This is a genomic window from Streptomyces sp. NPDC002467 (genome assembly GCF_042889825.1).
Lineage (GTDB): Bacteria > Actinomycetota > Actinomycetes > Streptomycetales > Streptomycetaceae > Streptomyces.
Window position 1 is genome coordinate 507,399 of sequence record NZ_JBIARJ010000002.1, and the last position, 55,468, is coordinate 562,866.

Consider the following 55,468-nt stretch of genomic DNA (forward strand, 5'->3'; position numbering starts at 1 on the left):
AGAGCAGTCTCGCCGGGCTGTGCCTCGGCGGATCCACGACCACGTCCACGCACCGCCCCTAGCCGCGGCAGAGCCGAGGAGGAGCAGTAACCATGACCCGAGGAGAGAACCCGGTGAGCACCGCGGACGTCCCCGCCCCCGCCCCCGAGACCCCTGCCCCCGAGATCCCCGCCCCCGCGGTGACCCTGCGGGCGCGCTTCGAATCGAAGTTCCCGCGCGGCCTCGTGATCCGGCTGATCGCCTACCTGTTCGTCGGCCACCTCTTCGCCTTCTTCGTCTACCTCCTCTTCGTCCTCGGCGGCCAGAACCAGTAACCCCGCGGAGCGCGTGACCGCATGCCGCACGACTCTGGAAACGTGCAGGTCCCGCGGCTACCCTCCGCGCATGATTCCCACGGTTGTCTGGGGCACCGGCAACGTCGGCCGTTTGGCCATTCGTGCCGTAGAGGCCCATCCCGCGCTGGAACTCACCGCCGTCATCGTCCACGATCCGGCCAAGGTCGGCCGCGACGCGGGCGAACTCGGCGGACTCCACCACCCGTTGGGGGTGGCGGCCACCGACGACATCGAAGCCGTACTGGCCGCCCGCCCGCGGGCCGTGGTGTACGCCGCCTCCGGCGACGTCCGCCCCGACGAGGCGCTCGCCGACATCACCCGGGCCGTCCGGTCCGGGGCCGTCGTCGTCAGCCCCGCCCTCTATCCGCTCTACGACCACCGCAGCGCCCCACCGGAGTTCCGCGATCCGGTGCTCGCGGCCATCGCGGAGGGCGGCGGTTCGCTCTTCGCCTCCGGCGTCGACCCCGGCTGGGGCAACGACGTCCTCCCGCTCCTGATCAGCGGACTCGGCACCACCATCGACGCCATCCGCTGCCAGGAGATATTCGACTACTCGACCTACGACCAGCCGGACTCCGTCCGGTACCTCGTCGGCATGGGCCAGCCCATGGACTTCGAACCGATGATGCTCATGCCCTCCATACCGACCATGGTGTGGGGCGGGCAGATCCGGATGATGGCACGCGCCCTCGGCGTCGAACTCGACGAGATCCGCGAGACGTCGGAGCGCCGCGCGCTCGACACCACCGTGACCACCCGGACCATGGGCGAGTTCGAGGCCGGCACCCAGGGAGCCATCCGCTTCGAGGTGCAGGGCATCGTCGAGGGCGAACCCCGCATCGTCATCGAGCACGTCACCCGCATCCACGCCTCGTGCGCACCGGACTGGCCGACCCCGCCCGACGGCGGCGACGGCGCCCACCGGGTCGTCATCGAAGGCCGCCCCCGCATCGAGGTCACCATCGAGGCCACCGACGAGGGCGACAACCGCTCGGCCGGCGGCAACGCCACCGCCGTGGGCCGTCTCGTGAGTGCCATCGACTGGCTCACCGAGGCGGAACCCGGACTCTACGACGCCCTCGACGTCCCCCTGCGCCCCGCCATCGGCAGACTCGGAAGGAAGCAGTCATGAGGATCGACATCCCCGAAGGCCGGCACCCCATCGAGTACGTCTGGGGCGACATGGTCCCCGGCATCGGCATGGCCGCGGCGAACTTCTCGCTGTCGGTGTACGCCCACACCACCCTGGGCCTGCGGGAGTTCGAGGCGGCCCGGCTGCGCGTCGCGCAGATCAACGGGTGCGTCTTCTGCCTCGACTGGCGCACGGAGCGCGACGGGGAGAAGGTCGAGGAGGAGTTCTCCGAGGCCGTCACCGAGTGGCGCACCACCGGGGCCTTCGACGACCGGACCCGCCTGGCCGCCGAGTACGCCGAGCGGTACGTGCTCGACCACCACGGCCTCGACGACGAGTTCTGGGAGCGGATGACCGCGCACTACAGCCAGTTGGAGATCGTGGAGCTGACCATGAGCATCGGCTCCTGGCTGGCCTTCGGACGGCTGAACCACGTCCTGGGCCTCGACAGCGTGTGCGTCCTGCCCGGCCACTGACACGGGTCGACCGCAGCCGCCGTACGGCGGCTGCGGTGGGGGGTGAAGGCTCGGCTGCCCCTTACGGGCCTGCAGACCTACAGGCCTACGGACCTACGGGCCTACAGGTCGGTGGCGATGATCTTCTCGATGTTGCGTTCGGCGAGCGCCGTGATCGTGACGAACGGGTTCACGCTGGTGTTTCCGGGGATCAGCGCGCCGTCGATCACGTACAGGCCGGTGTAGCCGTGCAGGCGACCGTAGTTGTCGGTGGCCTTGTTCAGTACCGCGCCCCCCAGCGGGTGGTAGGTGAGGGTGTCGTTCCAGATCTTGTAGGCGCCGAACAGGTCCGTCCGGTAGATCGTGCCCTCCTTCGCGTTGATCTTGTCGAAGATGGTCTTGGCCATGTCGATGGAGGGCTGCTTCCACGCGGTCTGCCAGCTGAGGTCGGCCTTGCCGGTGGCGGCGTTCCAGGTGAACTCGGCGCGGTTCGGGTTCTTCGTGATCGACAGGTAGAACGAGGCGTACGTCTCGATCCCGGTCGGCAGCGGCGCCACCTCGGCGAACGCCCCGCCCGCGTCCCAGTTGTCGATCCCGGAACAGGGGATGGTCGACTGGAGCTTGCCCGTCGGGTCCCACATGTGGTTGGCGCGGCCGCACATGACGTTGCCGTTGTCGCCCCAGCCCTTGCCGACCTCGCCGTTGAGGTTCGGCAGCGCGCCCGTGGCCTTCAGCTGGACCAGGAGCTTGCTGGTGCCGACGCTGCCGGCCGCGAAGAACACCCGGTCCGCAGTCACCGTCTTGGTGACCACGGTGTCCCCGGTGGTGTTCAGCTGGTCGATGACGACCGTGTAGCCGCCGCCGGTCGTGGGGGAGACCGAGGTGACCTTGTGCAGGGAGGAGATGGTGACCCGGCCCGTGGCCTTCGCCCGGGCGAGGTAGGTCTGGTTCAGGGACTTCTTGCCGTGGTTGTTGCCGTACAGGATCTCGCCGTCCAGCGCCGACTTGGCGGCGGTGCCCGCCTGCTCCTGCTTCATGTAGTCCCAGTCGTACACGTCGGGCACGAAGGTCCACGCGAAGCCGGAGCGCTGGGCGTGCTTGCGGCCCACCCGGGAGAACTGGTAGCACTCGGCCGTCTCGAACCAGGCCGGGTCCACCATCCCGACGCCGAGGCCCGCGTTGGCCCTCGGGTAGTAGGTGCCGTACATCTCCTCGGCGTCCACCGAAGGCAGGACGGACTGGAAGTTGGCCCGCTTGGGCGTGACGGCCATGCCGCCGTTGACCAGCGAGCCGCCGCCCACGCCGCGGCCCTGGTAGACCGTGATGCCCGCGAAGTCCTCGGCGTCGAGGATGCCCGTGTACTTCGGGACGTCCTTGTCGATCGGGAAGCCGAGGAAGTTGCTCAGCGGGGCCTTCGTCCGGGTGCGCAGCCAGAACGACCGGTAGTCCGGGCTGGTCACCTTGGGGAAGACCTTGCCGTCCGACCCCGGGGTGACCCAGTCCATGCCCATCTCGATCATCTGCACGTCGACGCCCGCCTCCGCGAGCCTCAGCGCGGCGACCGAGCCGCCGTAGCCGGTGCCGATGACCAGGGCCGGTACGTGGGCGCCACTGGCGATGGGGCCGGCCGCCGCGGCGGCCTGATCCTGCGCCTGGGCGGCGGCCGGGGTGATGTGACCCGCGAGGGTCACGGCCCCGAGAATGGAACTCGTTCTAGCGATGAATCCGCGGCGCGAAAATCCATTGGAATCGTTTCCGGGCAGGGCTCTGTCACTCATGTGACGTTCCTCACTCTCGGCGGAATGGGAACGAGTTCTACTGCCGCCATCGTGTGAAGTCACTACATACGTCTAGGTAACTTTCGGTCGATCACGTAACAGTGGGGGCCGGATCCCGGCCCCGGACCCACCCCAGGACCAGCGCGGAGGCGACCGCCGCGAAGGCGCACCACGTGGAGGCGAACTCCAGTCGCCACAGCGCTGAGCAGGCCAATGCCCCGAAGGCCAGGACCCCGCCGAGGATCCGCGGGCGCCGGTCACCGGCGAGCAGCAGGGAGCCCAGAGTGGCGAACAGATAGCCCGCCAGGACCAACGGCATCCACGGAACATTCACGCCGTAGCCGAGGGTGTGACCCCGCACTTCGGCGATCACCGGCTCCGTCGACAGGCGGTACGAGAGCACGCCCGCGACGGCGACACCGACGGCGAGCGGCCCCCACAGCCTGCGGCGGGCCTCCGGGTCGGCCGCGAGGAGCACCCCGAGCGGCACCCACACGGGCAGCAGGGGGGGAGGCGATCACCGCCCAGGCCGTGGCGGCGGGGGAGCGGCCCCCGTCCGACGCCCAGACGGCGGCCTCCAGCAGTTGGTGCACGCCCAACAGCAGCGGCAGGGCGGCGAGCGGCAGATCCCGGACCCGTCGCGCCCGGGCCAGGCACACCACCCCGACGGCGGCGATCACCGTGCCCGCCGCCAGATCGGCCGTGGCGCTCCAGACACGCGATCAGCCCGGACCCGGCCGGAGGCGCGCGGTCAACTCCGCCCACTCCCCTCGTCGGCGTCGCGCGAGGGTTCCAGCGGCGGAGCGGCCACCGCGCAGTACCGGTGGCACTCCGGGTGGCAGGCCCCCGGCGCCGGGGACCGCACGGTCGCCCAGGCCACGACCGCTCCCACCAGGAACGCCCCCGCACACCAGACCATCGCCCGCCCGAACGCCGCGTCGAACTCGACCGGCGAGCGGTAGGACTCCGGCGCCATCCCCGCCAGCAGCGGCAGCGCCGCCACCGCCAGCAGCCCGGCCGCCCGCGCCGCCGCGTTGTTGATGCCGCTGGCCAGGCCCGCCCGCCCCGGGTCCACCGAGGACAGCACGGTCGCCGTCAGCGGAGCCACCAGGGCCACCAGCCCCAGGCCCATCACGGCCATCGCGGGCAGCACGTCCGCCACGTACGAGGCGTCCGGCCCCACCCGCAGCATCAGCAGCGCCGCGGCCCCGCACACCAGCGGCCCCACCGTGAGCGGGATCCGCGGCCCGATCCGCTCCGCGAGCTCACCCGAACGGGCCGACAGCAGCAGCATCAGCAGGGTGGTAGGCAGCATCGCGGCCCCGGCGGCCAGCGCCGAGTACCCGGACACCACCTGGAGCTGGAGCACGACGAGGAAGAAGAACCCGGAGATGGCCCCGTACACGCACAGGGTGACCAGATTGACGGCCGTGAACTGGCGGGAGCGGAAGATGTCCGGCGGCACCATCGGGTCCGCCCGGTGCCGCTCCAGCCACACGAACGCGACCGCGAGCAGCACACCGACCACCGCCGCGGCGATCACCGGCGCCGTGGCGGCCTGGGCTTCGATCAGCGCGTACGTGACCAGGGCCAGCGAAGCCGCCCCCAGCACCGCGCCGGCCACGTCGAACCGGCCGTGCGCCTGCGGGTCCCGCGATTCCGGTACGTGTCGCAGCGCCACCGGCACGCACACCGCGGCCAGCGGCACGTTCAGCAGGAACACCCAGCGCCAGCCGGGCCCGTCCACCAGCCAACCGCCCAGGAACGGCCCCACGGCGGCGCCCACCCCGCCCAGCCCGGACCACAGGCCCACGGCCCGCCCCCGGTCCTGGCCCCGGATGGAGCCCTGGATCAGCGCGAGCGAACCGGGCGTGAGCAGCGCCCCGCCGACACCTTGCAGCGCCCGGGCGGCTACCAGGACCCCGGCGTTCGGTGCGATCCCGCAGAGCAGGGAGCCCACCGCGAACCAGATCACGCCGAGCACGAACACCCGCCGCCGCCCGAACCGGTCACCGAGCGCCCCGCCGACGAGGATCAGCGCGGACAGGGTCAGCAGGTACGCGTTGACCGTCCACTGGAGCACGGCCAGATCGGCGCCGAGGTCCTCCCCGATGCGCGGCAGCGCGACGTTGACCACCGTCGAGTCCAGCAGCGCCATGCTCGACCCGAGCACCGTGGTCAGCAGGATCCACCGGCCCCGCGCCGACGCGATCGCGACCCCGGGAGCACCGGGAGCACCGGGAGCACCGGGAGCACCGGGAGCCGCGGGAGTGCCGGGGTCGCCCTGGTCGCCGGGACCGGCGGGTTCGGTCATGCCCCCAGGCTGGCGCGCGCCGCCGCGAAAGGCCACCCGGGAGGAACGGCTCCCGAGGCAGGCGCCGGGTGGGCGGACCGGCATTCGAGTGGCCGGCGCGCGGACTCCGGCGCGACCGGCGCCGCGGCCGGCGCCCGCCTGGTTAGCGTGGCTGACCATGACGCTCCTGAGCGACCAGGCCGATGACATCCGGGCCCTCGTTGCGGCCGCCGATCCCGGGGCGGTGTGGGCCTTCGGCGACGCCGACGGCGTCCACGCCGGCTCGCACGACGGGCAGGTCGTGATCGACGCGGGCGGGCTGTGCGCGGTACTCGCCCTCTGGCCGGTGATCGGGAGCCTCGTCGAGGACGGCTCCCTGCGGCTGCACACCCCGATCGCGGCCTACGGGGAAACGGACGCTCCCGCCGGGACCACCGCGCACCACCTCCTCACGCACCCCGCCGGATCCGCCGACCTCACCCGCCTCGCCGAACGGCTTTCCGGCATCCCCCTCGGCGAGCTGGCCGCCGCCAGGGTCTGGGGCCCGCTCGGCATGACCGCCACCCGGTTCGCCGAGGGCACCCTGTACGCCTCCCTCGCCGACATCGTCGGCTTCCTGCGCCACCTCCTCGCACCGGATCCCGGCGCACAGGACGAGCCGGCCGGGCACCACGAGCCGGTCGCGCGGGCGGAGCCCACCGCTCCGGCGGAGCCCACCGCTCCCGCGGCCCCGACCCACGCCTGGACCACCGAGTCCCTCCGCATCCGCACCGGAGAACTCACCCCCGCCCGGGGCCTCCTCTGGCACCCCGCCCCCCACGGCGTCTGGACGCACCCGGCCCCGGCCGACGACGGCCCGGCCGTGTGGATCTCGCTGCGCCTCCACCGGTGGGCGATCCTCCTCCCGACGGCCGCCGGGCAGCGGCCCCTCCGCTCCGCCTTCCGCGAGGCCGCCTTCCAGACGACCGGCGCTCGCGCACTCCCGGGGTGGGACGTACGGTGATGCCGATGTCACCGACCGTCGTCACCCCTGCCGCGGAGGTACACGCATGCGTACGGTCCAAGGGGCCGCCCTGGACGGGCTGAGAGCCCGCGTACGGGCCCTCGGCGCGGAAGCTCCGGACCGGCGGACACCCGCCGCCCCCGGCTTCGGCGCCCGCCTGCGCGGCTTCGTCCGCACGGGCACACCGCGCGCGACCGCCGCCGCCCTGCGCGCCCTGCGGGCCCGCCGGGGCGATGCGCCCGCCCTGCTGCGCACCCGGTCCGGACGTACTTTCCTCGTCCTGCTCGACCCCCTCGACCTCGACCGCTTCTACGCCGAACCCGTGAGCCTCCTGGCCGCGGACCCGCCGGAGAAGTGCCGTGGCACGGCCGCCGAGGAGCCCGCCGGCATCGGCTGCTCCCGCGGCGAACTCCGCGCCCAGCGGCGCCGGATCAACGAGGAGACACTGGCCGCGGGCGTCCCCGTACACCCCTCGTGCGCCACCTTCCTCGCGGCCGTCGCCGCCGCGGCCCCCCACCTGACCGCCGCCCGCACCCTCGACCTCGTACGCGCCCGGCACGCCGTGCACCGCGCGGCCCGCCGGATCGTGCTCGGCGAGGGCGCCGCCTCCGACGAGGAGCTCGCCGGCTGGCTCCGACAACTGCGCGGCGGCCGAATCCGGTCCGCCCGCGGCGTCTACGCCAAGGCCCACGCACGCATCCAGCACTACGCCGCCGGCGCCGGCGACGACACCCTCGTGGGCCGCGCCACCCGCCGCGCCGACCCGGGCGGCGCCCTCGACCCGCTGCGCCAGGCCCACCACTGGCTCCTCGCCATGGACGCCGTACCCGCCACCCTGCTGAACACCCTGCTCCTGCTCGGTGCGCACCCGGCCGAACAGGACGCGGCCGCCGCGGAGGCCGCGCGCGGCGGGGACGCCGGCGAACTGCCCCGGCTGCGGGCCTGCGTCCGGGAGGCCCTGCGCCTCTACCCGGTGGTGCCCGACCTGATCCGCGTCACCCGGGCCGAGACCGAGTGGCGGGGCGTGCGCTACCCGCCGGGCACCTCCGTCCTGCTGCCCGCCGCCTTCCACCAGCGCGATCCCGAACGGGTCCCGGCCGCGCACGTGTTCGTCCCCGGTCGGTGGAAGAGCCCCGACGCCGACCAGGACATCCGGATCGCGCCCTTCAGCCACGGCGGCGGGCGCTGCCCGGGCGACCAGCTCGGCCTGATGATCACAGCGGCGTTCTGCGCGGAGGTCCTCCGGGGCCACCGGCTCACCGCGACCAGGCCGGTTCTGGACCCGGTGGGGCCGCTGCCCGCCACGCTCGACCCGGGCGCCGTCCGGATCACCCTCACCCGTCGCTGACGGACCCGCTCATTCCTCCGTCCCGCCACCGTCTCCCTCCGTCCTCCCTTCCCCCTGGCCGACCACAAGAGGAACCCATGCCCGACGCCGCGACCGCGTCCTCCTCGTCGTACCCGCCGTTCCCGCCCCCCGACCTGGACGCCGACCTGCTCGACGCGCTGTGCCGCGCGCTCGCCGAGGCCGCCGACTCCGTCGGCGAGGCCGCCAGAGACGCCTCCGCACTCGCCCTCGGCCGCCGGCTGCCCGCCGCCGCCCTCGCCCGGGGAGGCGCCCGCCGCCTCGGCTGGCGCACCCTGCTGCGCACCCTCACCGACCCCGCGGGGCTGGGCTGGGCCCCACGGGGCCGGGGCGTGGCGGGGGTGGGCCGGATCGCCGGGGTCCTGACGGGGCGTGAGAGCCTCGCGATCAGCATCGCCGTCTGCGGGCTGAGGGCCCGCATCCGGGCGGCGGGCACGAGCTGTCCCGAACTCCTCGCCGACCCGGGGGCGGTGGCCGTCCTCACCGCGGTCCGGGAGGGCCGGCAGGGCGAGGCGGTCCGCCTGTTCCGGCGCATGGTCCGGGACCAGGGCGCCGAGCACGCGTTCACGCTGCTGTCCCCGTACTTCGCCGACATCCTGGCCTGGAGCGCCCTGACCGACGTGAACCCCTTCAACGACCACGCCGGCTGGCAGGTCGCCACGGGGCGGGCCCAGGAGGCGGAACCGCTCATCGGGCTCGGCGCCGCCTTCCTCGCCTTCTGCGACCGGGGCCAGGGCCTGTCGGAACGGCCCACGGGGCAGTCCACCCAGCCGGACGCGAAGCCCTACCTCCGGCAGCCCGGCTGGGCGGCCGCCGTACAGCCGGCCCGAGCGCGGAACTCCGCCGCCCGCCGGCGGGCCGTGCGGCAGCTGCCCCGCCGGGCCCCGCGCCCGACGCCCGGCGGCCCGCTCGGCCTTTGCGACCACGCCGCCGCGCTGCGTTCGCACGCGGTCCGGCTGCGCGCGGCGGCCGCCGCGCCGGGATGGCACGCCCCCCAGAGCGACGGCCTGCGCGCCGAGGTGGCGGCCCTCGCCGACCGCTGCGCGACGGCGGCCGCGGGCCTCGCGCTCGCCGCCGTACAGCTACAGGACACGTGACGGCGGCGGCACGAGGGCCGGCCCTGGCGCTCAGCCCTCCGTGGCGCGGAGCCGGCGCAGCGCGGCCAGCGCCCTCTCGGTGACGTCCTCCGGGGACCCGGACACGTCGACGGCGACGCCGAGTTCGTCCGACCCGAGCGGCTCCAGGGCGGCGAACTGGGAGTCCAGCAACGTGGTGGGCATGAAGTGCCCCCGGCGGGCCGACATCCGCTTCTCGATCAGCGGGCGGTCACCGGTGAGGTGGACGAACACGGCCCCGGGCGCCGCAGCGCGCAGCCGGTCCCGGTAGACGCGCTTGAGCGACGAGGCCGCCACCACCCCTCCGCTGCGCCCCGCGCTGTTGCGGATCCACTCGCCGATGGCGTCCAGCCACGGCCACCGGTCGGCGTCGTCCAGCGGGACGCCGGCCGACATCTTGGCCACGTTGGCCGCGGGGTGGAAGGCGTCGCCCTCCGCGTACGGAATGCCCAGGGCCTCCGCGAGCAGTTGGCCCACGGTCGTCTTGCCCGTGCCGGCCACGCCCATCACCACAATGACGCGCTGGGTGCCCACGTCCACCTCGCTGTCCTCGTCGACCCCGTTCCGTGCCCACCACTCAACCGCATTTCCCGCCGGCGGGGCCGGCTACACGGCGCCGGCACGGTCACCCGTACCGGCGTCGTGCGGCCCGACCGTCAGACGTCGAGGACCGCGATCTCGATCCCGTCGAGGCGCTCCGGCTCGGCGACGACGTCGATCGCGCTGATCAGTCCGTCCTCGACGGTGAAGCGGAGTACGAGGAACAGGCGTCCGTACGGCGCCATCGCCAGGCCGACCGTGCCGTCGACCAGCGCGGTCTGCGTGGCCAGGGCGCGCTGCATGGCGGCCATCGCACCCGTGGCCACGGGGACGGCACCACGGACGACGATCGGCTTGGGGAAGGGGCCGGCCGCCGTGTCGGCGGTGAGCACCACACCGGGGTGCAGCAGGGCGACCAACGCGTCGAAGTTCCCGCCGCGGGTGGCTGCGAGGAAGGCGTCCACGACGACGCGCCGGCGGGCCAGATCGGCGTCGGGGACCAGCGGTACGCCCTTGACGCGGCGCCGGGCGCGACTGGCGAGCTGCCGGGTCGCGGCCGGGGTCTTCTCGATCATCTCGGCGATCTCGTCGAAGGAGACGGAGAACATGTCGTGCAGGACGAACGTGAGGCGCTCGGCCGGTGCCAGCTTGTCGAGCACGACCAGCAGGGCCAGTCCGACGGAGTCGGCCATGACCGCCTCCTGCTCGGGGTCGATCGCGTCCTCACGGCCGGCGGCGGGGTCGGTGGGGTAGGCGTCGATGGAGTCCTCGCGCCGGGTCCGGCGGCTGCGCAGCATGTTCAGGCACACCCGCGACACGACCGTGGTCAGCCAGCCGCCGAGGTTCTCGACCTCGCCGGTGTCGGAGCGGTCCAGGCGTAGCCACGCCTCCTGAACGGCGTCATCGGCCTCGGTGAGCGAACCGAGCATCCGGTAGGCCACCGCTCTGAGATGAGAGCGGTGCTCCTCGAAGCGCTCCGTCAATGTCGAGCTCTCGTCCACTGTGTTCATTCCTCCCCTGGCGGATGATGATCAAAGTAGACGTGAGTCGGAGCCCGGCATAATGGCGCCGGACAGCCGAAGCGAGTGAACGAGGCAGACGCCGGGCCGAAATGCGGCCCGGCAGGAGAGGGAGCCCCTGATGGATGTGCAGCACTTCGAGCGGATCACCGCATTCATCGAAGCGCGGCTCACCCCGCTGTTCGACGCGGAGACGGGGAGCGAGTACGGCTTCTCCATGGACGACACCGGCCGCGCGCTGCGGGCGCTGCGCAACGCCGTCCTGGAGGCCTCGGCGATCAAGGGCCTGCTGGAGAAGCGCGAGTCGGCGGAACCGGCCATGCGCCGCGTCATCGACCAGTCGGTGGAGCACAACTGGGACGTCCTGCGCGGGATCGCCCGCCAGTGGGAGGACCACGCCGACTTCCGGCACGAGTTCAAGCACCACGCCTGGGAGCTCGACCACCACCACGACCACGACGTGGTCTCCGCGGAGGCCTGACGGCCGCCAGGCGCGCCCCGGCGGCCGGCCCCGCGCGGATCACGCGGAGGGCCCGGCCGCCTCGCGGGGCGTGGTCTGCTGGACCGCCCAGCCGTTGCCGTCGGGGTCGGAGAAGTAGACGAAGGACCCCCAGGGCATGTCCTGGATCTCGGTGACCTCGACGCCCCGGCCGCGCAGGTCCTCGTACGCCTCCTCGATGTCGGTGACGACGACCTGCATGTTGTCCAGCGATCCCGGGGCCATCCGGGTGAGCCCCTTGCCGATCGCGATCGAGCAGGCCGACCCCGGCGGGGTCAGCTGCACGAACCGGATGTCCTCGCTCACCGTCACGTCGTGGTCGGCGTTGAAGCCGATCCGCTCGTAGAAGGCCTTGGCCCGGTCCACATCGGTGACGGGCACGGCGACGAGCTCCAGCTTGATGTCCATGCCGGCATCATGCGCCAGGGGCCGTGACGGCGCCGCCCGGAGCGGGCACTCCGTCTCCCGGAGCGGGCACTCCGTCGCCCGGGACCGGCACGCCGTCGCCCGGAGCCGTGTCCGCCGCCGCGAACTGGGTTCGGTACAGCTCCTCGTACCGTCCCCGCGCCGCCAGCAACTCGGTGTGCGTGCCCCGTTCCACGATCCGGCCGTCCTCGACGACCAGGATCAGGTCCGCCGCCTGTACGGTCGACAGCCGGTGCGCGATCACCACCGCGGTCCGGCCGGCGAGGGCCTCGCCCAGGGCCTCCTGCACCGCCGCCTCCGAGGTGGAGTCCAGATGGGCCGTGGCCTCGTCGAGGACCACCACCCGCTGACGGGCCAGCAGCAGCCGCGCGATGGTCAGCCGCTGCCGTTCCCCGCCCGACAGTCGGTAGCCGCGCTCTCCGACGACCGTGTCGAGCCCGTCCGGCAGCGAGGCGACGAGCCCGTCCAGGCGGGAACGCCGCAATGCCTCCCAGATCTCCTCCTCGGTGGCGTCGGGCCTGGCCAGCAGCAGGTTCGCCCGTACGGACTCGTGGAAGAGGTGTCCGTCCTGGGTGACCATGCCGAGGGTCTCGCGGATGGACTCGGCCGTCAGGTCCCGTACGTCGATCCCGCCGAGGCGGACCGCGCCCGCGTCCGCGTCGTACAGGCGCGGCAGCAGCTGCGCGATGGTCGACTTGCCGGCGCCCGAGGAGCCCACCAGAGCGATCATCCGGCCGGGTTCGGCGCGGAACGACACCTCGTGCAGCACCTGCGTCCCGCCGCGGGTGTCGAGGGCGGCGACCGACTCCAGTGAGGCGAGCGAGACCTTGTCGGCGGAGGGGTAGCCGAAGGAGACCGCGTCGAACTCCACCGTCACCGGCCCGTCCGGCACCCGCCGGGCCTCCGGCTTCTCGGCGATCAGCGGCTTCAGGTCGAGGATCTCGAAGACCCGCTCGAAGCTCACCATGGCGCTCATCACCTCGACGCGGGCTCCGGCGAGCGCGGTGAGCGGGGCGTACAGCCGCGTCAGGAGAAGGGCGAGGGCGACGACGGAGCCCGCGTCCAGGGTCCCGCGCAGGGCGTAGAACCCGCCGAGGCCGTAGACGAGCGCGAGGGCCAGGGCGGAGACCAGGGTGAGGGCCGTGATGAAGGCCGACTGGGCCATCGCCGTACGGATGCCGATGTCGCGCACCCGAGCCGCCCGCGTCGCGAACTCGGCGGATTCGTCGGCGGGCCGCCCGAAGAGCTTGACGAGCGTCGCGCCGGGAGCGGAGAAGCGTTCCGTCATCTGGGTGCCCATCGCGGCGTTCAGCGCGGAGGCCTCCCTCTGCATCGCCGCCATCCGCGCGCCCATCCGGCGGGCCGGCAGGACGAACACGGGCAGCAGCACCAGTGCGAGCAGGGTGATCTGCCAGGAGATGCTCAGCATCACGACCAGCGTGAGCAGCAGGGTCACGGTGTTGGCGACGACCCCCGACAGGGTGTTGCTGAAGGCCCGTTGGGCGCCGATCACGTCGTTGTTGAGCCGGCTGACCAGGGCGCCGGTCCGGGTGCGGGTGAAGAAGGCGACCGGCATCCGCTGCACGTGGTCGAAGACCGCCGTCCGCAGGTCCAGGATCAGCCCCTCGCCGAGCGTCGCGGACAGTCTGCGGGTCAGCAGGCCCAGCCCCGCCTCGACGACGGCGATCAGCGCGATGAGCAGGGCGAGGCGGACGACCGTGCCGCTGTCCCGCCCGGCGACGATCGCGTCGACGACCCGGCTGGCGAGCACCGGAGTGGCCACCGCGAGCAGGGCGGTGACCACGCTCAGCATGAGGAAGAAGGTGAGCCCGCGGCGGTGCGGGCGGGCGAAGGCGGCGACGCGGCGCAGGCTCGCCCGGGAGAGCGGGCGCCGGTCCTGCTGGGCGTTGATCGCGCTGTGGAGCGAGGTCCAGGCGGTGACTTCCATGTCCATGGCCCGAACGCTAATACCTCAAGCAAGCTTGAGGTCAACGGATTCCCAACATGCCAGTGAAAACAAGCCAGTTGACTGAAGAAGCACCCTCCCGCGATCATTCCCGCGGCAGATCAGCCACCGGGAACGGGACACCGCCGCTCCCGCCGCACCATCTTCGGGGGAACCGTGAGTACCGTGCGCCACAAAATCGCAGCCGTCGTCGGATCCGTGGGCCTCGCCCTGACCCTCGGCCTGGCCACCGCGGGCAGTGCCCACGCCGGCAGCCGGGGCCAGCAGATCATGGTCCTCGACAACGGCGGGACCGCGAAGAGCTTCCTGGTCCGGGGCAACGACCAGGACGGCAACCCCGTCCGGCGGTGCTTCTCCGTCTCGGGCTACCAGACCTGGATCTCCGGCTGGTGGTGGCGGGACAACATGACGGTCTACTGGTACGACTATTCCACCAGCTGCAACAACAACAACGCCGAGAACGCCAGCTATTCGTGGTCCGTGAACATCCCCGTGACCTCCAGCAACGACTGGCAGGCGATCGGGCGCCCCGGCAACACCACGCTCGACAAGCTCAATCGGCAGATCGAGTTCTTCGACAACCAGCACGTCGCCAACTCCGTGCTCGTCGTCGGGGTCAACCAGGACGGAAGGCGCGTCACCGGCTGCTGGGCCACACCCGGCTGGGAGACCCCGTTCAGCGGCTGGTGGTGGAAGTTCAACCCGGACCTCTACCTCTACAGCAGCAGCGACTGCAGCGGTGGCTACAACTCGATGGTCAAGACGGGCATGGGCGGGCGTGACGGCACCTGGTACGGCGCCACCAACTGACGCGAGGTCCCTCGGTGGGGGCGCCCAACCGGCGCCCCCACCACGGAAATCGGCGACTCCCGCCCGCTGTCGGCGCCCGGTGGCATCATCGGTCCATGACGCAGGGATCCGAGTCAGTCCGCTTCGGCAAGAGCACCACCGACACCGTCCTGCACCGCTTCGAGCAGTGGGCCCGCGAAACCCCCGACGGGCTCGCCGTCGTCGCCGGCCACGAGAGCTTCACCTACGAGCAGCTCGACACGGACGCCAACCGGCTGGCGCACCACCTGCTCGCCTCCGGCCTGCCGCCCGGCGGCCTCGTCGCGATCGGGACCACCCGCCAGGCCGAACTCCTCATCGCCCTCCTCGCCGTCCTCAAGGCGGGCGGCGCGTACACCGTCGTCGACGTCGACACACCGCGCACCGGACGGCTCCAGCTCACCGCCGTCGAGCCCTTCGCGCTGCTCACCCGGGCCGCCCAGGAAGCGGTCCTCGACGGCGGGAGCGGCCTGCGGGTGATCCGCCTGGAGGAGCGGACCGCCGCCGTCGCGCGACAGCCCGCCGAGCCGCCCGGGGTCGCGGCGTCCACCGGGTCCGCCGCGGTCCTGTTCACCGCCGGAGCGGAGCCCCGGGCCGTACCCGCCGGCCACACGACGTTGCTCGCCGCGTACGAGGGGTGGGCCGAAGTGGCCCGGCCGACCCCCGAGGACCGACACCTGATCACGGCCGGAGCGGCCCTCACCGACTTCGCCGCGGGCTGGACCCGAGCCCTGTGCTCCGGCGGCACCCTGGTCCTCCCCGTCATCTCCCCCTGGAAGCCGGAGGACTTGCGGACGGCGATCGACGGCGAACGCGTCTCCGTCCTGCACACCGACCCGGCCGGCGCCGAACGGCTCCTCGTGCGCGGGGCGAAGCCCGCCCCCGGGATTCCGCGGAGCCGGGGCACGCTCGGGCCGGACTTCGCGGCCCTGCGCCTGCTCGCCCTCACCGGGGACCGGCTCTTCCTCGACGAGCTGGACGCCCTCCAGTCGCGGCTGCGGCCGGGCGTACGGGTGCTGGCCGTCTACGGCACGGCGGAGACGGCCGGCATCGGCACCCACTTCGAACTTCCGCAGCTGCGCGGCCCGGTCGACGAACCGTACGGCCTCTCGCTGCTCGGCGTCCCCTTCCCCGGCTGGGACGTCCACGTCCGGGACGGGCAGATACGGCTCACGCCGCCCGGTGGCGGCGACGCGATCCCCACGGGAGACCTCGGGCTGCTCCGACCCGACGGCCTGCTGGAGTTCCGCGGCCGGATCCGGGACCGGATCGCCGTGCCGGGCGGCACCCTCGACCCGTATCCCGTCGAGGCCGCGATCCGAAGCCACCCCGGTGTCGGCCGGGCGGCCGTCACCGCGGTCGAGGACGGCACCGGGGCCCGGCGGCTCGTCGCGTACCTCGCCCCGCCGCCCGGTGACCGGATCGCCTGGGACGCGGCCGCCGCACTGCCGGACGTCGGAGGAGTGCGCGACCACCTCGCGGGAGTGGTCCTCGACGCGGAGACCCCGCGCAGCGTCATCAAGCTGCGCGCCCTGCCACGCGGCAGGGCCGGCCAGGAGGAGCGGACGGCCCTGCCGCTGCCGGCACGGCACGTTCCCGAGACGGTGGCCCGGCCCAACAAGTTCGGCGGCGTGGCGCAGGCCGCCGAAGGTCCGGGCGGCTGCGCCTTCGGATGCATGGCGGTGGTGCTGGGCTTCGTCGCCATGCTGCTCACGAACGTGCTGTGGCCCGGCTCGACGGACCTCGGCGCGGTGCCCAACCCCTGGGCGACCCTCTTCTTCCTCCTCTACGTGTGCGAGGTGCTCGCGTTCGGCGCCGGCGTGCTGTTCCTGATCAACGGGCACCGCAGGATGAAGCACCGCAAACTTGGCCGGCGGCGCACCAGGGCCGCCCATCTCGCCGCGAGCTACCTGCTCCTGGCCTGGTGGCCGCAGGACAACCTCTACCGGCTGGCGGCCAAGCACGACTGGCCGCAACAGGCCCTCCTCGTCTACCTCTTCAACGTTCCGCTGATGATCGCGGGCCTCATCGTGGCCGTGTTCCTCACCAGGAAGCCGGACGACCCCTTCCACTTCGACCCGGAGGACGACGCCTAGACCGACCTGGGGCCTGTCTTTTGGATCAGGCCCTGGAACGCGGTCGGCGGGCCGAACAGGGCGTCCACCGCCCGCGCCGCGGCCCGCACCCGCGCTTCCGCCGAGTCCAGGGCCTCCCTGCTGTGCGCGGCCACCAGCACACCCAGCCAGGGCGACGGTTCGAACGCCCCCGTCGGGATCGCGGGGACGAACACCGTCCCGAACCGTGCGCACTCCCGTGCCAGATCCGTGCACAGCTCGTCCAACTGCGCCTCGGGCAGTCGGGCGCCCAGCTCCACCCGGTCGACGATCCGTACGAGGTGCCCCGCGCCCCGCAGCGCGTCGAGCCGGGCCGCGACCACGAAGGCGACGGACGGCCCGGTGAGCCGCAGGTTCGTCTCGGTCGGCGCGAGCCGCCGCCCCTCGGCCGCCACGAAGTCCACGTCGAACCAGCCCCGGTAGCCGCCGGCCGCCAGCTCCCGGCCCACCGCCGCACCGAAGGCGGTCAGCGGCTTCTCCGCCCACTCGGGCACCACCCCGGGCCCGACGGTGGCGCCCGCGTAGCAGCCGTCCCGCACCTCCATCACGGCCCCGCCGACCTCGTGGACGCGGCCGTCGGGGCCCACGAAGCCGTCGTACGTGAGGTCGCGCGGGCCGCCGTCCCGCGACGCCGGGTCCTCGACGTACTCCTCCACCAGCAGCGGTCCGCGCGGCAGCCGCCGCAACAGGGCGCGGGCCCCGCCGGCCGCCCGCAGGCGCTCCGGCGTGACCACCGTCGTACCCGAACCACCGACACCGTGCTCCGACTTCAGAACGGTGCTCTCGCCCGCCTTGGCCCGGGCGGACAGCAGCCGGGTCGCCGCCCGGCGGGTCGCGGCCCGCCACTGCGCGGGGAGCACGATCCCGGGATGGCCGCCATCCGCCAGGATCCGGCCGAACATCGCGTGCGCCGCGGACTTCGACTCGTACCGCAACTCCCCGGGCCGCCACGGCCGGCCCGTCAGCTCCGCGAAGGGGCGGGTCAGCCCCCACGGTACGAGCGGCAGCCCGAACCCCGTCAGCCGGGCGGCGAGCGCGGGCCGCCGCCGTACGGCGTCCAGGAGTCCCGGACCCCGCTCCACCAGCCCGTCGTACACCTCCACGTCCGACCAGCCCAACTGGCGGCCCACCAGCTCGGTCCAGCCCCGCGGCACGGCCCGCGGCAGCACCAGCACGGCCGGGTCGGGGCCGTAGAAGGCGGCCAGGGACGCGTAGTGGTGGGCGGGCCGCTGCTCCGCGTCCAGGGTGGCGTCGGCGAACTGCGCGTTGAACTCCGCGACGTTTCCCAGGTGCACGGACCGGCCGCCGCCGGTCCACTCCCGCGCCCAGTCGGCGAGCGGGACGGGGGTCACCTCGAAGGGCACGAGGGCGGTCGGGTCGGCGCCGGCGCCCGGACGGACCTCCCCGGCACGTGCGCCCATGGCCCGGTAGAACCCGGCCGCGTGCGGATCGGAGTCGATCGCCAGCCCGCGCACCCCCAGAGCCACCGCCCGCCGCAGGACGTCCCGGTACAGCAGACGCCCCACGCCCCGCCCGATCGCGGCCGGTTCGACGAAGAGCAGACCGAGCACGGCGTGCGGGGGAGCGCCCTCCAGGGAGGCGACTCCGAGCACGGCCCCGCCCTCGTCCTCGGCCACCACGACCCTGCGGGCGGTCACGTCCTCGGCGCGGATCCGCAGCTCCCCGGAGCACGCGGCGAGGAAGCCGGCGTCGTACCCCCAGTACGCCTTGGACCGCATCACCAGCCCCGTCAGGGCCTCGGCCTCGTCCGCCCGCGCAGCCCTGACCTTTACCAATTGTCGACCTCCCCATGGTCTGCCGTAGGGCCGTGCGATACATTCGGCCAGCCCACGCACGGCACATACTTATCCCACCCCCGCGGAGACAGGCTTCTCAATGAGCGACATCGTCAACGGACTTGGCCGCACCAGTGCCTTCGGTGCCCTCGGCCTGGTCCTGCTGATCCTCGGCATCGTCCTCGTCGACGTGCTGACGCCCGGGAAGCTGCCCAAGCAGATCTGGGAAGAGCGCAACCGCAACGCGTCCATCATGCTCAGCTCCGCGCTCCTGGGCATCGGCGGAATCGTCTTCACCTCGATCTGGACCACCTACGACGACTTCGGCAAGGGCCTGCTGTCGACGGCGGCCTTCGGCGTGCTCGGCCTGGTCCTGATGGGAGTGGCCTTCCTGGTGCTGGACCTGGTCACCCCCGGCAAGCTCGGCGCCATCGTCGTCGACCCGGATCCCCACCCGGCGGTCTGGGTCACGGCCTCCTGCAACCTGGCCGTGGCCGCCATCGTCGCCGCCTCGATCGCCTGACGTACGCGCGTACGAGATGACGAGAGCGCCGCTCCCCCCGGGGAGCGGCGCTCTCGCGTGGCCGACGCCTACGCCAGGCCCAGGGCGAACACCGTGAACCCGGCCGCCAGCAGCCCCGCCACGGTCCGCCGCACCGCCCGGCCCCCGCGCACGGCCCGCGGCGGCTCCTCGAACCGGCGCGCGTACCGGGCGATGACCACCAGCAGCACCGCGAACACCGGCATCCACGCCACCCGCGCCGCGATCCACCCCAGGCTGTCCGGGGCCGTGGTCAGCCCGGCGAGCCCGGCCGGCCCGCCCAGGAAGGAACCGGGAACCGCCGCCGCCAGCATGGCCGTCTGGTGCCAGCACAGGATCGTCATCGCGCACAGGTTGACCACGACCACCGGAGCCCACACGGCGGGCCGCGCCAGCAGCGCCGCCAGCCGGTCGCGCAGCAGGATCGCCGCCCCCGACTGGGCCGCGGCCAGAGCCAGTACCAGCAGCGACGGCGGGTGCGAGTTGGTGCGCGCCTCGCCCGGTACGCCCACCATCGACGCCGGGTAGTGGAACACCACCAGCAGCGCGGCGAACAGCAGCGTCCCGCCGACCAGCAGCAGCCAGGCCCCGCGCCGCCCGATCCGCCGCTCGCCCCACGAGACCCCGAGCTGGTACGCGAACAGCCAGCCCGGCAGGATGTTCAGCAGCGACAACCAGGACGGTACGGAACCGGACAGCGGCCCGTAGCGCAGGAAGTCCACCACGGCCACCGAACCGAGCAGCGGGGCCGCCGCCCAGCCGCCGAGCCGGTGCGCGGCCCGCACGCAGTACGGGGTCAGCGCGGTGATCACCACGTACACCCCGACGAACCACAGCGGCTGGATCACCAGCGTCGCCCCGGTCCGCAGCGTCGCCTCCGGCACCCCGGCCGTGTACAGCAGCGGCGCGGCGAGCGCCCACACGGCGGTCACGCCGAGCACGGGCCGCCCCAGCCGGACGATCCGGCCCTTCAGCCAGGCACCCGTCGACCCCTGGCGGCGGCTGAAGGACAGCGCCGACGCGTACCCGCCGACCAGGAAGAAGATGCCCAGCATCTGGAGCACCCAGCTCGCCGGGGCGAGAGCGCCGAACGCCGACAGGGGGCTGGCGTTGTGCAGGCCGCCGTCCGTGTCGAGGGTGAAGCCGCCGAGCAGCCAGTGGCCGGTCGGCACGGCCAGCAGCGCCAGGGCGCGCAGCCCGTCGACGGCCCGGTCGCGATGGGCCGGAGTCTGCCGGTCGATCCGCTCGGCGCCCCGCTTCAAGTCGGTGAGGAGGCTCATCGGACCTCTCCCTTCGCGATCGCGGCGAAGGCCGCCAGGGTCTGGGTGCCGGGCGTGAAGTAGCCGGTGTGGCCCCGCACGTCGGAGGCGGGCACGCGGCGGGCGCCGAAGGCCGGGGAGGTGGGGTCGGCGCCGTGGCCGAGCCCGGCGAACCGGACGTTCGGCACGTCGGCGATCCAGTCGGAAGGTCCGCGGGCCGCCCACACGCGGGCCCGGGTGCCCAGGGCGGCGGCGGTGCCGGCGCGCATGCCGGGGGAGCCGAAGGCGACGACGTCGGTGGCGTCGGTGTTCCGGGCGGCGAGCCCGCAGACCACCGAGCCGTAGCTGTGGCAGAACAGCACCGGGTCGGGCGCGCCGACCGCGTCCAGCCCCGCGGTGAACCGGACCAGCCGGGCCGCCCCCGCCTCGGCCAGGCGGCCGCCGGCCACGTCCCACCCGACACCGACCGGGGTGGTGTACCCGGTCCACGCGATCACGGCCACGTCCCGCGCGACCTCGCGCAGGGCCCGGGCCATCCCCGCCGGACCGGTGTACGGCGTACGCGCCTTGTCGTGCGACGCGGCGTCGTTGTCCGAACCGGGCACGATCACCGAGACGTGCCGCGCCCGCTCCAGGTCCCCGAACACCTCGGCGACCTGCCCCCGGCCCCGCGGATCGAAGGCGAGGACCTGGCGGCCCGGCGCCGCGAGGGAGGCGTACCGGGCCTCGCCCGTGGCCGCCACGGCGATCCGGTTGGCCTCGTACCGCAGGGCGAGGGGCGCCCCGTCCAGGTTCCCCACCACCAGCGGGTGCGAGCGTACGAGCGCCTGCCGCGCGGCATCGTCCAGCCCGGCGAAGAACCGGGCCACCTCGGCCGGGGTCGCGCCCGCCGGGTCGGGCAGCGCCCCGCCGTACACCGAGTCCGCCCGCCAGGCGGCGGCGCCCGGCGGGGGCCCGGTGACCGCCGCCTGGCCCTCCCCGGCGGCCCATCCCGCGGTCCCCGCGACGACGGCCACCGCCAGCGCGGCCGTCCCCAGCGTCCTCCCCAAGCGGCGCATGCCCCTTCTCCCTTCCTCGTGGCGAGCCTCGTGACGAGGAGGAAGGTAGGAACGAGGTACCGCGACCGACGTCGCACCGGGGAGCCAAGCCGCATGTCATACCCCGGTAGGGGGTGGAGGAGACGGCGACGCCTAGGGTGCGGGGGAAAGAGGGGGACGGCATGTCGCGCTACACGGCCGCCGCGGAGGCGGAGCTGGACGGAATCACGTTCCGTGCCTGGCAGGGAAGCCACTACGTGACGTTGGCCGAAGTGCTGGTCCGGCTCGGCAGCTTCGGCCTGGGACTGACGTGGCGCGTCGAGATCGACGAGATGGTGGACCCCCGCTGCGCCGAGATCGAGCGACTCTCCGAGGGCGACGGGCTGGACACGCTGACGCTGCTCTCGCTCACGACCCCGGGGTACCAGCTGATCGATGCCGAGGCGTGCGGGTTCGCAGGCGGCGAGCTCGTGGTCGTCCTGACCGAATTCGACAGCTCGTTCTGGGACGTCCGGGCCTCCGACGGGGCCGTGCTGCGCGAGCTCGCCCGCCACTTCGCCGTGAGGCCCCTCGCGCGGACGTCCAACACCCCTGCTCGGCCCTGACTTCCGCCGCTCCGCAGACAGGGGCGGCCGGCCGGTGGCATGGTCGTCGGATGACGGAGACGAGGCGCGACAGGCTGGACCCCGCCGGCGGTGACCTGCTCCGGGCGGCCGTCGCATGGCACCGCGCGCAGCCGCGCCGGGCGGCGGAGCTGGACGGGGTCTTCCGGGTGCCCCCGGACGGGGTGCTGCGGCCGGGGCGGCGGCTCGCCCTGACCGAGTACGGCGCCCGCTGGTACGACGAGGGCGTCGACGTGTACATGCTCGTCGACCTGGAGACCGGCGCCGTGATCCGTGCCACCGACTACCAGGTCACCGCGCACTGGCCGGAGGACCTGCGTGCCTTCTTCACGCCGGATCTCATTCCGGCCGACGACCCCGTACGGGCCTGGCCGGCCGGCTCCGTACCCGGGTCGCGGGACCCCGGGGAACTCGTCCCCGTCCGGCCCGACCAGGTGGAGCGCGCCGCGGCCGTCGTCCTGGTGGCCCGGCACCGCCCGGACCCGGCGGGGCCGGTGCGCCTGCGGCTCCCGGAACGGCTGCCGCACTCTTCCGCGTACCCCTACGCCGACCGCGCCGCCGCCCAACCGGACCCCGAGCTCCTCCCGGGCACACTCCTGTTCGGTGACGGGCCCGCCGACGTACCGGCGGCCTTCGGCTGACGCCCACGCGCCCCGGCCACACGACCCGACGGACGGCCTCGCAGACTTGGAGCCAAGGTGAAGACACGGAAGAAGGGTCGCGGAGTGCCGGAGCCGGACGCCCCGTGGAGCGAGATCGTGCCGGGGCTGTGGATGGGCGGCCACCAGTGGACGGACCCGCTCGGGGACAGCCGCCCGGTCGTCGTCGGGCGGGAGTTCGGGCTGGTCATCAGCCTGTTCACACGGCCCGGCCACGGTCCCGGCCCGGGTGTCGAGCACGTGGTCGCCGACATGCCCGACGCGCCGCTGAGCGCGGAGCAGATCCGTACGGTCCAGGAGCTGGCCCGTACCGCCGCCCGGGCGCTCCGGGACGGCCGCACGGTCCTCGTCCGGTGCCGCTCGGGCTACAACCGGTCCGGGCTCGTCGTGGCGCAGACGCTCGTGGAGCGCGGCGAGGAGCCGGCGACCGCCGTCGGGATCGTGCGGCGGGGGCGGTCGCCGTGGGCGCTGAACAACCGGATGTTCGTGGACTACCTCACGACCGGGCTCGAAGTCGCCGGACTGCTGGTCGGGTTGGAGGCCTGAGCGGGGACCGGCGCGTCAGTCGGAGCCGCCCGGGCGGACCAGGCCCGCCTCGTACGCGAAGATCACGGCCTGGGCGCGGTCGCGGAGGTCCAGTTTGGCCAGGACGCGGCCGATGTGGGTCTTCACCGTCTGTTCCGCGAGGACGAGATGGGCGGCGATCTCCTGGTTGGAGAGGCCGCGCGCGATGAGTTCGAGGACCTCGGTCTCGCGCGGGGTCAGACCGTTCAGCCGCAGCGCCGGGTCCTTGCGCGGGGCCGGCCGCTGCCGGACGAAGTCGGCGATCAGGCGCCGGGTCACCGACGGGGCGAGCAGGGCCTCACCCGAGGCGACGACCCGGACCGCGGAGATCAGGTCGGCCGGCGGGGCGTCCTTGAGGAGGAATCCGGAGGCGCCGGCGCGCAGCGCCTCGTACACGTAGTCGTCGATGTCGAAGGTGGTCAGCATCAGCACCTTCGGCCGGTGCACCACCCCCGGCGGGGGATCGAGGAGCTCCCGGGCGGCCGTGAGTCCGTCCATCTCCGGCATCCGTACGTCCATCAGCACCACGTCGGGATGCGTGGAGCGCGAGACCCGCACCCCCTCGCGCCCGTCCGGGGCCTCCCCCACCACGTCGATGTCCGCCTGCGCCGACAGCAGCGCGGCGAACCCCGCCCGCACCATGGCCTGGTCGTCGACGATGATCACCCGGATGGTCAAGTCGTCTCCCGCGTAGCGTCGTTCAGGGGCAGGCGGGCCGCCACCCGGAAGCCGCCGTCGGGCAGTGGACCGGTGTCCAGCGTCCCGCCGGTCAACCGTACGCGCTCCCGCATCCCCACCAGACCATGCCCGGTGCCCGAGCTCTCCAGCGCCACCACGGCGCCCCGGGCCGGGCCGTTGACCACGAGCACCAGCACCTCCTCCGCGTCCACCGTCACCGAGACCCGGGTCGCGGCCCCCGGCGCGTGCCGCACCACGTTGGCCAGGGCCTCCTGCACGATCCGGTACGCCGACAGGTCCACGGCCGGCGGCGCCGTACGGGCCGCCCCGGCCACCCCCGCCGCCAGGGACAACTCCACCGGCTGCCCCGCCCGTACGGTCGCCTCCACCAGCTGCTGGAGCCGATCGATCCCCGGCTGCGGGGCCTTCTCGCCCTCGGCGCGCTCGGTGCCGTCACCGCGCAGCACGGTCAGCAGCCGCCGCATCTCCCCGAGGGATTCCCGCGCACTGGCGGCGATCGCCTCGAACTCCTCCCGCACCGACTCCGCCATGCCCGGCAGCCGGTACGGTGCCGAATCCGCCTGCACGGTGATCACCGACATGTGGTGGGCGACGACGTCGTGCAACTCACGGGCGATCCGGGCCCGTTCCTCCAGCAGGGTGCGTCGGGCCCGCTCCGCCTCGCTGATGCTCTCCTGCTCGGCGATGCGCCGCTGCGCGTCTCCGTATCCGCGCAGCGCGCCCGTCAGCGCCAGCATCACCCCGGCCAGTACGAAGAGCAGGGCGGAGGTGGTCGCGGTGCCCGCGGGGCGGAGGATTTCGAGGGCGAACCCGACCGCGCCGGTCGCCAGCCACACCCCGACCATGGTCCGGACGGACTCGCGCAGCCCGAGGCAGGCCATCAGCAGCAGGTACCCGACGATGGTCATCGGCGGCCACGGCCAGGGGTACGTGGCCACCTTGTCGGCCTGGATCAGCAACAGTGCGCCGATGGTGTCCGCGAGCAGGACGACCGCCCAGGCCCGCACCGGTCGGGTCACGGCCAGCAGCAGCGGTACGGTCTGCGCCACGCCCAGCGCGCCCGACCAGCCGCCGCCGAGCCCGTAGTTGCTCGTCAGGACGGCGATCGTCACCGGCAGCAGCGTCACCACGAACACGCCGACGACCACGAAGGGCAGCATCCGCTGCCAGGACTTGGGGGCCTGCGCGAACAGCGGCTCCGCCGCCCGCGCCGGCGTCCGCAGCAGCACGCCGAGCTGCTTCAGCGCGCCCGGCCCGGCGGCCCCGGCGGCGCGGACGCGTTCACGGTTCCGGCGGCCCGGCCGGATGCGGGGTCTGTCGCTCATGATCGGGCCAGCCTATGCGCCCCCGGCCCGCGACCGGGAGTACGGGTAGGCTGCCGGCCAGTCGATCAAGGGGGAGTCCGGTACGCATGGGTGGGGCAGCCGCGCTGGAGAAGTTGTTGCCGGTATTGCTGGCATTCGGCGGAGGGGTGCTGCTCGCACGCCGCAAGATCGTTCCGGCGGAGGCCTCCAAGGCCTTCTCCGACTACGCCTTCCTCTTCGCCGTCCCCTGCTACCTCTTCGGCAACATCTACGCCAGTGACCTCGGAGCCCTCTTCAACTGGCGGGCGATCGGCGGCTACGCCACGGCGGCCGCGCTCGCGGTGGCCCTCGTCGCGGTCGCGTCGGTCGCCCACTCGATCCGGGAGCCGCGCGCCGTCGCGCTCCGCGTGATGGCCGGAGTGCAGGTGAACACCGCCTACTTCGCCGTCCCCGTCTTCATCACCGTCTTCGGGACCGCCGCGCCGATCTTCCCGATCCTGTTGTTCCAGGTCTGCGTCCTGTCGCTGGTCGTCATCTCCCTGATGGAACTGGGCCGGACCGACCCCACCACCGGCGGAGGTCCCGGACGGCGCCTGGGCCGCGCGGTCGGCGCCTCGCTGGTCACGCCACTGGTCCTCTCCTGCAACGCGGCCATCCTGCTCAACCTGCTCTCCGTACACGTGCCCGCCGTGGTCCTGGACGGCGCCGCCTTCGTCGGCGACAGCGCCTCCCCGGTGGCCCTGTTCGCCCTCGGCCTGCACCTCGGCGGCCTCGGCCTGGACGTCCGCGGCACCACCCGCGAGGAGCTCGCCCTGATCGGCTTCAAATGCCTGGCCTTCCCGCTGCTGGCCTGGGCGGTCTGCGGGATGCTGTTCGGGGTGCGGGGCGAGTGGCTGGCGTACCTGGTCCTGATCGCCGCGATGCCCACCCCGCAGAACCTGTTCATCTTCGCCCAGCGCTACGACGTGGGCGTCGACCTCTCCGCCTCGATCGTGATCAAGAGCTCGGTGATCTCCCTCCTGCTGCTGCCGCTCTGGTTGCAGACTGTCGTCCCATGACAGAAACATCGTTGTCCACCGCCGCCACCCTCGGACTGTTCGCCGCCTGGGCCGTGCACGACCTGGAGGAGGTCGCCACCGTGGCCCGCTGGTCCCGGAACCGGGTTCCGGTGCTGCGGGAACGCCACCCGCGCGTGCCCGAGCGGATCTGGCGGAGCCTCGGAGGCGTGGACGGGCGCGAGTTCGCCACCGCCGTCGGCGCCATGGCGGTCGTCGTCGCGGCGGCCGCAGCGGACGGCCACCGCACCGGCGGGCGCTCGGCCTTCTACCAGCACTCCCTCAACGGCTTCGGGCTGCACGGCCTCGTCCACCTCGCGCAGGCCGCCGCGACGCGCGGGTACACCCCCGGGGTGGTCACCTCGCCGCTGCTGGTGGTCCCCTTCACGCTGTGGGCGCGCGGCCGGCTGCGCCGGGCCGGGGTCCTGCGCCCCGCACGGCCGGGCGACGTGGTCAAGGGCCTGGCCGTGGCCGGCGCGGCCACGGCGGCCGCGCACGCGGTGGCCCGCCGGATCCGGTCGTAGCCTCGGGCGGGGCGGCTCGTTGACCCGGCATGGAACTGCCGACCATCGCGGCGCCGGGCGTCGGTGAACGGGCCGACGCCGTGGCCGATGCCGCCTGCCACCTCTACGACACCGCCGTGCACGGGGGGTGGAGCCGCGGGGCCGCCGAGGACGCCGCCGAGGCCATCGAGACCACCGCGCACGCCCTCGCGCACATCGACCCGGGCGCGGAGGTCGTCCTCGCACCGGTCCACGCGGCCCTCGCCGACCTGCGGCGCCGGCTCGGCCTCGCGCCCGCCGACCCGCTGACCGCCGACGGGCTGCCCGCGGCCCCGCGTTCGGTGGGCAACCCGCGCCGCACCCGCTGGGTGCGGGTCGCGCTCACCCCGCCTTCGCCTCGGCAACCGCCTTCTCGTACAACTTCCTGACGTCGGTGCCGAAGTACGAGCTGTACGAGGTGTCGGCGGTGTCCCCGCCGGTCTTCCAGCCGCCGATCACCCCGATCACGTCGCCCGTGCCCGTGCGCGCGTCGTAGCGGCTCAGGAACGGGCCGCCGCTGGTCCCGCCCGGGTAGCCCGTGCAGTCGATGCGCAGGAACGATCCGGGGATCTCCGGATCCTTGCTGGTGAACTTCGTCGTCCGGTTCGCGCAGATCCGCGGCCGGGCGGCGGAGGCCGGGTAGCCGATCAGCGTCACGTTGGGGTGCGCGTAACCGGAGCCGGTCACCAGGCGGTTCCCGCCGACCACGTCCTCCACCGGGAGCCCGTCGGCGTCCGGCCCCACCTGCGCGAAGGCCACGTCGAGTCCGGCGGCCCGGTCGACGCCCTGCGAGCGGTAGCGCGGGTCGATCCAGATCCTCGACTTCCCGGCCGCGGTCCGCCGCACCGGGAACATGCCGTAGGGCTGGGGGTTGGCGCGCGTGTACTGCGGTACGAAGGCCACCTGCTGGTAGTCCGACCCGGTCAGGCAGTGCGCCGCGCTCATCACCAGGTCGTGGCCGGCCGAGGCGACCACGCTCGCCGTGCAGAAGTAGGCGCCGCCGCCCTTGACGAGGTACATCCTGCCGACGACCGGCGTCCCGTTGAAGTCCTGCCCGACGCCGGGGCCCGCGGCGGGCAGGCGGGGCGAGGCCGGGTCCAGGATCGGGGGCGGGTTCACCGCCTTGTCGTCCGGATCCACGTCCGCGTCCGGGACCCCGTCGGGGAGCGGGTCCACGTCCGGGACCGGGGGCAGCTCCGGGTCCGGATCCAGGGCGGGCGCCGGTGTGGGGGCGGGGGCCGCGCCGGGCGTCGCGTCCGGCGCGGCCGCGGGGAGCCCGGGGCCCGTCCCGGTCCCGGGGGTCGGCGCCGGGGCCGTGCCCGGGGTCGCGTCGCCGGCGGCACCCGGGCCGGGGTCGGCCGGCAGCGGGACCGCGGAGGCCATGCGTTCGGGCGTCCAGAAGGACTCCGCCGCCCGGGCGGTCCAACGTCCGGCGGCGGGTACCTCCGGGACGGCGGCGCGCTCCGCCGCGGCCACGTGCGGCTGCGCCCCGGGCACCAGCAGCGCGGCCGCCGCCGCGGCCATCGTCAACGTACGTAGCACCATGCGCAGCTCCTAGAGGGCGTGGGGGAAACGGAACAGCCGGTCGGGGTCGTAGCGGCGCCGGACCGCCTCCAGCCGGGCGAGGTTCGGCCCGTAGTAGGCCTCGCGCCAGCCGGTCAGCTTCGGGTCGGTGTAGTTCTGGTACGCGCTCCCGCTCGCCCACGGGCGCAGGTCGCGCCAGAGCCCGTCGAGCCAGTCCTGGTGGCGGGCCACCTCGGCGGCCGGTGCGGACGCGGGCCAGTGGACGAGGTACTGGGCGAGGAAGGCGGCGGCGCGGTGCGCGAACGCGGTCGCGCCCGCCGGGACCCGGTTCAGGGCCCCGCCGCAGACCCCGTCGAACTGCACCACCCCGATCCCGCCCCGGGGCGCCGCCGACGGATGGCGCCGCACGGCGTCCAGCACCACGCCGATCGCCGCGTCGGGCAGCCCGGGGCCCGCCCAGAAGTCGGAGCGGGCGGCGTACGACTCCCGGCCGAGGCGCCCCTTCGGGTCCCGGCCGGGAAGCACCCCCGGCAGCCGGCACTCCTCGGCGCTCCGCTCCAGGCAGCCCGACACGGCCCTCACCGTGTCCCCGTACCCGCGTACGACGGTCCAGGTGTCCCGGACCGGCCTGCCGATCAGGTCCGTCAGCCGGGTCAGCTCCCGCTCCAGCTCCCGGCGCCCGTCGAGGCACACCACCCGCAGCGCGGGCACGGTCCCGCCTTCCACGTCGGCGCCGACGAGGAACTCCACCTGGCTCCAGAACGGGTCCGGCAGCCCGACCAGCCACCGCTGCCAGCCCCGCAGCACCGCCGCCGAGTCGGCGCCGGACCAGTGCAGTTCGGCGAAGGCCGCGTCGGCCACCGGATGCGTGCGGAAGCGGAACTCGGTGACCACCCCGAAATTGCCGCCCCCGCCGCCGCGCAGGGCCCAGTACAGCTCGGGCTCCCGGTCCGGGCCGACCTCGCGGACGGCCCCGTCGGGGGTGACGACGGTGGCCCCGGTGAGCCGGTCGCAGGTGGCTCCGTACGCCCGCGAGGCCAGTCCCAGGCCGCCGCCCAGGGCGAGGCCGGCGATGCCGACGGAGGGGCACAGCCCGGTCGGGACGCCCAGACCGCGCCCGGCGAGCGCGGCGTTCACGTCCCCGAGCCGGGCCCCGGCGCCGACCCGCGCGCCGTCCCCCGCCACGACCACCCGCGCCACGGCCCCGAGGTCCACGACCAGCCCGCCGGCGCGCGTGGACCAGCCCGCGTAGCCGTGCCCGCCGCCCCGCGGGACCACGGGAACGGCCGAGCGGCGCGCGAAGTCCAGGCAGGCAGCCACGTCCGCGGCGTGCGCGGGATAGGCCACCGCGGCCGGTGCGACCGCGTCGTAGCGGGGCTGGAACAACTGCCGGGCCTCGCTGTAGTCCCGGTCGTCGGGGAGCACCAGCCGCCCGTCGAGCCCGCGGGCCAGAGCGCCGAAGTCGGGGCCGCGCCGCGCCGCCATGACGGTGGCCGACACCGCCGCGGCCGCGCTGCACAGGACCCGGCGGCGAGGAAGGCTCATACTCCCTTCTGCCACCGCCCGGCCCGATCCCGGTGAAGGCGGGCCCACGCGGACCGGGCTTGCCGCCCGAACGGCCCACGGCCGGCGGCCGCAGAGGAAACGCTTCGGCTCGTAGGACAACCACTTCGGACCATCACCCCGGGCCATCACTTCAGGCCATCACTTCGGGCAACCCGTACGGACGACCACTTCGGACCGGTGGGCATCGGCCGTACGCTGCGCGCATGCCTCTTGTGGATCTCGGTTCGCACGCCGAGGAGTTCGACGCCGACCCCTATCCCTTCTACGCGGCACTGCGCCAGGCCGGACCCGTCCACCGGATACGGATCGGTGGGGAACGCCCGTGGCTGGTCGTCGGCCACGAGGAGGCCAGAGCGGCCCTGAACCATCCGGCGCTGTCCAAGAACTGGCTCGGATCCGAGCTGTTCGACACCTCCCAGGCCTATGCCGCCAACCGCAACATGCTGGAATCCGACCCGCCCCACCACACACGGCTGCGCCGATTGGTGGCCCGCGAGTTCACCTCCCGCCGCGTCGAGGCCCTGCGCCCCCGGGTCCAGCAGGTCACCGACGAGCTGCTGGACGCGATGGCCGGCCTCCCCGACCGGCGGGCCGACCTGATCCGTTCCTTCGCCGCGCCCCTGCCCATGACCGTCATCTGCGAGCTGCTCGGCGTCCCCGACCTCGACCAGGAGCGCTTCCGGTACTGGTCGGGTGAGATCGTGACCTCGGCGGACCCCTCCGGTTCGGACCCCCGCGCCATGGAGCAGATGACCGCGTACCTCTTCGAACTCGTCGGCGCCAAGGCCGAGGACCCCGGCGAGGACCTCCTCAGCGCCCTGATCCGCACGCGCGACGAGGACGGCGACCAGCTCGCCCCGGACGAGTTGATCGGGATGGCCTTCCTGCTGCTGGTGGCCGGCCACGAGACCACCGTCAACCTCATCGGCAACGGCGTACGGGCCCTCCTCGCGCACCCCGAGCAGCTGGCCGCGCTGCGCGCCGACCCGGACGACCTCATCGACGGCGCGGTGGAGGAGATGCTCCGCTACGACGGCCCCGTCCAGCACGCCACGTACCGTTTCGCCCGCACCGACCTGGAGATCGGTTCCACCCGCATCGAGGCCGGCTCCTCGGTCCTGGTCGCCCTGGCGGCGGCCGACCGCGACCCGGCACGGTTCGCGGAGCCCGGGCCGGACGTCTTCGACATCCGCCGCACCGGCCAGAGCCACCTGGCCTTCGGGCACGGCATCCACTTCTGCCTGGGCGCACCGCTGGCCCGCATGGAGGGCCGCATCGCGATCCGGTCGCTGCTGGAACGCTTCCCGGACCTCGCCGAGGACCCGGACGCGGGCCCCCGCCGGTGGCTTCCCGGAACCCTGATGCGGGGAGTGAGCAGCCTCCCGCTGCGCTGGTAGCCGGGGGCGTCAGGCCTTGCGGGCGAGCAGGAACCCCTGCGGACCCGCCTCGTCCTCGGCCGGCTCCCGCACCAGTCGGCCCACTTCGACGAGCCCGGCCCCGGCCAGCAGCTCGGCGATCAGCTCAGGCGGAGTCCAGTACACGTCCAGGCCGACCGGATGACCATAGGCGTGATCCAGCCGGACCTGCCGGTCGCCCGCCTTGAAGGCGATCAGGAAGTGCCCGCCGGGCGCCAGGACCCGGGCGAACTCGGCGAACAGGGCGGGCAGCTCCGCGGGCGGGGTGTGCACGGTGGAGTACCAGGCGAGCACCCCGCCGAGCACCCCGTCCGCCACGTCCAGCGCCGCCATCGCACCGACGTCGAAGCGCAGCCCCGGATACGTCCGCCGGGCCACCGCCACCATCGCCGGGGACAGGTCCATGCCGAAGGTCGGCACCCCGAGCCCGGCCAGATGGGCCGTCACCCGACCCGGACCGCAGCCGACGTCCGCGACCGGACGACCGCCGGAGCCGTCCCCGCGCACGTACTCGGCGAACGCGGACAACATCGCCCGGTCCAGGGGCCTGCCGGACAGCTCCGTGCCCAGGAGACGGGCGTAGTCGACGGCGACGGTGTCGTAGGACGCCCGTACGGAGCTCAGATCCGAGGTACCTGTCATGCCCCTGGACAGTAGCCCGCGCGGCGTCCCGGTTCATCCCCCGCTCAGTGAACGGTCAGTGGATGGGGCAGGTCCGCCCATCGGTCCCCCGGAACACCGGGGCTCAGCCGCATCAGCGTGAGCGCCTTCACTGGCAGCGGCCCGGTCAGCAGGGCCTCCGTGTCGGCGGTGACCGGCAGTCCGGGGAGGGCCGCGGCGAGGTCCTCGCGGAAGGCGTCCGTCGAACCCGCGACGGCCCCGAGCGCCCCCGCGAGCAGGGACCCGAAGAGCTTGCGCCGCAGCACGGTCACGTCGTCGGTGATCAGCCGGCCCGACAGCGGAGGCACCGCCTGCCCGTGCCGCGCGAGCCGGGCCGGGCTGATCCGGATGTCGGCGAGGTCGCGGTAGACCAGCCGCAGCGGCTCCCCGGAGGCGGAGAGGACCACGAGGAGGTTCTGGCCGTGGGCCTCCAGCGCCACTCCGAGGTCCAGCACGCGCAGGCACACCGAGAGCGCCAGGCGGGCGAAGTCGGCCCGCCAGGCGGTCGAGCGGGCCTCGGGCAGCCCGGCCAGCGCCGCCACCGGGAGGACCCGTTCGCCGGCGGCGGCGTCCGCGTACGCCTCGGGCGGTTCGCGCAGCACGGCCGCCAGGTCGGGGCTGTGCGCGGTCGCGGCCCCGAGGGTGCGGGTGATGTGCAGGCGCCCGTCGAGCCGCTCCGAGAGGGCCTCGGCGAAGGCGGAGACGGCCGCGGCCGTCTCGATGGAGTAGACGGAGATGTCCCGCACGGAGGAGGTCAGCCGGGTGCTCAGTGCCGTCTTGACGTGCGGACCGCCGTCGGCGGGCGCGAGCGTGCGCAGGGCCATCAGCGGGTGCGCCGCGAACCCGGCCCGCACCGGCTCGAGCTTGAGGGTGTGCGCCGCCTGCCACGGGTGCGCCGGGACCAGGATCCGCCCGCCGTCCCGGAGTCGATCCGGCCAGTCGCCGGTCACCAGGCACTCCTCCGCCCGCACTGCCACCAGCCCGAGCTCCACCACCGGCCGGTGCTCCGGCGCGTACGCCAGCTGCTCGGCCACCGAGAACCCGGGTCGGGAGCGGCAGTTCGGGTGGTACGGGTGCCCGTCCACGATCCGCTGTTCCCACTCCCAGGTGGTGCGCGCGGTAACGTCCCGCCCGGCGGGGGGCTGTCCGGCCCGGGAGAGCGCGAGGTTCGCCGCACTGCCGTCGAGTTCGGCGGCGAACCCCTCCCCGTGGGGTACCCCCAGCGCCGCCATCAGGCGCGCGGCCTGCCCGTACGGCCGCCCGTCGAGCAGCAGCTCGCGGACGTACGGCGCCGTCGCGTACGGATCCGGCGCCGGGCCCTCCAGCCTGCCGCCGCCCTCCAGCAGCAGCCTCAGCCCGCCCGGGACCTGCTCCCGGCCCACCACCCACGGCAGCGGCTCGAAGGCGAGGGCGCGCCAGAGCCGGGTCAGCACCGCCGCCCGGGCCCCGTCCAGCGCGTCGGCGTACGCGGCCGAGAGGGCGGGGCGGACGCCGTCCAGCTCGGCGGCGACGGCGTCTTCGGCCGGTGAAGCGGGAAGGTACATGCTGCGGCTCCGCAGATAGTCGCTCGAAGGGATGATCACGTCATCATCGCGGATACTGAAGATCACGGCCGGGCGGTCGCGTCCCGCGAACCCCGGCGCACCGGATGGACCGGACAGACCGAATGGAACCAGTGGACCTCAACGCCGCCGCCGACGCGTACGCCACCACGCCGCTGCTGAACTGCCTGCTCAGGGAGGCCGCGGAACCCCTCGGGGGCGAGGTCCACCGGCTGCGCGGCAGTGGCCGGCTGCTCCGCGTACGGGGTGGGCGCCGCTCCGCGCGCCCCGAGCTGCGCACCGCGGACGGCTGGCATCCGCTGGGCCACACCGAACTGGTCAAGCTCACCTCCGAGGAACTGGTCCGCTTCACCGGGACCCCGAACGACGAACTCCCCGTCGAGATCGCCGACAGCCGCGACACGATCGCCGCGCTGTTGGCCGCCCGCCTGGCCGCGGAGCCTCCGGCGGACCCGTACCTGCTCTCCGAACAGTCCCTCGTCATGGGCCATCCGCACCACCCCGCCCCCAAGGCCCGCGGCGGGGCGCCGGCCGCGAGCTGGCTGCCCTACGCGCCCGAGGCCCACGCCCGCTTCCCACTGGTCTTCCTCGGGCTGCGCGAGGACCAGTGCGTCGAGGAGGGCGGCGAGGCCGCCGCCGGGGCCGTCGACTCCCTCGCCGGCCTGCTCGACGGGCCGGGTGCGCCCGCCGGATACCGGCTGCTGCCCGCCCACCCCTGGCAGCTCGACCTGGTGGCCGCCCGGCCCGCGGTGCGCGAGGCCTTCGCCGACGGGCGCCTCCTGCGGCTGGGGGAGGGCCGGATACCGGCCTGGCCGACCGCCTCGATCCGGACCCTGTACGCATCGGACGCCGCGGCCGACCTCTTCGTGAAGTTCAGCCTCGACGTCCGGATCACCAACGACGTGCGCCGGCTGTGGCGCCACGACCTGCTGAAACTGCGCCGCACCGACGCGGCGGTCGAGGCGGGCTTCGCGGCGCTGCGCCGGTCCGGCTCACGGGCGGCCTGGCTCGCCGACCGGGGCTACCGCACCGCCGGGTTCGCCTTCGAGGAACTCGCCGTACTGGTCCGTGACGGCCTGCGCGCGCACACCGAGCCCGGCGCCACCCCGCTGCTGGCCGCCGCCCTCGCCGAGGGCTACCGGGGGAGCCCGCTGGCCGGCACCCGTGACCCGGCCGCCTGGTGGCGGGCGTACCTGCGCCAGGTGGTCCCGCCGGTACTGCAGCTCTTCGAACGCCACGGGGTCGTCCTGGAGGCCCACCTCCAGAACACCCTGGTCGCGGTCGACGCCGCGGGGATGCCCGTACAGGCGCTGTTCCGCGACGCGGAGGGAGTCAAGCTCCTGCCCGACCTCCCGCGCGAGGCCGCCTGGCAACGTCTCGTCTACTGCCTGGTGGTCAACCACCTCACGGAGATCGCGGCGGAACTCGCCGACCGCCACCCGCACGCGGCCCCCGGGCTGTGGCCGGCCGCCCGGGAGGAGTTCCTGCGCCACGCCGCCGGACACGATCTCCCCGAGATCGCGGACCTCCTCACGGCCCCCTCCCTCCCCGGCAAGACCAACCTCCTGCTGCGCTGGACACGCGCGGACGGCGCGGACGCCCGCTACATCCCCCTGCCGAACCCGCTGCGGGAGGCGTAGGGAATCGGCCAAGGTGGGCGACGGGGGCGGGCACCTCTCACACAGAGGTATAGACCAATGCTAGGTTGGTCGGGCAGACCGCGCAGTCCTTGACCACCCGTCAGAGGAGATGCCATGCCCTCCCCTTCGCGGGGCGGCGGCCCGGCCGCCATGCCCAAGTACCAGCGGATCGCCGCAGCGCTTCGGCACGAACTCGACCGCACCGCACACCTCCCCGGCGCCCGGCTGCCCTCCGAGCGCACCCTGGCCGCCCGCTACCAGGTCAACCGGCAGACCATCAGGGCCGCCCTCCAGCACCTGCGCGAGGACGGCCTGGTCGTCACCGGCCGCCGGGGGACCCGCCCCGCCGCGGCGAGCGGGGCACCGGCACCCGCGGTCGTCGGCCTGCCCCGCCCGGCGTCGACCGCCCTGAGCCGGGTCGACCTGGTCAGCGTCCCGCCCTCGCTCGCCGTGCTGCTCGGCATGCGCGGCGGGGAGCCGACGCTGGTGCACCACCGGCGTGAACGCGGCCCCGCGGGCGAGGTGTTGCGCGACGCCGTCACCTACTTCAGCCCCGGCGCCATCGCCCGCAGTCCCGAACTCGCCCGCTGTCGCGACCGGGTGGCGGCGGCCGCCGACGCGGACCCGCACGCACTGCACCGCTGGCTCGACCGGGCCGCCGTGGAAGGCCGGGTCACCGAGACCCTCACCATGACCCGCACCAGCCACCCCCCGGTCGCATCGGCCGCCTGCGGACTGACCGCGCGCCGCACCCTGCACGACGACTCCGGCCGACTGCTCGCCGTCACCGACCTGGTCTTCCCCACCTGGGACCGGCTCGTCCTGCACCGCGACCGCCGTGACCGGGCGGCCGCCGGCTTTCGCGTTACGTAGCTCACATCTCCGCGCTGGCCGGGAGTCCCGACCGGCCGCCGGGTGCGCACTGTGGCTTCCGCCACGCCCCGGGTGGCGACGCACCGGGCCCGACGTCAGGTCCGGGGCGAGCGGACGCCCGGCCCAACTCCCCTCCGGGGAAAGCGCGTACGCCCCCTCGGCCACCCCGCCCCGGGCGTGCGTCACGGTGGAGCGCCTCCGGTTCCCACAAGTGACGAGGATCACGCGTGAGTTTGCTTAGGCGAATGGATGCGGGGCATGGTCGACGGTGGAGCGGAACCGAGCGCTCCGGCCGCTCGTGCCGGAGGCGAGGCGCACACGGGCAGATCCCGTCCCGCTCTACGGCCCGCCGGTCCGCCCGGCGCGCCGTCCCCGTACGACCCGTGAGGTGCATGTGTCCACGCTCCAAGCCGAGCACGTCTACAAGGTGTTCGGACGACGGCCCGGCGACGCGGTCCGCGCGCTCGAAGACGGCACCGGCCGTGACGAGTTGCGCGCCGAAGGGACCACGGCAGCGGTGATCGACGCCTCGTTCGACGTCGAAGCCGGCCAGATCTTCGTCGTCATGGGTCTGTCGGGATCCGGGAAGTCCACGCTGCTGCGCATGCTGAACGGACTGCTGGAGCCCACCGCGGGGCGCATCCTCTTCGGCGGCCAGGACCTCACCGCGCTGACCGCGGCCGAGCTGCGCCGCGTACGCTCCACGAAGATCTCCATGGTCTTCCAGCACTTCGCGCTCTTCCCGCACCGCAACGTCCTGGAGAACGCCGGCTACGGCCTCGAAGTCCAGGGCGTGCCGCGTGCCGAGCGCGACCGGCGCGCGGCCGAGGCGCTGGCCCTGTGCGGCCTGGAGGGCTGGGAGAACTCCTGGCCCGACGAGCTCTCCGGCGGCATGCAGCAGCGCGTCGGCCTGGCCCGAGCCCTGGCCACCGACGCCGACCTGCTCCTGATGGACGAGTCGTTCAGCGCCCTCGACCCGCTGATCCGCCGCGACATGCAGGACCAGCTCCTCGAACTCCAGAAGCGCTTCAAGAAGACCATCGTCTTCATCACCCACGACCTCAACGAGGCCATGCGCATCGGCGACGGCATCGCCGTCATGCGCGACGGCCGCATCGTCCAGCAGGGCACCGCCGAGGACATCCTCACCCGCCCCGCCGACGACTACGTCGCCTCCTTCGTCCAGGACGTCGACCGGTCCCGGGTCCTCACGGCCGAAGCCGTCATGGACGAGCCCGAGACGGCCGCCTGCGGCTGCCCGACCGTCCACGCCGACACCCCGCTCGCAGACCTCTGCGCGGTCAGCGCCCTGGTCCCGCACCCGGTCGCCGTCACCGACGAGGACGGCACCGTCGTCGGCTCCGTGCCGCAGGAGCGGCTCATCGCCTTCATCGGCGACGAACAACGGCCCCCGATGGCCTGCGCGGAGGTGGCGGCCTGATGCCCCGCCTGCACCTCGGCGCCTGGGTCGACAGCGGTGTCGACTTCCTCCAGAGCCACCTGTCCTGGCTGTTCGACGCCATCAGCACGCTCGTCACCGGCCTCTACGACGGCATCGACGCCGTCCTGAACGCCCCCTCCCCGCTGCTGTTCGCGGGCATCCTCGCGCTCGGCGCCTGGTGGCTGCGCGGGCTGCTCGCGGGCCTGTCGGCCTTCGGCGGCTTCGCACTCGTCGACTCCGTCGGCCTGTGGTCCGACGCGATGTCGACGCTCTCCCTCGTCCTGGTCGCGACGCTCGTCACCCTGCTCTTCGCGGTCCCGCTCGGCATCTGGGCCTCCCGGTCCGACCGGGTCAGCGCCCTGCTGCGGCCGGTCCTGGACTTCATGCAGACCATGCCGGCCATGGTCTACCTCATCCCCGGAATCATCTTCTTCGGGGTGGGCGTGGTGCCCGGCATCATCGCGACCATCATCTTCTCGCTCCCGCCGGGCGTACGGATGACCGAGCTCGGCATCCGCCAGGTCGACTCCGAACTGGTCGAGGCCGCCGAGGCCTTCGGCACCAAGCCGCGCGACATCCTCGTCCGCGTGCAGCTGCCCCTGGCCCTGCCGACGATCATGGCGGGCATCAACCAGGTCATCATGCTCGGCCTTTCCATGGTCGTCATCGCGGGCATGGTCGGCGGCGGCGGGCTCGGCGGCGCGGTCTACCGGGCCATCGGCAGCGTCGACATCGGCCTCGGCTTCGAGGCGGGCATCGCCATCGTCATCCTCGCCATGTACCTCGACCGGATGACCGGGGCGCTCGGCCGCCAGGTCTCCCCGCTGGGCCGACGCGCCCTCGCCAAGGCGCGGTCCGCGGCCACCGGCGCGGCCAAGGTGTGGAACCACCGCCCCCAGCCGGCGTTCGCCGTCACCGGGGCCGTCGTCCTGGCCCTCGTCGCCGGCGGCCTGAACACCTTCGGCGGGTCCTCCTCCCAGGACGGACCGACCGGCGCCGCGAACATCGGCAAGGGCCGCACCCTGAACGTCGGCTACATCCCGTGGGACGAGGGCACCGCCTCCACCTTCCTGTGGAAGGAGCTCCTGGAACGCCGGGGCTTCAAGGTGGAGGCCAAGCAGCTCGAGCTGGGCGCCCTGTTCACCGGACTCGCGGGCGGGCAGCTCGACTTCCAGACCGATGCCTGGCTTCCCGTCACCCAGGCCCAGTACTGGGAGAAGTACGGGAACCGCCTCGAGGACCTCGGCTCCTGGTACGGCCCCACCTCACTGGAGCTGACCGTGCCCTCGTACGTCGAGGGCGTGCACTCGCTCGCCGATCTGAAGGGCAAGTCCGCGCAGTTCAAGGGCCGGATCATCGGCATCGAGCCCAGCGCGGGCGCGATGGGCGCGCTCAAGGACAAGGTCCTCAAGCAGTACGGCCTCGACTCGGAGTACCAGGTCGTCGACGGCTCCACCCCCGGCATGCTCGCCGAGCTGAAGCGGGCCTACGAGAAGAAGGAGCCCGTGGCGGTCGTGCTGTGGTCGCCGCACTGGGCGTACTCCACGTACGAGCTGACCAAGCTGCAGGACCCCAAGGGGGCCTGGGGCACGGGCGACGGCATCCACAGCCTGGCCCGTAAGGGCTTCGCCGCCGACGAGCCGCAGGTGGCCGCCTGGCTGCGCTCGTTCAAGCTCACCGAGAAGCAGCTGACCGGCCTGGAGGCGAAGATCCAGGAGACCGGGAAGGGCAAGGAACAGCAGGCGGTCCGAGCCTGGCTGAAGGAGCACCCCGAGGTCGACTCACTGGCCTGACGCGGTGACGGACGCCGGCGCGCGCGGGACCCGTACGGTCCTGCGCGCGCCGGCGTCCGTCACACGTGCGTCGCGCGGTGGATCAGCCGACCAGGACCCGGTCCGGGGCGTGCTCCCGCTCGGCCGTCCCGCCTGCCGGGCGGGGCCGCACCGGCCACCACGTGGACCGCCCCAGCAGCGCGGCCAGCGCCGGCACGAGCACGATCGACAGCACGAAGGCCGAGAACAGGATCCCGAGCGCCGTCGCGAAACCGATCTGCTGGGTGGACGGCGCCGGATTGACGGCCAGGCTCCCGAAGGACGCGGCCAGCACCAGGCCCGCCGTCGCGATCGCGGGCGCCGTGTGCCGCACGGCCCGCCCCACGGCCGCGCGCGCGGGACCGGGCCGTTCCATCTCCTCCCGGATCCGGTCGCTCATCAGGATGTTGTAGTCCGTGCCCAGCGCGACCACGAACAGGAACAGCACCAGCGGCAGCGTGAAGTCCACCCCGGCCCGCCCCAGGGCGTGCTGGAAGAGCAGCGTCGACGCGCCGAGCGTGGCGGCGAAGCCCAGGCCGACGGCGGCCAGCAGGATCACCGGCGCGAGCAGACTGCGCAGCAGCGCGAACAGGATCAGCGCGATCAGCGCCGCCGCCACCGGGAAGACCACCTTCAGGTCCTCGTCCACGGCCGCCGAGATGTCGGCGAACAGGGCCGCGGTGCCGCCCACATGGGCCTCCAGACCGGCGGGAGTGTTCGCGGCGACCGCCTGCCGGACCGGGCCCGACGCCAGGTCGCGGGCCTCCTGTCCCTTCGGGTCCACCGTCAGGGAGAGGTCGATCCGAGCCGCCCGGCGGTCCTCGCTCAGCACGGTCTCCGCCACCCGGCCCACACCGTCGACCCCTGCGAGCGCCCGCGCCAGCCCGCCCAACCGCTCGGCGCCCAGAACGGAACCGTCCTTCGCCATGACGAACACGCTGGTCGGATCCGAGACCCCGGCCGGCAGCGCACGCGCGATCTCCGCCGCGGTGACGGCCGCGGCGGTACGCTCCCCACCCGCACCGCCCTGCCCGTAGTCCATCCGCATGCCAAGCATCCCCGCGGCCAGCCCGCCGAGCAGCGCCACCGAGGCGAGGACGAGCGCGAGCGGGCGGCGCGCCACCAGCGCACCCGTCCCGGCGGCGGAGCCCGGCCGCGGTTCGCGCTTCAGGGAGCGGGAGGGCCAGAACATCCTGCGCCCGGCGACCGCGAGCAGGGCCGGCATGAAGGTGAGGCTGCCCAGCAGCATCACCAGTACGGACAGGGCGATGGCCGGCCCGAGCACCCGGAACTGGCCGAAGGAGGCCACCCCGAGCGTCGCGAACGCGGCGACGATCGTCAGCGCCGCGGAGGTGATCGCCGTACCCACGCGCCCGGCGACCTCGGCGGCGGCCTCGCGGCCGGTCCGCTCGGGGTGCAGGCGCAGCTGCTCGCGGAAGCGGAACAGCAGGAAGAGGAAGTAGTCGATGCCGATGCCGACCAGCACCACGCTGATCAACCCCGGCGTGGAATCCGCCAGTCCGGTCCCCGTCAGCAGCGCGGTGAACACCACGACGCCGGCTGCGGCCCCGCCGATGATCGAGACGGCCAGCAGCGGCAGCAGGGCCGCCAGGACACTGCGGAAGACCAGTACGTGCAGGAGGACGATGACCCCGAGCATCAGGATGCCGACCACCGTCGTCCTGGTCTTCTCGGCGTCCGCCGCGTCCGCGCGGTCGGCGAGCCCGCCGGTGAAGCCCGTGCGCAGGCCCTCCCGCCCGAACTGGTCGCGCACCGAGTCCCGGAAGGCCCGATAGGTGTCGAGCACCCCCGGATCGGCCGGATTGCCGGTCAGCTCGGCGGTCAGCAGCCGGAAGGAACGGTCGGGCGCGGTCATGGCGGGGGCGACCCGGGGGAGTTGGGAGTGGTCCTGCGCCAGGGGCATCGTCTCCTTGGTCCGCGGCATGACGACCCGGGTCCGGGCCAGGCGCGCGGCCTCCGCGTCGATGCGGGCCTCGTCGGCGGCGCCGAGCGGCGCGCCGTCCGACCGGGCCACCAAGACGGTCAGCGGGTTGGCGTCCGGATCGGCCCCGAACCGTTCCTCCGCGATCTTCAGGGCGGCGGCCGAGTCGTACTGCGCGGGCAGGAACCCGCCCGTGCCGGTCTGGATGGAGCGGAAGACGAAGGCCTGGCCCAGGATGGTCAGGGCGATTCCGAGGACCGCCCACAGGGCGATGACCTTCCACGGATGCCTCGTCGAGACTCCGGTCAAGGCGCGGATCACTGGTCTCCTCAGGTCTGTGCGGTGCCGGCCGGGGGTTCCCGACCGGACTCCAGACCATCAGTGCCGGGCCCGGAAAGCGTCGGGTCGCAGGAGGAGCCGGGCGCCGGGACCGGGGTCCGGGGGCGCGCCGCGACCAGGACCCCGGTCCTGGTCGGGATCCGGCCCTGGGGCGATGGAGGGGGCCGCCGCCGATGCCAGAATGGACCACCGGACAGCGCGGCCACGCGATTCCCGGCACCGGCCGGGGGGACGGCCGGAGGGGGAGGACCCGCGACGATGACGTTGGGCGAGAGGCCGTTTGGCACCCGATGGCCCGCGGCCGGCAGCACGGGCCGGGCCGCGGTCGGCGGCGCGGCCGCGCACCAGGACCTGCGTCCGGTCACCGGCGCGGCCGACGTCGGCGTCGCGCCCGGTGACGCGGAGCGGACCGGATCACAGGCAGGGGCCCCGGACCTCGACGGAGTCGTGCCCCGGGCCGCGAAGGGGGTCGCGGGCACGGCCGTGGAGGGTGGCGCGGGCACGGCCGTGGAGCGTGGCGCGGGCAGGGCCGCCGAGTGTTCCGCCTGGACCCGGAACGACGCACTCGTCGCGGTCGGGGCAGCCGCCACCGACCTCATCGGCTTCTCCCTCGCGACCCAGGCCGAGGGCGGCTCCCTCGCGCTGGCCGTCGTCCCGGTGCTCTGCGCCCTGCCCCTGCTGGCCCGCCGTACGCACCCGCTGTCGGCCCTCGCGGCCGTACTGGCACTCGGAGTCGTGCTGAACCTGGTCGCCCCGTTCACCCCGCACTTCCCCCTCACGGTGGTCGTCGCGCTGTACTCGGTGGCCCGCTCCCTGCGCCCGGCCCTCGCCGCGGTGACGGCGTTCGCCGCGGTGCCGCTCATCTCCGCAGGCCAGAGCGGCTGGCCGCTGCCGTTCGGCTGGTGGGTGCTGCTCGGCAACGCCTTCGTCACCGGGCTCATCGTCGCCGCGGCCCAGGTGGTCAACCGCCGCGAGCGCGAGGCCGAGACCCACCGCAGGCTCCTCGCCGACCGCGCGGTGGCCGAGGAACGCCGCCGGATCGCCCGCGAACTGCACGACATCGTCGCCCACCACATCACCACCATGCAGCTGATGGCGGGCGGGGCACGCGCCAACCTGGCGCACGATCCGGAGGTGGCGCGCGAGGCCCTCGTCACCCTGGAGGGCTCCGGCCGACTCGCGCTGCGCGAGATGCGCCAGCTCCTCGACGTGCTGCGGGCCGGCGAGGAACCGGAGGACGCCCCGACGGCCCCGCAGCCCGGTATCGGAGACCTCGAACGGATCGTCTCGGAGGCCCGGCTGTCGGGGACGGAGGTCGAGTTCACCGTGGACGGGCCGGTCCGCCCGCTGGCGCCGACCGTCGGCCTGACCGTCTTCCGCATCGTGCAGGAGGCGCTGACGAACACCCGCAAGCACGCGGGCAGGGCCGCACGGGCTGGCGTCCGGCTCACGTACGGGCCGGACGAGGTGACGGTGGAGGTACGCGACGACGGCACGGGAACGCCGGCGCCCGCCGCCCGGCCCGCCGTCCGGTCCGGATACGGGCTGATCGGCATGCGCGAACGCGTCGCACTGCAGGGCGGAACCCTGGAGGTCGGAGCCTCGGCCGGCGGCGGCTTCCGGGTCGCTGCCCGCATCCCGGCCCCGGCGGAAGCGGAGGCGACCCGGTGATCCGGATCCTGATCGCGGACGACCAGCCGCTGGTACGCCGCGGCCTCGCGCTGATCCTCGGCCCCGATCCGGAGTTCGAGGTGGTCGGCGAGGCCGAGGACGGTGCACAGGCCGTCGCCCTCGCCGCCGAGCTGCGGCCCGACGTGGTCGTCATGGACATCCGGATGCCGGTCCTCGACGGCGTCAAGGCCACGGAGGAGCTCGCGCGGACCGTTCCCGAAACCCGTGTCCTGGCCCTCAGCACCTTCGACATGGACGAGTACGTGGTCGCCGCCCTGCGCGCCGGCGCGTACGGGTTCCTGCCCAAGGACATCTCGCCGGAGGAGCTCGGCGCGGCCGTCCGCATCGTCCACGCCGGCGAGGCCGCCGTCGCGCCGAGGCTGCTGACCCGGCTCATCTCCGCCTACGTGCGCACCCCCGCACGACCCCGGCCGCCGGTGGCCGCGATCCCGGCCGACCTGACCCCGCGCGAGCTGGAGATCTGGCAGCTGCTGGCCACCGGCCTCGACAACGCCGAGATCGCCAGAGAACTGGACATCAGCGTCTCCACGGTCAAGAACCACATCACCGGCATCTTCGGCAAGCTCGGCGTCCGCGACCGGGCGCAAGCCGTGATCGCCGCCTACGAATCCGGCCTGGTGGCGGCCGCGGGCGGGAGCGGTTGATCACAAAGTGCCCCCAAGACGACCGGAATCCCCCTGCCGGCCACACCTCTGACCAGCCAGAACACTGGAGGATTCGCCCGTGCGGTGAGAGGCCCCGCCATGGCACAGTGCGATCAGTCCACCCGCACCAGCAGGGAGCCTCCATGCGCGATCCGCACGCCACGCCCCTCGCGGCCGCACCCGAGTGCCCGCCGGGGGCCGGCCCGCTGCCCTGCTGCCCGGTGTGCGGGGGAGTGGCGGAGCGGATCTCCTGGCGCCAGCGCCCGGGGGAGCCGGTGGTACTGGCCTTCGAGCCCTGCGGCCACCGCCGGACCTCCGCGGCCGCACCGGTGCTGGAGGTCGTGCTCCAGGCCGGCCCCGCCCGCCGGTGAACGCCATCGAGTGACCACCCGACGGAAGGAAGACGGATGCTCGCGTGCACGGCACGGAGCCGCTTCTCGACCCCCGCGGGTGGCGCCGCGTGACCATCGACCTGCTCGTCGTCTACACGAACCGGCTCGAAGAGTGCCGCGACTTCTACGCCGGCCTCGGACTCGACCTCGTACCGGAACGGCACGGGAACGGGCCGGACCACTACGCCGCGACCCTCGCCGACGGCGGTGTCCTGGAGCTCTACCCCGCCACCCGCCGCCCCGAGACGGGCTACCTCCGCCTCGGCCTGACAGTGCCGACGGGGGACTTCCCCCGCACCCTGACCGACCCCGACGGCCGCACGGTCGTCCTGTCCGTCTCGGAGCCGAGCGGCGGCGGCGCGTAGACCGAATGCTCAAAGTTGCTTGATGTGAGGCAATTTCGAGCATCATCCTTCAAGTGGAGCCTCGTGGGCGCTATGTTGCCGGTGCAAGTTGCCAGGTGCATGCCAAAGAGCTGAGTTCGTGATCCGGACCGCACGAGGAGCTGCCCCATGAGACTGCCCCGCATCCGCCCCCGAGCCGGCCGCCTGCGCGCCGCCCTGCTCGCCGGCGCCCTCGCCGTCCTCGGTCTGGCCGCCGCCGGACCCATTGCCCCACCGGCCGCCGCGGCCCCCGCCGGAGCAACCGCGACGGCGGGCAACGTCACCGGTCTCACCCAGTCCGGGAGCACCTTCACCGTGACCGCCTCCGGTGGCGCCAAGGCCCGTGTGGTCATCGCGCGCCCCGACATCTTCCGGCTCTGGCTCTCCCCGGACGGCACCTTCACCAACGACCCGGCCGGCTCCGACCTCGCGCCGACCACCGATTTCGGCTCCGTCGCCACGAGTTACTCGGACGCGGGCACGTACTACCGGATCGACACCGGGGCCCTCTCGATCCGGGTGAACAAGTCACCCCTCCAGTTCTCCGTCTACCGGGCCGACAACGCCACCCTGGTCTGGCAGGAGACCCAGCCCACCAGCTGGACCAACAGCCAGACCACCCAGTACCTGGCCCGCGGCGCGGACGAGCAGTTCTACGGCACCGGCCTGCGCCTCGGCGAATGGGCGCTGCGCGGCAAGACCGTCCCCGTGGCGGTGGACAACAAGTGGCGCGAGAACAACAACGCCAGCCCCGCCCCCTTCTACATGTCGACCAACGGCTACGGCGTCATGCGCAACACCTGGGCGCCCGGCTCGTACGGATTCAACGCGCCCAGCACCCTCACCCACGACGAGAAGCGCTTCGACGCCTGGTACTTCACCGGCGATTCCCTCAAGTCCGTGCTCGACGCCTACACCGACGTGAGCGGCAAGCCGTTCATGGCTCCGATGTGGGGCTTCGAGCTGGGCAACGCCGATTGTTTCAACGCCTCCAATCCCGCCTACCAGGGTGACCACAACCGGCTGCGTCACCAGACGACCCCCGATGTGGTCGGGTACGCCACCGACGCGCGCGCCGCCGACATGCCCTCGGGCTGGTTCCTGCCCAACGACGGCTATGGCTGCGGCTACACCGCGCCCCTCAAGTCCACCGTCGACGCCCTGAAGGCCAAGGGCTTCCAGACCGGCCTGTGGACCTCCACCGGCCTCGGCTCCATCGCCGACGAGGTGGGCACCGCCGGCAGCAGAGGCGTCAAGACGGACGTGGCCTGGATCGGCGGCGGCTACAAGACCGCCTTCCAGGGCGTCCAGCAGGCCGTCGACGGCATCGAGAAGAACTCCGACGCCCGCCGCTACGTCTGGACCGTGGACGGCTGGGCCGGCACCCAGCGCAACGCCGTCGTCTGGACCGGCGACACCTACGGCACCTGGGAGGACATGCGCTGGCACGTCCCCGCCATCGCCGGCGCGGGCCTGTCCGGTCTCAACTACGCCTCCGGCGACGTCGACGGCATCTTCGGCGGCAGCCCCAAGACGTACACGCGCGACCTCCAGTGGAAGGCCTTCACCCCGGCCTTCATGACCATGTCGGGCTGGGGCGCGACCAATCCGTCCGCCGGCTACCAGGACAAGCAGCCCTGGCGCTTCGCCGAGCCGTACCAGTCCATCAACCGCAAGTACCTCCAGCTGAAGATGCGGCTGATGCCGTACCTGTACACGATGAGCCGCGTCGCCCACGAGAGCGGAGTCCCCAGCACCCGCGCGATGGTCCTGGAGTACCCCGACGACCCGGTGGCCCGCGGCAACCTCACCAGCGGCCAGTTCATGGCCGGCGACTCCCTCCTCGTCGCGCCCGTCGTCTCCGACACCTCCGTCCGCGACGGCATCTACCTGCCCGCGGGGAGCTGGACCGACTACTGGACCGGGAAGACGTACGCGGGCCCGGGCTGGCTCAATGGCTACCAGGCGCCCCTCGACACCCTGCCCCTGTTCGTGAAGGGCGGCGGCATCGTGCCCATGTGGCCGCAGATGAACTTCACGGGCGAGAAGCCGGTCTCCACCCTCACCTACGACATCCACCCGCGCGGCGCCTCCTCCTTCAGCCTGTACGAGGACGACGGCCTGACCCGCGCCCACCAGTCCGGCGCGTACGCCCGCCAGCGGGTCGACGTCACCGCCCCCACCACCGGCTCCGGCGCCGTCACCGTCTCCGTGGGCGCCCCCACCGGCGACTACGCCGGCAAGCCGGCCTCCCGCGGCTACGAATTCACCCTCCACGTGGCCTCCGCGCCCACCGCCGTCACGGTGGACGGGGCCGCGCCGACCCGGCACACCTCGAAGGCCGCCTACGACGCGGCCGCGACCGGCTGGTTCTTCGACGCCGCCGACCGCTCCGGCGTCCTGTGGGTCAAGACCGGTACCAAGACCGGCGCGTTCAGCGTCTCGGCCACCGGCACCAGCGTCCCCGCGGCCGAGGCCCTGCCCTCCTCCACGCCGATCGACCGGTCGGCCTGGTCCCTGGTGTACGCCGACAGCCAGGAGACCGCCGCCGAGAACGGTGCCGGCGCCAACGCCTTCGACGGGAACCCGGCCACGATGTGGCACACCGCCTGGTCCTCCTCGAAGCCCGCCCCGCTCCCGCACGAGATCCAGATCGACCTCGGCGCCCGGCACACCGTCGACGGCCTCGGCTACCTGCCCCGCCAGGACGGCGGGGTCAACGGGAGGATCGGCTCCTACGAGGTCTACGTCTCCGACACCACCGCCGATTGGGGCACCCCGGTGGGCAGCGGCACCTTCGCCGACACCGCGGCGGTCAAGAACACCGCCCTCTCGCCGAAGGCCGGCCGCTACGTCCGCCTCAAGGCCCTGACCGAGGCGGGCGGCCGCGGCCCCTGGAGCAGTGCGGCCGAGATCACCCTCACCGGCCGCCCCGCCCCGCTCCCGGCCAACGCCGAACTCGTCAACGCGGCCTCCGCGAGCTGCGTCGACCTCCCGCACAGCGCCACCACCCCGGGCACCGAACCCACCCTCTACACCTGCCACGGCGGGCCCAACCAGCGCTGGACCCTCCAGCCCGACGGCCGCCTGACCGGGCTCTCCGGGGTCTGCCTCGACGCGGCGAACGCCTCCCGGGTGACCGTACAGACCTGCGACGGCAGCGCCGGACAGACCTGGCAGGCGGGCCCCCAGAGCACCCTGCGCAACGCCGGCCAGTGCCTGGCCCCGGTCGGCTCCGCCACCGCCAACGGCACGGTCCTCACCCGTACCGCCTGCGACAACACCCCGGCCCAGCGTTGGACCTTCACACCGTGAGCCGCCGCTGACGGGTCGGCACCCGTCCTCGCCTCCGTCTGGGGTCCGGACCCCGTGGCGGAGGCGTCGGACGGGTTGCCGCCCGGGCCTGCATCGATCCTGGGCCGGCCCAAAACCCAAGTCAATCCTCCGATTTGCTCCCCACATCCAAGCGATACCTTGGAGCCCGTGACCCTGGATGATCTCCGCGTGTTCGTGGCCGTGTGCCGTGCGGGCAGTCTCAGCGCCGTCGCCCGTGACCTCGGCCGCACCCAGTCCGCCGTCAGCCAGCACGTCCGCCGGCTGGAGAAGCGGACCGGCATGAGCCTGCTGGAGCGCCACGCCCGCGGTGTCGTGCCCACCGAGGCGGGCCGCATCCTGCAAGCGGCCGCCGCCGACGCGATCGCGGGCCTCGACGGCGCCCTGCGCCGCCTGGCCGAACTCGCCGGGGGAGGCGGCGGCACGGTGCGCGTCACCACGGGCGCGACCACCGTGCGCCACTTCATGTCCGAGGCCGTGGTCGCCTTCCGCCGCCGCCACCCCGGGGTGAGCCTGGAGTTCCAGACCGAGAACTCCAGCCGCAGCTGCTTCGACGCCCTCGCCGCCGAAGACCTCGACCTCGCCTGGATCACCATCGGCGGGCCCGTGCGGGGCATCGAGCAGCGTCCCGTCATGGAACTGCCCTGGGTGCTCGCGGTCGGCGCCGACGACCCCCTCGCCGCCCGCGCCCGCATCGAGCCGGCAGACCTCGCCGGGATCCGCCACATCCGGCTCCCGGAGAACTCCGCCTCCCGCGCCCACCTCGACGCCGCCCTCGCCGAAGAAGGTGTCCGGGTCCGCTCCGACACCAGCGTGGCCGACTGGGACACGGCCCTGCTACTGGCCGAACTGGGCCTGGGCCACGCCGTCGTGCCCGCGCTGCCCGGTTGGCGGGTCCCCGGCACCGACGGTCCCCTCAGGCTGGTCCCCATCCCGGGCCTGCCGCCCCTCGCCGTCGGCTGGGCGGTCCGCCGCTGGTCCGCGCTGGCCCCGCCCGCCCTGGTCTTCGCCGACGAGGTCGCCCGCAGCTGCCGGGCGCGCGCGGCCGGGCCCGGCGCCGGACCCGGCGCCGGGCAGCACTGACGCGGGCGCCAAGCCCACGAGGGCCAGCGCGGCCAGTGCCGCGAGGGAGGGTCCGCCCGCTCCGGCGCCCGCCGCGACCGCGATCCCGAGCGCCGGGCCGACGTTCATGGCCGTCTGTTTGAGCCCGCCGATCACCCCCGCGTACCCGGCCGGGGCCTCGCCGACCACGGTCCCGGTGGCGGTGACCATCACGGTGGTGAACCCGGCGCCCAGCACCCCGAACGCCACCCCGGAAGCCGAGCCGAGCCCCGCGATGCCGAGCGCGACCAGCCCCGTACCGGTGAGCGCGGTCCGCCTCGGTCCGAAGCGGCGCAGCGCCAACCCGGCCACCGGCGCCCCGGCGACCATCGCCAGCGTCAACGGCAGCACCCGCAGCCCGGTGGCGAGCGGATCGAGCCCCTGCGCGTCCTGGAGCCGGAACGTCGCCGTGAACAGTGCGCCGAACAGCCCTGCGGACACGGCGAGCAGCAGCCCGATCGACGCGGCCACCGGCACCGAGCGCGCCACGGCGGCCGGCACCAGCGGCCGCGCGGCCCGCCGTTCACGCCGTACGAACACCACCGCGAGCCCCGTCGCCGCGCCGAGCCCGACCAGCGTCGGTCCGGAGAGCCACCCGTACGCGGGCACCCCCACCAGCGCGTGCACGAAGACCGCGAGCGCCGCCGTGAGCAGGGCCGGGCCGGTGAACTCCAGCCGCCCGGACCTCTCGCGCGGCGGCGCGGGCGCCCGTACGGCGAGGGTCAGGACGGCGATCAGCAGGGCGACCGGCACGTTGATCACGAACACGGCCCGCCAGCCCCACTGCCCGACGAGCGCACCGCCCAGCAGCGGACCGGCCGCGGCGGCAACCCCGATGGCGCCGGTCCGCACGGCGACCGGGGTGCCGAGCCGCTCCGGCGGATAGGCGAGGCGCAGCAGCGCCAGCGTCGCGGGCTGGAGCAGCGCGCCGAACACCCCCTGGGCGCCGCGCAACGCGATCACCCAGCCCACGCCGGGCGCGTACGCGATGCCGGCCGAGGCCGCGGCGAAGCCGAGCACCCCGATGAAGAGCAGGCGGGTGTGTCCGTACCGGTCGCCGAGCCGCCCGGCGACGACGAGGAAGGCGGCCACGGCGAGGAGGTAGGCGGTACTGGTCCACTGCACCTGCGCGAGGCTCGCCCCGAGGTCACGCCGCAGGCTCGGCTGGGCCACGCTCAGCACGGTGCCGTCCAGCGCGACGATCATGGCGCCGGCCACGCTGACGAGCAGCGCGAGCCGGGGCCTCACGAGGGGCTCCCGGAGGCCGGACCGAGGTGCGCGTCCAGCGCCGCGTCGACCAGCCGCTCGACGGGGATCCCCGCGTCCGCCACCATCAGCGGCAGGCTGCCCCAGCCCCACAACTGCGCCACGCCGTGCAGGTTGGCCCACAGCGCGGCCGTCGTGACCTCCGGCTCGGCCGCCCCGCAGCGGGAGACGAGCGAGACGAGCAGCCCGAACAGCGGCAGCGTCGATTCCCGCAGCCTCGGCCCGCCCGTGGGCTCCTGCCCCGTGCTGTCGAGCAGGTCGTGGCGGAACATCAGCTCGAACATCCCGCGCTGCTCCAGCGCGTAACCGACGTACGCGGCCCCCAGCGCCCGCACCTGCCCCCGCGGGGAGGGCTCCCCGGCGCACGCCGCCGAGAACCGCGCACCGAGATCCGCGAATCCGCGCCGGGCGATCGCCGACAGCAGGGAGTGGTGGGTGGGGAAGTACCGGCGCGGCGCCCCGTGCGAGACCCCGGCCCGGCGGGCGATCTCCCGCAGCCCGAGGGAGGCGGTGCCCTCGGTGGTCACGAGCTCCACGCCCACGTCGATCAGCCGCTCCCGGAGCGGTGTGTCCCGGTCGTCCATGGACAGTGTCTACCAGGGTGAGTAGACAGTGTCTACCTCCTGCGGTCAAAACGCTTGACCGGGAGGGCCGCGCGTCGGAGGATTCGCGAATGGTCTCGACCACTGCTCCACTCAAGTCCCCTTTCCGGTCAAGGAACTTCACCCTCTACTTCACTGCCCGCTCGCTGTCCGTGGTGGGCGACACGATGATCCCGGTCGCGATGGCCGTCGCGATGCTCGCGCTCGGCCACGGGGTGAGCGGGGTCGGGTTCGCGCTGGGCGCCTGGATGGGGGCGTTCGCCCTCTTCGTCGTCTTCGGCGGAGTGTTCTCGGACCGGTTCCACCCCCGGCCGCTGATGATCGGCGCGGACGCGGTCCGGTGCCTGCTCCAGGCCGGTCTCGCCGCCTACCTCTGGCTGGGGCACCCGCCCCTCTGGTTCATCGTCGGCGGCGCGGTGCTCGGCGGGGTGGCGACCGCGATGTTCCAGCCGGGGGTCAACAGCCTGGTGCCCCAGGTCGCCGAGGACGTGCAACGGGCCAACGGGGTCATCAGGGTGAGCGAGGGCGTCGCCACCATGACGGGTCCCGCGCTGGCCGGACTGCTCGTCGCGTTCACCTCGTCCGCCACGGTGTTCGCGGTCGACGCGGCCACCTTCGCGGTCAGCGCCGGCTGCCTGGCGGCGCTGCGGCTGCCCCGGTTCGAGGTCGACCGGTCCGCCTCCACCCTCGCCAACCTGAGGACCGGTTGGGTCGAGTTCCGCTCCCGGTCCTGGATGTGGGGGGTCATCCTGATCTGGTGGGTCCTGGGGGTCCTCGTCTGGGGCCCGGTCACCCCGCTCGGCGCGGTCTCCGTCATGGAGGCCCACGGCAAGGCGGCCTTCGGCTACGCCGAGAGCGCTTTCGGGGCCGGCTGCGTGCTCGGCGGCCTGGTCGCGATCCGGATCCGGCCCTCCCGTCCCCTCCTCGCGGGTGGGCTCGCGATGTTCCTGTTCCCGTTGATGCCGCTGGCGGCGGCCCTGGTCCCCGAGCTGCCGCTGCTGCTGCCGGCGTACGGCCTGAGCGGGGTCGGCTGGGCGTTCTGGGGCGTCCAGTGGGCCACTGCCGTGCAGACGCAGATCCCGGCGGACCGGTTGGGCCGGGTCACCGCCTACGAGATCGCCGGTTCGGTCCTGGCGATCCCCTTCGGTCAGGCCCTCGCGGGCCCCGCCAGCGCGGTCTTCGGCGTTCACCGCCTGCTCCTGGTGGGGGCCGTGATCAGCGCCTGCTGCGCGGCCGCCCTGATCCTCGCACCCCCCATTCGCGGGCTCCCGCGCGCCCGGGTCCTGCCCGAGCGGGCACCCTGGAAGGAGGGAAGGAGGCCACCCGCATGCGCATCGCGTTCCTGACGGCGCCCGAGGGCGTCGAGGAAGTCGAACTGACCGTGCCCTGGAAGGCCGTGCTGGAGGCGGGCTCGATCCCCCGACTGGTCTCCACGAAACCGGGCGTCGTCCGCGCCTACCAGCACCTCGACAAGGCCGGGGCCCACGCCGTCGACCATGTCCTGGGCGAGGACCCGGCCGAGGCCTTCGACGCGCTCGTGCTGCCCGGCGGCCTCGCCAACCCCGACACCCTGCGCATGGACCGGCGGGCCGTCGCGTTCGTCAGGGAGTTCTTCGAGGCGGGCAGACCGGTCGCCGCGATCTGCCACGCCCCCTGGACCCTGGTCGAGGCCGACGTGCTGCGCGGCAGGACCCTGACCTCGTACCCCAGCCTCGCGACCGACATCCGCAACGCCGGTGGCACCTGGGTCGACGAGGAGGTCCACGTCTGCCGCGCGGCGCCGGCCACTCTGATCACCAGCCGCAGACCGCGCGACCTCAAGGCCTTCTGCGGCGCCCTCGTGGCGGAGATCGGCGGCCGGAGCCCCGGCGGCGCATGATGGAGGCGGGGGACGAAGCCAGCAGGACTCGTGCCGAGGAGGTGCACGCGACATGACGGAGCACGACGGCGGTCCGTCGGCGAGCAGGCTGGAGGAGGGCAGGCTCCTCAAGGAGCTGGAAGCCATCCACCGCACGCGCCACGAGACCCTGCTGCACGGGTCCGATGATGCCCTGGTCACCCACACCAAGCGGATGAACGAGCTGGAGCACGAATACGTACGCCGCCACCCGCAGCGCGCCCAGATCGCGTCCCGCACCCGCGAGGGCGCACGCGCGCGCACCAACGGGGGGTGAGCCCCGCCTCCCGGCTCGGCGCCGGGTGATCAGGTAGAGCGACAGACGTGAAGAGTGGACCTTCTTTGCCTCATGTGAGACAGTTTTGTATCAGGCGAGGCGAAGGAGGCTCACTCTCGTGCGTGAAGAAGAACTGCTGGACGCGGCCGCCCGCGTCCTCGCCGGCGATCACAGCGCCTCGATGGTGCAGATCGCCGCGGGCATCGGCACCAGTCGCGCCACCCTGAGCCGCCGCTACGCGACCCGTGAGGCCCTGCTGAAGGCCGTCGCCGTCCGGGCCATCGAGGTGGTCGACGCCTGCCTCACCCCGGCCGACCTGCCGCGGAGCGCCGACGGGGCCGCCTTCGACGCGGCCCTCGAAGAACTCGTCGTCGCCCTGCTGCCCGCCGCGCACCTGTACGGCTTCACCACGCGCGACGCCACCGTGCTCGCCGACCCCCAGTTCCGGGCCGGCGTGGACCGGCAGGACCAGCGGGCCCTCGCCTTCCTCGCGCTCGGCCAGCGGCTGGGCCGGCTGCGCGCCGACCTCCCGCCCTACTGGATCTGGTACTCCCTGTGGGGCCTGCTCGACGCCGCCGCCGAGGGCGTGCGCGACGGCCACCTCGCGCCCCGCGAGATCGGCCGGCTGGTCCTGACCTCCTTCCTCGGCGGCGCCCGGCCGACCGCCTAGCGCCCGGCCGACCGCCCGGCGCACGCCCGACTGCCTGGCGCACGGCGGTACCCCGTACCCCGAACACCCCGACCCGAGCCCCGCTCGACCCTGAACGGATTCCCATGCACACCCCCACGCAGGACCCCCGCCGGTGGATCGTCCTCGCGATCCTCTCCGGCAGTCTCCTGCTGATCTCCATGGACACCACGATCCTCAACGTGGCCTTCCCCTCCCTCGTCGGCGACCTCCAGCCGGGCGCGGTCCAGCAGCTGTGGATCATCGACGTCTACGCCCTCGCCCTGTCCGGCCTGCTCGTCACCGCGGGCGCCCTCGGCGACCGTTGGGGCCGCAAGCGGCTGCTCATGGCCGGTTTCGCGATCTTCTCGCTGGCCTCCCTCATCGCGGTGCTGTCCACCGAGGCCTGGCACGTGATCGCGGCCCGCGCCCTGCTCGGCGTCGGCGGCGCGGCCATCATGCCGTCCACCCTGTCGATCCTGCGCGGCGTCTTCACCGACGCCAAGGAGCGCGCCTTCGCCCTCGCCGTCTGGGCGGCCGTCTTCGGCGGCGGCATGGCCTTCGGCCCGGTCATCGGCGGACTGCTCGTGCAGGACTACGGCTGGCACTCGGCCTTCCTCCTGAACCTTCCCGTCGCCGCCGTGATCATGGCGACCGGCATGCGCTACCTCCCCGAATCACGCGCCCCGCGCACCGGCGGCGCCTGGGACTGGTGGGGCGTCGGCCAGTCCATCGTGGGCATGCTCGCCCTCGCGGGCGGCATCAAGCAGCTCGGCAAGAGCGGTGTCGCCGACCCGCTGCCCTGGGCCCTGCTCCTCCTCGCCGCCGTGGCGCTGACCGTCTTCGTACGCCGGCAGCTGCGCGTGCCGAACCCGCTGCTCCAGGTGCGGCTGTTCGCCAAGCCCGCCTTCAGCGTCGCCGCCACCGCGATCTTCCTGCCGATGGTGGGCATGGGCGCGATCCTGTTCCTCGTCACCCAGTGGTTCCAGTACGGCCAGGGCTACACCCCGCTGGAGGCGGGCCTGCGCCTGCTGCCGGCGCCGCTCGCGCTGATCGTCGCCTCGATGGTGGCCCCCACCCTCATGCAGCGTTTCGCGATCCGCCACGTGCTGGGCGCCGGACTGGTCGTACTCGCCGCCGGAATGGCCCTGCCCTGGGTGTTCCAGCAGTTCACCGACCTCGGCTACCCCGCCTTCGCCGCCGCACTGACCGTCATGGGTCTCGGCGCGGGCACCGCGACCACGGTGGCCTCCGTGACGCTGATCTCCGCGGCCCCCGCGGCGGAGGTCTCCAGCGCGGCCGCGATCGAGGAGACCTGTTACGAGCTCGGCTCGGCCATGGGCGTGGCCATCCTGGGCTCCACGGCCGCCGCCCTCTACCGCGGCAACCTGCCCGCCCTGGAACTGGACGGCCCCACCACGGCCGCCGTCCGGGACTCCGTCGGCGAGGCGGCGCACACCGCCGAACGCCTCGGCGGCGCCGTCGGCCAGACC

General features: G+C 73.7%; 51 protein-coding genes and 2 pseudogenes (2 of these 53 only partly in view). 33 read left to right on the plus strand and 20 right to left on the minus strand.

The features are described 5' to 3' along the window. The 4 genes from ACFYYJ_RS05655 to ACFYYJ_RS05670 form a co-directional block, all read left to right on the plus strand. Positions 1-62, plus strand: partial view of a helix-turn-helix domain-containing protein gene (locus ACFYYJ_RS05655; RefSeq protein ID WP_389128798.1) — the end only. It extends 589 nt beyond the left edge of the window; only the last 62 of its 651 coding nucleotides appear in the window; its start codon lies beyond the left edge, outside the window; the stop codon is at positions 60-62. A 30-nt stretch (positions 63-92) separates the two neighbouring features. Continuing rightward, positions 93-314, plus strand: a complete 222-nt coding sequence (locus ACFYYJ_RS05660) for a DUF6126 family protein (protein ID WP_389128801.1) — start codon at positions 93-95, stop codon at positions 312-314. A 70-nt stretch (positions 315-384) separates the two neighbouring features. Continuing rightward, on the plus strand, positions 385-1,467 hold the full coding sequence (locus tag ACFYYJ_RS05665; RefSeq protein WP_385123832.1) for a dihydrodipicolinate reductase: 1,083 nt from the start codon (positions 385-387) through the stop codon (positions 1,465-1,467). Continuing rightward, entirely contained in the window at positions 1,464-1,943 is a 480-nt protein-coding gene (locus ACFYYJ_RS05670) for a carboxymuconolactone decarboxylase family protein (RefSeq protein WP_385366414.1), read from the plus strand. The genes ACFYYJ_RS05665 and ACFYYJ_RS05670 overlap by 4 nt, the downstream gene beginning before the upstream one ends. 101 nt (positions 1,944-2,044) lie before the next feature. Here ACFYYJ_RS05670 and ACFYYJ_RS05675 read toward each other — a convergent pair whose 3' ends face one another. The 4 genes and pseudogenes from ACFYYJ_RS05675 to ACFYYJ_RS05690 all read right to left on the minus strand — a co-directional run bounded on the left by ACFYYJ_RS05675 (position 2,045) and on the right by ACFYYJ_RS05690 (position 6,014). Next, positions 2,045-3,700 carry a GMC oxidoreductase gene (locus tag ACFYYJ_RS05675; RefSeq protein WP_389128804.1) on the minus strand — a complete coding sequence of 552 codons (1,656 nt, stop codon included), beginning with the start codon at positions 3,698-3,700 and terminating at the stop codon, positions 2,045-2,047. A 91-nt stretch (positions 3,701-3,791) separates the two neighbouring features. Then, on the minus strand, positions 3,792-4,196 hold the full coding sequence (locus ACFYYJ_RS05680) for a DUF6629 family protein (RefSeq protein ID WP_389128807.1): 405 nt from the start codon (positions 4,194-4,196) through the stop codon (positions 3,792-3,794). Between the two features lie 67 nt (positions 4,197-4,263). Next, positions 4,264-4,380 (minus strand): annotated as a pseudogene (locus ACFYYJ_RS05685) (DUF6629 family protein); the annotation flags it as partial. Between the two features lie 71 nt (positions 4,381-4,451). Then, on the minus strand, positions 4,452-6,014 hold the full coding sequence (locus ACFYYJ_RS05690) for an MFS transporter (RefSeq protein WP_389128810.1): 1,563 nt from the start codon (positions 6,012-6,014) through the stop codon (positions 4,452-4,454). A gap of 157 nt (positions 6,015-6,171) precedes the next feature. Between ACFYYJ_RS05690 and ACFYYJ_RS05695 the strand changes: the two genes are divergently transcribed. From ACFYYJ_RS05695 to ACFYYJ_RS05705, 3 genes are all read left to right on the plus strand, one after another. Further along, positions 6,172-6,996 carry a hypothetical protein gene (locus tag ACFYYJ_RS05695; RefSeq protein ID WP_389128813.1) on the plus strand — a complete coding sequence of 275 codons (825 nt, stop codon included), beginning with the start codon at positions 6,172-6,174 and terminating at the stop codon, positions 6,994-6,996. A 46-nt stretch (positions 6,997-7,042) separates the two neighbouring features. After that, complete coding sequence (locus tag ACFYYJ_RS05700) at positions 7,043-8,344, plus strand: cytochrome P450 (protein WP_389128816.1); 1,302 nt, start codon at positions 7,043-7,045, stop codon at positions 8,342-8,344. Positions 8,345-8,421: 77 nt separating this feature from the next. Continuing rightward, positions 8,422-9,459, plus strand: a complete 1,038-nt coding sequence (locus tag ACFYYJ_RS05705; RefSeq protein WP_389128819.1) for a hypothetical protein — start codon at positions 8,422-8,424, stop codon at positions 9,457-9,459. 30 nt (positions 9,460-9,489) lie between these two features. On the opposite strand, the gene ACFYYJ_RS05710 is transcribed toward ACFYYJ_RS05705, so the two are convergent. Next, the gene (locus ACFYYJ_RS05710; protein ID WP_385123880.1) at positions 9,490-9,984 is read right to left on the minus strand and encodes a gluconokinase; all 495 of its coding nucleotides are present in this window, start codon (positions 9,982-9,984) and stop codon (positions 9,490-9,492) included. 149 nt (positions 9,985-10,133) lie between these two features. Further along, on the minus strand, positions 10,134-11,027 hold the full coding sequence (locus ACFYYJ_RS05715) for a sigma-70 family RNA polymerase sigma factor (RefSeq protein WP_385123854.1): 894 nt from the start codon (positions 11,025-11,027) through the stop codon (positions 10,134-10,136). A gap of 130 nt (positions 11,028-11,157) precedes the next feature. Between ACFYYJ_RS05715 and ACFYYJ_RS05720 the strand changes: the two genes are divergently transcribed. Beyond that, entirely contained in the window at positions 11,158-11,517 is a 360-nt protein-coding gene (locus ACFYYJ_RS05720; RefSeq protein ID WP_384579077.1) for a hypothetical protein, read from the plus strand. Between the two features lie 39 nt (positions 11,518-11,556). Here ACFYYJ_RS05720 and ACFYYJ_RS05725 read toward each other — a convergent pair whose 3' ends face one another. Next, a complete protein-coding gene (locus tag ACFYYJ_RS05725) occupies positions 11,557-11,943 on the minus strand; it encodes a VOC family protein (RefSeq protein WP_385123860.1) in 387 nt (128 codons plus the stop codon). Between the two features lie 7 nt (positions 11,944-11,950). Next, a complete protein-coding gene (locus ACFYYJ_RS05730; protein WP_389128824.1) occupies positions 11,951-13,915 on the minus strand; it encodes an ABC transporter ATP-binding protein in 1,965 nt (654 codons plus the stop codon). A gap of 177 nt (positions 13,916-14,092) precedes the next feature. Between ACFYYJ_RS05730 and ACFYYJ_RS05735 the strand changes: the two genes are divergently transcribed. Next, positions 14,093-14,737 carry a hypothetical protein gene (locus tag ACFYYJ_RS05735; RefSeq protein WP_385123866.1) on the plus strand — a complete coding sequence of 215 codons (645 nt, stop codon included), beginning with the start codon at positions 14,093-14,095 and terminating at the stop codon, positions 14,735-14,737. Positions 14,738-14,832: 95 nt separating this feature from the next. Further along, positions 14,833-16,851: an AMP-binding protein gene (locus tag ACFYYJ_RS05740; protein ID WP_389128827.1), complete on the plus strand. Its 2,019-nt coding sequence runs from the start codon at positions 14,833-14,835 to the stop codon at positions 16,849-16,851. On the opposite strand, the gene ACFYYJ_RS05745 is transcribed toward ACFYYJ_RS05740, so the two are convergent. Further along, positions 16,848-18,665 carry a GNAT family N-acetyltransferase gene (locus ACFYYJ_RS05745; protein ID WP_389128829.1) on the minus strand — a complete coding sequence of 606 codons (1,818 nt, stop codon included), beginning with the start codon at positions 18,663-18,665 and terminating at the stop codon, positions 16,848-16,850. The two genes, ACFYYJ_RS05740 and ACFYYJ_RS05745, sit on opposite strands and share 4 nt — an antisense overlap. 100 nt (positions 18,666-18,765) lie before the next feature. Here ACFYYJ_RS05745 and ACFYYJ_RS05750 point away from each other — a divergent pair, with 100 nt between their 5' ends. Further along, positions 18,766-19,188, plus strand: a complete 423-nt coding sequence (locus tag ACFYYJ_RS05750; protein ID WP_385132578.1) for a DUF350 domain-containing protein — start codon at positions 18,766-18,768, stop codon at positions 19,186-19,188. A gap of 68 nt (positions 19,189-19,256) precedes the next feature. Here the strand turns inward: ACFYYJ_RS05750 and ACFYYJ_RS05755 are convergent, their stop codons facing one another. Together ACFYYJ_RS05755 and ACFYYJ_RS05760 are read right to left on the minus strand one after the other, a co-directional pair. After that, a complete protein-coding gene (locus tag ACFYYJ_RS05755; protein ID WP_389128832.1) occupies positions 19,257-20,486 on the minus strand; it encodes an acyltransferase in 1,230 nt (409 codons plus the stop codon). Beyond that, positions 20,483-21,523 (minus strand): alpha/beta hydrolase, encoded by a 1,041-nt coding sequence (locus ACFYYJ_RS05760; protein WP_389128834.1) that lies wholly within the window; start codon positions 21,521-21,523, stop codon positions 20,483-20,485. Before ACFYYJ_RS05760 ends, ACFYYJ_RS05755 begins: the two co-directional genes overlap by 4 nt. Positions 21,524-21,684: 161 nt before the next feature. Here ACFYYJ_RS05760 and ACFYYJ_RS05765 point away from each other — a divergent pair, with 161 nt between their 5' ends. From ACFYYJ_RS05765 to ACFYYJ_RS05775, 3 genes are read left to right on the plus strand one after another with little or no spacing between them, the layout of a single operon-like run. Continuing rightward, a complete protein-coding gene (locus ACFYYJ_RS05765; protein WP_389128837.1) occupies positions 21,685-22,107 on the plus strand; it encodes a hypothetical protein in 423 nt (140 codons plus the stop codon). A 50-nt stretch (positions 22,108-22,157) separates the two neighbouring features. After that, positions 22,158-22,766: a hypothetical protein gene (locus ACFYYJ_RS05770; protein WP_389128839.1), complete on the plus strand. Its 609-nt coding sequence runs from the start codon at positions 22,158-22,160 to the stop codon at positions 22,764-22,766. A 57-nt stretch (positions 22,767-22,823) separates the two neighbouring features. Continuing rightward, positions 22,824-23,330, plus strand: a complete 507-nt coding sequence (locus ACFYYJ_RS05775) for a protein phosphatase (RefSeq protein WP_385366523.1) — start codon at positions 22,824-22,826, stop codon at positions 23,328-23,330. 15 nt (positions 23,331-23,345) lie between these two features. Here ACFYYJ_RS05775 and ACFYYJ_RS05780 read toward each other — a convergent pair whose 3' ends face one another. Continuing rightward, the gene (locus ACFYYJ_RS05780; RefSeq protein WP_385132567.1) at positions 23,346-24,026 is read right to left on the minus strand and encodes a response regulator; all 681 of its coding nucleotides are present in this window, start codon (positions 24,024-24,026) and stop codon (positions 23,346-23,348) included. Beyond that, the gene (locus ACFYYJ_RS05785; protein WP_389128842.1) at positions 24,023-25,372 is read right to left on the minus strand and encodes a sensor histidine kinase; all 1,350 of its coding nucleotides are present in this window, start codon (positions 25,370-25,372) and stop codon (positions 24,023-24,025) included. The genes ACFYYJ_RS05780 and ACFYYJ_RS05785 overlap by 4 nt, the downstream gene beginning before the upstream one ends. Before the next feature lie 86 nt (positions 25,373-25,458). On the opposite strand from ACFYYJ_RS05785, the gene ACFYYJ_RS05790 reads away from it, so the two are divergent. Genes ACFYYJ_RS05790 through ACFYYJ_RS05800 form a run of 3 tightly spaced genes read left to right on the plus strand, consistent with a single transcriptional unit; the run spans position 25,459 to position 27,337 of the window. Further along, complete coding sequence (locus ACFYYJ_RS05790; protein WP_385366521.1) at positions 25,459-26,409, plus strand: AEC family transporter; 951 nt, start codon at positions 25,459-25,461, stop codon at positions 26,407-26,409. Beyond that, positions 26,406-26,930, plus strand: a complete 525-nt coding sequence (locus ACFYYJ_RS05795) for an HXXEE domain-containing protein (RefSeq protein WP_385132559.1) — start codon at positions 26,406-26,408, stop codon at positions 26,928-26,930. Before ACFYYJ_RS05790 ends, ACFYYJ_RS05795 begins: the two co-directional genes overlap by 4 nt. 29 nt (positions 26,931-26,959) lie before the next feature. Beyond that, the gene (locus ACFYYJ_RS05800) at positions 26,960-27,337 is read left to right on the plus strand and encodes a hypothetical protein (protein ID WP_385132557.1); all 378 of its coding nucleotides are present in this window, start codon (positions 26,960-26,962) and stop codon (positions 27,335-27,337) included. On the opposite strand, the gene ACFYYJ_RS05805 is transcribed toward ACFYYJ_RS05800, so the two are convergent. Together ACFYYJ_RS05805 and ACFYYJ_RS05810 are read right to left on the minus strand one after the other, a co-directional pair. After that, positions 27,291-28,493: a serine protease gene (locus tag ACFYYJ_RS05805; protein ID WP_389128847.1), complete on the minus strand. Its 1,203-nt coding sequence runs from the start codon at positions 28,491-28,493 to the stop codon at positions 27,291-27,293. The two genes, ACFYYJ_RS05800 and ACFYYJ_RS05805, sit on opposite strands and share 47 nt — an antisense overlap. 9 nt (positions 28,494-28,502) lie before the next feature. Beyond that, positions 28,503-30,017, minus strand: coding sequence for an FAD-binding oxidoreductase (locus ACFYYJ_RS05810; RefSeq protein ID WP_389128850.1), 1,515 nt, complete (start codon positions 30,015-30,017; stop codon positions 28,503-28,505). A gap of 224 nt (positions 30,018-30,241) precedes the next feature. On the opposite strand from ACFYYJ_RS05810, the gene ACFYYJ_RS05815 reads away from it, so the two are divergent. Then, positions 30,242-31,435 carry a cytochrome P450 gene (locus ACFYYJ_RS05815; protein ID WP_389128852.1) on the plus strand — a complete coding sequence of 398 codons (1,194 nt, stop codon included), beginning with the start codon at positions 30,242-30,244 and terminating at the stop codon, positions 31,433-31,435. A gap of 9 nt (positions 31,436-31,444) precedes the next feature. Here ACFYYJ_RS05815 and ACFYYJ_RS05820 read toward each other — a convergent pair whose 3' ends face one another. Both ACFYYJ_RS05820 and ACFYYJ_RS05825 read right to left on the minus strand, forming a co-directional pair. Beyond that, positions 31,445-32,095 carry a class I SAM-dependent DNA methyltransferase gene (locus ACFYYJ_RS05820; protein ID WP_385132545.1) on the minus strand — a complete coding sequence of 217 codons (651 nt, stop codon included), beginning with the start codon at positions 32,093-32,095 and terminating at the stop codon, positions 31,445-31,447. Between the two features lie 44 nt (positions 32,096-32,139). Beyond that, positions 32,140-33,657: an IucA/IucC family protein gene (locus tag ACFYYJ_RS05825; protein WP_389128856.1), complete on the minus strand. Its 1,518-nt coding sequence runs from the start codon at positions 33,655-33,657 to the stop codon at positions 32,140-32,142. A 122-nt stretch (positions 33,658-33,779) separates the two neighbouring features. Here ACFYYJ_RS05825 and ACFYYJ_RS05830 point away from each other — a divergent pair, with 122 nt between their 5' ends. From ACFYYJ_RS05830 to ACFYYJ_RS05845, 4 genes are all read left to right on the plus strand, one after another. Continuing rightward, positions 33,780-35,315 carry an IucA/IucC family protein gene (locus ACFYYJ_RS05830; RefSeq protein WP_385366490.1) on the plus strand — a complete coding sequence of 512 codons (1,536 nt, stop codon included), beginning with the start codon at positions 33,780-33,782 and terminating at the stop codon, positions 35,313-35,315. Positions 35,316-35,429: 114 nt separating this feature from the next. Then, on the plus strand, positions 35,430-36,188 hold the full coding sequence (locus tag ACFYYJ_RS05835; protein WP_389128860.1) for a GntR family transcriptional regulator: 759 nt from the start codon (positions 35,430-35,432) through the stop codon (positions 36,186-36,188). Between the two features lie 394 nt (positions 36,189-36,582). After that, positions 36,583-37,629: a glycine betaine/L-proline ABC transporter ATP-binding protein gene (locus ACFYYJ_RS05840; RefSeq protein WP_385132533.1), complete on the plus strand. Its 1,047-nt coding sequence runs from the start codon at positions 36,583-36,585 to the stop codon at positions 37,627-37,629. Further along, positions 37,629-39,422, plus strand: coding sequence for an ABC transporter permease/substrate binding protein (locus tag ACFYYJ_RS05845; protein ID WP_389128864.1), 1,794 nt, complete (start codon positions 37,629-37,631; stop codon positions 39,420-39,422). Before ACFYYJ_RS05840 ends, ACFYYJ_RS05845 begins: the two co-directional genes overlap by 1 nt. A gap of 82 nt (positions 39,423-39,504) precedes the next feature. On the opposite strand, the gene ACFYYJ_RS05850 is transcribed toward ACFYYJ_RS05845, so the two are convergent. Continuing rightward, positions 39,505-41,703, minus strand: a complete 2,199-nt coding sequence (locus ACFYYJ_RS05850; protein ID WP_389128867.1) for an MMPL family transporter — start codon at positions 41,701-41,703, stop codon at positions 39,505-39,507. A 276-nt stretch (positions 41,704-41,979) separates the two neighbouring features. On the opposite strand from ACFYYJ_RS05850, the gene ACFYYJ_RS05855 reads away from it, so the two are divergent. The 6 genes from ACFYYJ_RS05855 to ACFYYJ_RS05880 all read left to right on the plus strand — a co-directional run bounded on the left by ACFYYJ_RS05855 (position 41,980) and on the right by ACFYYJ_RS05880 (position 49,248). Further along, positions 41,980-43,392, plus strand: a complete 1,413-nt coding sequence (locus ACFYYJ_RS05855) for a sensor histidine kinase (protein ID WP_389128870.1) — start codon at positions 41,980-41,982, stop codon at positions 43,390-43,392. Beyond that, on the plus strand, positions 43,389-44,057 hold the full coding sequence (locus ACFYYJ_RS05860; protein WP_389128873.1) for a response regulator: 669 nt from the start codon (positions 43,389-43,391) through the stop codon (positions 44,055-44,057). The genes ACFYYJ_RS05855 and ACFYYJ_RS05860 overlap by 4 nt, the downstream gene beginning before the upstream one ends. Positions 44,058-44,200: 143 nt before the next feature. Beyond that, positions 44,201-44,428 carry a hypothetical protein gene (locus tag ACFYYJ_RS05865; protein WP_389128876.1) on the plus strand — a complete coding sequence of 76 codons (228 nt, stop codon included), beginning with the start codon at positions 44,201-44,203 and terminating at the stop codon, positions 44,426-44,428. An 89-nt stretch (positions 44,429-44,517) separates the two neighbouring features. Next, a complete protein-coding gene (locus ACFYYJ_RS05870; RefSeq protein ID WP_389128879.1) occupies positions 44,518-44,814 on the plus strand; it encodes a VOC family protein in 297 nt (98 codons plus the stop codon). Positions 44,815-44,961: 147 nt separating this feature from the next. Further along, on the plus strand, positions 44,962-48,147 hold the full coding sequence (locus tag ACFYYJ_RS05875; RefSeq protein ID WP_389128882.1) for a TIM-barrel domain-containing protein: 3,186 nt from the start codon (positions 44,962-44,964) through the stop codon (positions 48,145-48,147). A gap of 168 nt (positions 48,148-48,315) precedes the next feature. Beyond that, complete coding sequence (locus tag ACFYYJ_RS05880) at positions 48,316-49,248, plus strand: LysR substrate-binding domain-containing protein (RefSeq protein ID WP_389128886.1); 933 nt, start codon at positions 48,316-48,318, stop codon at positions 49,246-49,248. On the opposite strand, the pseudogene ACFYYJ_RS05885 reads toward ACFYYJ_RS05880, so the two are convergent. Further along, positions 49,189-50,472 (minus strand): annotated as a pseudogene (locus tag ACFYYJ_RS05885) (MFS transporter); the annotation flags it as partial. The gene ACFYYJ_RS05880 and the pseudogene ACFYYJ_RS05885 overlap by 60 nt on opposite strands. 38 nt (positions 50,473-50,510) lie before the next feature. Then, positions 50,511-51,116 carry a TetR/AcrR family transcriptional regulator gene (locus ACFYYJ_RS05890; protein ID WP_385131713.1) on the minus strand — a complete coding sequence of 202 codons (606 nt, stop codon included), beginning with the start codon at positions 51,114-51,116 and terminating at the stop codon, positions 50,511-50,513. A gap of 89 nt (positions 51,117-51,205) precedes the next feature. On the opposite strand from ACFYYJ_RS05890, the gene ACFYYJ_RS05895 reads away from it, so the two are divergent. From ACFYYJ_RS05895 to ACFYYJ_RS05915, 5 genes are all read left to right on the plus strand, one after another. Beyond that, positions 51,206-52,480 carry an MFS transporter gene (locus tag ACFYYJ_RS05895; RefSeq protein ID WP_389128890.1) on the plus strand — a complete coding sequence of 425 codons (1,275 nt, stop codon included), beginning with the start codon at positions 51,206-51,208 and terminating at the stop codon, positions 52,478-52,480. Beyond that, positions 52,462-53,013 carry a type 1 glutamine amidotransferase domain-containing protein gene (locus ACFYYJ_RS05900; RefSeq protein ID WP_385131720.1) on the plus strand — a complete coding sequence of 184 codons (552 nt, stop codon included), beginning with the start codon at positions 52,462-52,464 and terminating at the stop codon, positions 53,011-53,013. The genes ACFYYJ_RS05895 and ACFYYJ_RS05900 overlap by 19 nt, the downstream gene beginning before the upstream one ends. A 52-nt stretch (positions 53,014-53,065) precedes the next feature. Further along, on the plus strand, positions 53,066-53,308 hold the full coding sequence (locus ACFYYJ_RS05905) for a DUF6158 family protein (protein ID WP_385131722.1): 243 nt from the start codon (positions 53,066-53,068) through the stop codon (positions 53,306-53,308). Positions 53,309-53,426: 118 nt separating this feature from the next. Beyond that, the gene (locus ACFYYJ_RS05910; RefSeq protein WP_389128893.1) at positions 53,427-53,978 is read left to right on the plus strand and encodes a TetR/AcrR family transcriptional regulator; all 552 of its coding nucleotides are present in this window, start codon (positions 53,427-53,429) and stop codon (positions 53,976-53,978) included. A gap of 104 nt (positions 53,979-54,082) precedes the next feature. Then, positions 54,083-55,468 carry the 5' portion of an MFS transporter gene (locus ACFYYJ_RS05915; protein WP_389128896.1) on the plus strand. It continues 138 nt past the right edge of the window, so 1,386 of the gene's 1,524 nt are visible here — the first part of the coding sequence; its start codon is at positions 54,083-54,085; the stop codon falls past the right edge of the window.

Bases quoted from the DNA above. Each gene is read 5' to 3' on its own strand.
- ACFYYJ_RS05820 (WP_385132545.1), bottom strand. From the start codon at position 32,095: ATGACAGGTACCTCGGATCTGAGCTCCGTACGGGCGTCCTACGACACC.
- ACFYYJ_RS05805 (WP_389128847.1), bottom strand. From the start codon at position 28,493: ATGGTGCTACGTACGTTGACGATGGCCGCGGCGGCGGCCGCGCTGCTG.
- ACFYYJ_RS05800 (WP_385132557.1), top strand. From the start codon at position 26,960: ATGGAACTGCCGACCATCGCGGCGCCGGGCGTCGGTGAACGGGCCGAC.
- ACFYYJ_RS05825 (WP_389128856.1), bottom strand. From the start codon at position 33,657: ATGTACCTTCCCGCTTCACCGGCCGAAGACGCCGTCGCCGCCGAGCTG.
- ACFYYJ_RS05900 (WP_385131720.1), top strand. From the start codon at position 52,462: ATGCGCATCGCGTTCCTGACGGCGCCCGAGGGCGTCGAGGAAGTCGAA.
- ACFYYJ_RS05760 (WP_389128834.1), bottom strand. From the start codon at position 21,523: ATGCGCCGCTTGGGGAGGACGCTGGGGACGGCCGCGCTGGCGGTGGCC.
- ACFYYJ_RS05670 (WP_385366414.1), top strand. From the start codon at position 1,464: ATGAGGATCGACATCCCCGAAGGCCGGCACCCCATCGAGTACGTCTGG.
- ACFYYJ_RS05815 (WP_389128852.1), top strand. From the start codon at position 30,242: ATGCCTCTTGTGGATCTCGGTTCGCACGCCGAGGAGTTCGACGCCGAC.
- ACFYYJ_RS05890 (WP_385131713.1), bottom strand. From the start codon at position 51,116: ATGGACGACCGGGACACACCGCTCCGGGAGCGGCTGATCGACGTGGGC.
- ACFYYJ_RS05785 (WP_389128842.1), bottom strand. From the start codon at position 25,372: ATGAGCGACAGACCCCGCATCCGGCCGGGCCGCCGGAACCGTGAACGC.
- ACFYYJ_RS05765 (WP_389128837.1), top strand. From the start codon at position 21,685: ATGTCGCGCTACACGGCCGCCGCGGAGGCGGAGCTGGACGGAATCACG.
- ACFYYJ_RS05750 (WP_385132578.1), top strand. From the start codon at position 18,766: ATGAGCGACATCGTCAACGGACTTGGCCGCACCAGTGCCTTCGGTGCC.
- ACFYYJ_RS05875 (WP_389128882.1), top strand. From the start codon at position 44,962: ATGAGACTGCCCCGCATCCGCCCCCGAGCCGGCCGCCTGCGCGCCGCC.
- ACFYYJ_RS05705 (WP_389128819.1), top strand. From the start codon at position 8,422: ATGCCCGACGCCGCGACCGCGTCCTCCTCGTCGTACCCGCCGTTCCCG.
- ACFYYJ_RS05845 (WP_389128864.1), top strand. From the start codon at position 37,629: ATGCCCCGCCTGCACCTCGGCGCCTGGGTCGACAGCGGTGTCGACTTC.
- ACFYYJ_RS05855 (WP_389128870.1), top strand. From the start codon at position 41,980: ATGACGTTGGGCGAGAGGCCGTTTGGCACCCGATGGCCCGCGGCCGGC.
- ACFYYJ_RS05720 (WP_384579077.1), top strand. From the start codon at position 11,158: ATGGATGTGCAGCACTTCGAGCGGATCACCGCATTCATCGAAGCGCGG.
- ACFYYJ_RS05690 (WP_389128810.1), bottom strand. From the start codon at position 6,014: ATGACCGAACCCGCCGGTCCCGGCGACCAGGGCGACCCCGGCACTCCC.
- ACFYYJ_RS05755 (WP_389128832.1), bottom strand. From the start codon at position 20,486: ATGAGCCTCCTCACCGACTTGAAGCGGGGCGCCGAGCGGATCGACCGG.
- ACFYYJ_RS05715 (WP_385123854.1), bottom strand. From the start codon at position 11,027: ATGAACACAGTGGACGAGAGCTCGACATTGACGGAGCGCTTCGAGGAG.
- ACFYYJ_RS05710 (WP_385123880.1), bottom strand. From the start codon at position 9,984: ATGGGCGTGGCCGGCACGGGCAAGACGACCGTGGGCCAACTGCTCGCG.
- ACFYYJ_RS05790 (WP_385366521.1), top strand. From the start codon at position 25,459: ATGGGTGGGGCAGCCGCGCTGGAGAAGTTGTTGCCGGTATTGCTGGCA.
- ACFYYJ_RS05660 (WP_389128801.1), top strand. From the start codon at position 93: ATGACCCGAGGAGAGAACCCGGTGAGCACCGCGGACGTCCCCGCCCCC.
- ACFYYJ_RS05695 (WP_389128813.1), top strand. From the start codon at position 6,172: ATGACGCTCCTGAGCGACCAGGCCGATGACATCCGGGCCCTCGTTGCG.
- ACFYYJ_RS05865 (WP_389128876.1), top strand. From the start codon at position 44,201: ATGCGCGATCCGCACGCCACGCCCCTCGCGGCCGCACCCGAGTGCCCG.
- ACFYYJ_RS05895 (WP_389128890.1), top strand. From the start codon at position 51,206: ATGGTCTCGACCACTGCTCCACTCAAGTCCCCTTTCCGGTCAAGGAAC.
- ACFYYJ_RS05700 (WP_389128816.1), top strand. From the start codon at position 7,043: ATGCGTACGGTCCAAGGGGCCGCCCTGGACGGGCTGAGAGCCCGCGTA.
- ACFYYJ_RS05905 (WP_385131722.1), top strand. From the start codon at position 53,066: ATGACGGAGCACGACGGCGGTCCGTCGGCGAGCAGGCTGGAGGAGGGC.
- ACFYYJ_RS05725 (WP_385123860.1), bottom strand. From the start codon at position 11,943: ATGGACATCAAGCTGGAGCTCGTCGCCGTGCCCGTCACCGATGTGGAC.
- ACFYYJ_RS05770 (WP_389128839.1), top strand. From the start codon at position 22,158: ATGACGGAGACGAGGCGCGACAGGCTGGACCCCGCCGGCGGTGACCTG.
- ACFYYJ_RS05675 (WP_389128804.1), bottom strand. From the start codon at position 3,700: ATGAGTGACAGAGCCCTGCCCGGAAACGATTCCAATGGATTTTCGCGC.
- ACFYYJ_RS05810 (WP_389128850.1), bottom strand. From the start codon at position 30,017: ATGAGCCTTCCTCGCCGCCGGGTCCTGTGCAGCGCGGCCGCGGCGGTG.
- ACFYYJ_RS05830 (WP_385366490.1), top strand. From the start codon at position 33,780: ATGGAACCAGTGGACCTCAACGCCGCCGCCGACGCGTACGCCACCACG.
- ACFYYJ_RS05795 (WP_385132559.1), top strand. From the start codon at position 26,406: ATGACAGAAACATCGTTGTCCACCGCCGCCACCCTCGGACTGTTCGCC.
- ACFYYJ_RS05665 (WP_385123832.1), top strand. From the start codon at position 385: ATGATTCCCACGGTTGTCTGGGGCACCGGCAACGTCGGCCGTTTGGCC.
- ACFYYJ_RS05835 (WP_389128860.1), top strand. From the start codon at position 35,430: ATGCCCTCCCCTTCGCGGGGCGGCGGCCCGGCCGCCATGCCCAAGTAC.
- ACFYYJ_RS05740 (WP_389128827.1), top strand. From the start codon at position 14,833: ATGACGCAGGGATCCGAGTCAGTCCGCTTCGGCAAGAGCACCACCGAC.
- ACFYYJ_RS05730 (WP_389128824.1), bottom strand. From the start codon at position 13,915: ATGGACATGGAAGTCACCGCCTGGACCTCGCTCCACAGCGCGATCAAC.